Here is a 57671-nt window from a genome sequence, read left to right as displayed (position 1 = left end):
ACGAAATCAGCGTCTGTCCGGAGCGCAACCGCTCGACCTCGTCCACTTCCGGCGGCCGTACCTTCACGATCACATCCGCCGCCTCGGAAAGCGCAGCTGCACTCTCGGCCACCGTCACGCCTGCGGCACGATAGGCATCGTCCGAAAATCCGGCCGCGACACCCGCGCCCGTCTCGACGATGCTGTCATAGCCAAGCTTCTTCAGTTGAACCGCGCTCTCCGGCGTCAGCGCAACACGACGTTCGCCGGGCGCGATTTCCCGCAAGGCCGCAATTTTGACTGCCATTCAGTTTCCTCCCATTCCGCCGTCGCTTGCCTCCAACGCATGACGGCTTCGAAAAAGCACACGCAGCACAAGCAAACCAAAAGCGTACTGTCCAGTACGCCCCGGCGCAAAACCGCGTATTCTCGTCGCTTTTCGGACTCTACTAATCGATTTTATTTTTCACGCAAAGGCAAGGCGGCCAAATGCCCGCGTAACCAAGCGATGACGGATGGGAGAGATAAAGCTGATTCTCTGCCGCCAGGCCAAGAGCGACGAGGGCTGGGGCTCAAAGACATCGCTGCCCCAGCACATCCCCTGTTCGGGAACTTTCTTAAGAAAGTGTGCGTTCATCGGTTGATCTAATCAAGGATAGGCCGATGTCACAGCTCGGACAATTCACAGCGAAACTCACCATGGCAGCGATTATACTCGGCGCATCGTGCGTGACAGCCGGAGCTTTCCAGTTGAGCCAGCCTAGCGCCGATACCAATCCTTCTGTCGCCGCAGCATCCTTTGCCGGCAACGGTAATGGCCAGTTTAACGTTGTCGGATCTCTCTCGCTTCAAGAAGTACAGCACGTTCAGTGGTGCGCGACGCGGTACATGAGTTACAACGCCACCGACAATTCCTTCATGGCCAAGTCGGGTCAGCGGCAGAAGTGTCGCTCACCGTCGGGCGTGACAACCTGGTAAACCAGCCAGCTGCCTCGGACCAGTTCAAGCACTTGTCCGGCTTTGAGCGCCATACTTGCGAGATCAGCTCCTCGTACATACCTCATGCGTTACGTATAGGCGGAGTATTTGAACATGGATCAGGCGATTGTTCGACGTTCGGTTGTCGCGGTGCGCACGAGGATACCGGACGACGCGTTTACTGCACGCACCCTTGGAACAATGCGAGACGGAAGCGGCGTTGTCATTCGTGACGACGGGCTTGTGCTCACGATCGGCTATCTGCTGACCGAGGCAGAGGAAGTGTGGCTCACCACCCATGATGGCCGCGTCGTTCCCGGGCATGCCCTGGCTTACGATCAGGAAACCGGATTTGGCCTCATCAAGGCGTTTTCGACACTTGATTGCCCCGCCCTTCATTTCGGCAACGCAGCCAAGGCGAAGCTGGGGGATGCGGTTTTGGCCGTTGACGGCTACGGGCAGTCAGTCCAGGCGCAACTCGTCGCCAAGCAGGAATTTGCGGGCTATTGGGAATATCTTCTGGAAGAGGCACTCTTTACGGCGCCGGCGCACCCGTTCTGGGGTGGCGCGGCGTTTGTCGATGAACACGGCGCTCTCCTCGGAATAGGCTCGCTGAAGCTCGAGATGAGCAAGAAGGGGGAGACGTCCCTCATCAACATGGTGGTGCCGATCAATCTGCTGCCTCCTATTCTTGATGACCTGCTGACCACAGGGAAGGTGCAAAAACCCGCTCGTCCTTGGCTCGGCGCCTTCACAGCCGAAACCAACGGCGATGTCGTTGTGCTCAGCGTGTCGCCCGAAGGACCGGCAGCGAAAGCCGGCTTGAAAGGGGGAGACGTCATATCGGAGGTTCGCGACGAGGAAGTCGGCGGTCTTGCCGACTTTTACCGCCAGATTTGGAAGAGTGGACCTGCCGGTGCGGAAATCCCGGTCAGGGTGCTGCGCGATGGGCGCGAGACGTGGCTGCGCGTGAAATCCGCGGACCGGGACAGCTTTTTGAAGAAACCTCAGCTTCAATAGCGCAGTTCAGGTCTTCCACGCCGGTCAAATAGACTGTTGTGACCCGCTTAACGATAAGCTTACGGCGCTTCCTCGTCGATAAGAGGAAGCGCCGCAATCTCACCAGTTTCAGTTGCGGGGCTGAAGCAACGCCAGAACGATCGTCGATGCCGCCAGGACGGCGGTAAACGTCAGCGGCGCTGAGGCACCGTAGTGATCGACCATATAGCCGCCGAATAGCGCACCGATGCTGATGGCGACCTGGAACGAAACGACCATGAGGCTGCCGGCAGCTTCCAGCGCGTCCCCTGCCCCACGAGACAGGTTGGTCGGCAAGACCACCGGAGCCATCCCGAACGCCAGACCCCAAAGGATAACCAGCACGAAGGCGATCTCGCTCTGCGCACCCCAGAGGACAAGGGCAAGGGCGGAAAATGCCATCAACCCGCCGGTGACACCAAGCGCCATTCGGATATTGGCGTCTGCCAGCCGGCCGCCGGCAACGTTGCCGACCACGGCGGCAATGCCGAATCCGAGCAACGCCAGTGCAATTGCCCCGGTGTCAAGAAGCGTCACCTGTTCGAGGAAGGGCCGAACGTAGACCGAGCCGGCAAAATGTCCCGTCATCAGCAAGAGAATGGCAAGCATTCCCAGCTGAACGGTGCGCCGTTTCGTCAGGCGGAAGACGTCGGAAAGACTGTTGCTCGAGCTCGCGGGCAGCGTCGGCAGGCTGAGTATCTGCAAGAGCATTGCAGTTGCTGCAAGTCCGGCCGTCATGGCCGTTGCGGCACGCCAGCCGATCCAATCGCTGATCAGAGCGCCCATGGACGGCGCCGCTATGGTGGCAAGCGAGACGCCGAGGGTGACGATGGCCATACCCCGACCTGTCGCATCGGTGCCCACCAATCTCGCCACGACGGCGACTGAAAGCGCCCAGAAACCGCTGAGCGCGATGCCGAGTCCGGCTCGGCCAAGCAACAACAGCCAGAAATCCGTTGCGAGAGCGGCCAGAAGATTTGAGCCGATCGCCAGGGCACTCAGGCCGACCAGAACAGTCTTGCGGTTCAGTTTGCCGATGAGAACATTGCTCAACAAGGCCGTTACCGCGCCAACGGCCGCGGTGGCGGTGACCACCTGGCCGGCGGTTCCCTCGCTGACGCCCAGATCACGCGCCATCGGCGTCAACAGACCTGCCGGCAGGAACTCGGCGGATACCAGCGCAAAGCTGGTGGCTGCCATTGAAATCACGGCAAACCAGGTCGTGGGGCTCCACGTCCCTGGAACGGGAGAAACGAGGTCGGGGCCGTCAAGCTGTGATGTTGTGTCCGTCATTGAAGTGTCTCCAAGGTTTGGAGGTCTTCATAGCGGAGTCAGCCAGGATGATATGCGTCCCAAAGTCCGATTTTCATGTCCGTTCGTCCGGAAATGGTGCGACGCACAACGCCGGGCGAGACGCTGGTGATGCGCTTGAAGGCGCGAGCGAAAGAGGCTTCGGATTCGTAGCCCAGTCGCGAGGCGACCTCGGCAACCGACATCTGTCGACCGAGCAGCTCTCTTGCAAGCTGCATGCGCAGACGGGCGAGATATCGTGCCGCGCCCTCCCCCAGGATGGCGCTGAAACGCTCCGCAAAGATCGAGCGTGATTGACCTGCCACACCGGCAAGGCTTTCAAGCGTCCAGTCATGGCCGGGATCCCGGTGCATGGCTGCCAGCGCACGACCGATATGAGGATCGCGGATAGCCGCGAGCCAGCCGCCCGTGGCGGCGCCACTGCAATGGACCCAGCAGCGAATGAGCCGCGCGACGAGAACGTCCGCCATGCGTGACAGGACTGTAGCGCTGCCGATCTGGGGCTGCGACGCCTCTGCCGTCATGGCGCTGAGGAGGGGGCCGACGATCGGATCATTGCCGGCTACGTCACAGCCTTTGATGATGGGAGGCATCAGAGCGATCAACGGGTTGAGGGCATTCGCATCCAAGGCCATGGAACCGCAGAACAGGGTGCTCGTCGCTCCCGGTCCCTCCTGCACCACGTCGCAGACATTGCCTCCCAACGTGGTGACCTGGCAACTCTTGAACGTGTCCCCGACCACATCCGGGTTGCTGGCCAATGCGTCAACCCCAAGAACAGCCAGCTAGACGATGATACGATCTTTGAAGCGGCGCGGGAGCTCGCCTATGCAGGACGATATGAGTATTCGTTGGCGGCTCTCGATGCAGTGAGCGACCAGACAAGTGCCCGCATCCTCAATTACCGCGGTTATGCCAACCGCAAAGCGGGGCGTATGGACGTCGGCATGACGTTTTATCAACGGGCGATCAAAAAGGACGCAAACTACATACTCGCGCGCTCTTACATGGGCCAAGCCCTTGTTGAACAGGGCAAACTATCGGAGGCGAAAGCGCAGCTCACAGAAATCAGTGCGCGCGGTGGTGAAAAAACCTGGGCATACAGAGCACTTTTCGCCTCCCTGAATGGGTCCTCCACCTATTGATTGGGCCAGCCCCGAAGGTGGCCGCGTGGGCCACCTTCAAAACTCCTCTGCTATCTTACCAACGTAACTTTTTAGCGTGGCGCTGAAATCCGGACATACGATTCAGGAGGTATCGGTGTGTCGCACAATAACCCCATCAAATACCGTCGGAGATCCCATGTTTACTGATCCACTTAATGACGGCCCCCATTCGTTGCACCAGTCGGCATCGCCAGTATGTCAAGGCGCGTCCTCTCGTGAGAAACTGGCTTCACCCTCTGCATCTATCGGCGCTGATATAAACCTTGCCTCAGTCGATCTTAATCTACTGGTTGCATTGGAGGCCTTGTTACAGCTGCGTAACGTCACACATGCCGGCAAACGTGTAGGTCTCAGCCAGCCGGCGATGAGCCGGGCTCTAGCGCGTCTACGAGCGCTATTTAAAGATGATCTCCTCGTTCGAACACCGCGCGGGTTGACGCTGACAATCCGCGGCGAGCAGTTGCTCGACCGGCTGCCAGACGCTCTTGGGCTATTACGGACATTGGTATCGGGAAGAGATGTGGCCGAACTTCAGTCGAAGCGCAGGGTTACGGTCGCGATGGCAGAGCATCAGGCGCTTGTGCTGCTTCCGCAGTTGCTGCCGCGGTTTTTGCAGAAAGAGCCCGACCTCGATCTTGTGGTGCAGGGCGATCTGACTCAGGCCGAGCGGGGTCTCGAAGACGGATCGATAGATTTTATGGTTGGCCCGCGGCAGGAAGCTTCTTCGGGATTTTACGGCCGCACGCTCTATACCGACCGCATGACCTGCCTATTGCGGCATGATCATCCTGCGCTGGATAATTCTTGGAGTCGAGAAAATTTCCAGGAATTGCGGCCTGCCGTGCTCGCCGGCACCGACGCTCAGGTCTTGCCGCATTTGTGCGACGGCATTTTCAATACGATTAAACTCGAGCGTATCCCGCTGGTTATTTCGAACTTATCTCTCGTGCCAACCATGGTCGCAAATACGGATCTCGCGCTGGTGCTGCCATCGCGCGCAGCAAATCTTGTGGCGGCGAATTCATCGCTCGTTCTCAAGGAACTGCCTGGCAAAATTCAGGAGACAGAGGTGGCGCTGCTTTGGCATGAACGCTGCCACCGAGACCCGCGACATCGCTGGATGCGCAGTGAGTTCGCAGCGGCTGCGGGCGTCATCTGACAACCGCGTATTCACAGCGGGAAACACGAAGGAATGAGACTCGCCTCTGGGTCATGCACCCGAAGGAATTGGCTTGCAACCAAGCTGCCAGTTCAACCCGTGCGTTTATTGCTTGTGTACAAATGTGTGAGCCCTCGCGGGTTTTTCTGTAGGCAGATAGAAGGCTAAGGAGTGTGAAATGTTCGGAAAAATTCTGGACTGGCTCGCACCGTATTGGGAGACTGCGGAATGTCGCTCTCCCGATGCAAATCCTGTAATCTATCGAAAACATCCCTCCGCACCAGGTTTAACACCCCCAGATCAGCTCAGGTTGGCGAAGACCCAAGTTAGCCCCGCTGCTGACGTGATATTGAAGACGCAAAGGGCGGCCATCAATCAAAGCGTCGCAGCTCATAAAGGACGAACGGTCGAGGCATTGCTCAATTACGGCAGCACCAACACCCTTTCGTCAGAAGCGGTCGATATTCTGCTCACGCATATTACAGACGGATGCAGCTTATCGCATAACGTCTCAAAGGGTATAGCTCTCAGTTGTTTGGCTGACAGCCTTAGGCGACTAACGAAAGAAAATCCCAAATTTGATTACTTCAAAGTTCTCATTCACGAAACTGGAAGGTTACCACCACCCTACAGGCCGGAAATCCTCAATACGCTCGTAGATATAATATCCGATCTCGAAGAAGGCGAGACGATCGCGGCTTTCGATCTGGCAATAGATGCTGCTGAAAGCATTGCTCCGGGCATTCGGGCGGAGATCCTTTGCCGACTGTGCGATAGCTTGAAATATCTCAAACTGGCAGGGAGGCGGCCCCACCGATTGCTGAATTTAATTCAGAATCTGAATCCTGAATACCGCCGCGACCCTCTCGAACATTTTGGCGCCGCCATCCATTTTCTTCAGAAAGATCTGCGCTCCGGCCTGATGCTTCAAGCCATTTCTCTTTCTACCGAATGCAACAGCGAAGATCAGAGCGCAATCATTTCATCATTCGCTCGACGGTGTCTGAACGGGCTTGATACCCCCCACATACGTGGGAGAATCCTTCAAGTCATGATTGATCTAGAAGGCATAAACGGCGCCCGCGGTGGATGGAGCGACGCACATCAGAACTGTCTCTGGTATCTTTATCGCGCTGCAAGCGCGACAGAACCGCTTGGCGAGTCGGCGGACTTTGCAAGAGTACATTCGCTTTTCCAGCAAATTCCCTCGCATCTTCAAAGGACGATTTTCCAAACGCTTTTTTCGAAGTAACCGTACCTGAGACATACGCTATTTGAGCCAGTCACACTGTGACGTGGAACGCCTCAATCGCCGAGCATAACCATAGCGGTCACGAGGCTACGGCGCATCCGGTTGAATGACACGCCCAACGAGCTGATTTCATCTCTTCCCGATGTCGAGAACTCGGGGACCGTCATGTTCCCCAAGCTAATTTCTTCGGCGAGCCGGGACATCCGCTGCACCGGCCGCAAAATAGAGATGTGGAGCAATAAATTAACGACCACGAGCATGACGAAGAAAACGCTGGCAAGTGCCGCCATCATCTGGAGCAGATTTTCTCGGGCGCGCTGACGCGGAATTTCCTTGGAAACCGACACGAGCTGCGCGCCGACGGTTTCGCCGAGCTTCCAGCCGAACCCGTTCGAAGGCCCGTATGTGTCGATCATTGATGATGGGGCTGCTTCAGGTGTCGAATGACATTGCAGGCAGGACTTGTCGTCCACAGTGATCGGCTGCGCATAAGACAATATCTCACGGCCCTGTTCCTCCCTCTCAACGACGATCTCCGCCAATGAGGGCTTGCCCGCGAATGTTGCGATCAGTTCTGCCTCCCAAGTGGAGGGTGCGTCCGCGGGATTTGTCGGATTTTTCGTCGGCAGTCGGAACACGTATTCTGGAAATTTCTCCGTTAGCCCTTGGAACGTCTGCTGCGCGGCATAGAACGGCACGCTCTGTGGCAGGAATTGCGATTCCATCTGGTTTTTCAGCAGTGGCCGCACTTGCGCGCCGGTGTAGTGTCTCACGGCGTTGGCGGTACCCATGATCGCCGCAGCCTGTGCCATCACCGAACGCTTCGCTTCACGCTGCGTTATTTCCTCGGCCAGAAACCACGCCAGAATAAGCCCTAGGGCCATTACCGATATCATGACCAGGTTGAATTTCAGTCGTAGTTTCATTCTCGAATTTGCCGGTTAGATTTGAAGAATTCCAGAAAGCCGCTTTTTTGCTTTGTTTGCTCCTTCTTCCGTTGGGCTCTGACTTTGGCTCGCTTTCCGGGTTTGGGAGCCTTTGCCTTTGGGAGATCGGATTCTGCGGACACGATGAGTGGCCGCGTGACCGGGACAGGGACGATGGCAATGTCGAGTTCATTCCCCTCGTTGGCCTGCGTAGTGGATGGTAGTCGATCCGCAGGAAGGGATAAAATGGCACCGCGCAGGCCGGCTTGCCCCAGTTTCTCCGCGACTGCACTCGTCGCAAGCCATTCCGATCCCAACCGCGGGAATGCCCCGGCAAATGCCCTACCCACCGATCCGCCGCTCTCCTTACGGAAAGACAAGATCGTCAGGATGTCTGCAGCGTCCACGCGCCGCCGTAGATCTTTCCGGGCGCCCTCGTCACCGACGCTACTAAGATCGCCTAGCAATGTGCTTTCCGCGCCGGTCATCGCCTTCAAGATCGCGGTGACAACAATTGCTTGTGTCTCCAGCCTGTATGAGCCTGCGGTATTGAGATCAGACGGCAGCAGAAAAATGCGCTCTCCAACGATCGCCGCGGGGCCACACAGATACGTAAACGCAAGTTTCCCCCCGCCTTCCAGCTTCCTCCTAAAGGTCTGTAAGGCTTCGCGCGTCGCAATCGACGTCCCGCCGATCACGGTCACAACATCGTAGCCGACACCCTCAAAAGCAGCCGCGATATCGCGACCAACCGTGGAGCACCTTTCGGCATCTTCAGAGGCGTGCACATCGCTTGTGATCACTAGTGCCACTTTGGCCGATGTCGGCTGTGCGGTGGCTGTCGTAACCGCCCCGGCCATACAGAGCACGCTGAAGAGCCCCTTGAAGCATTGTTCAATCGCAGTTTTGATCGCCAGTACAATCCTCATGCTGCACCCTTGCCGACGTCATGCAGCGTCATCAATTCGCGAAGACGGGTGAGAAACGCGACGCGCTCCTTTTCGTCCACAATATGGATGGCTAGCCGATCTGCAAATTCCGAACCACTTGTGAGATCGGCCAGGCTCTGTCGGATAACGATACCGGACACGGGCCCGATGAAAGACGACAACAAGCCCTCTGCCGTGTCCAGAAACCGTGGTGGCAGGATCGATTTTTTCAGAGTAGGGCGGATTGCCTGTTGATCAGGCACTGCCACTTCGTACTGGCGGATCAGTTTTCCGGCAGCAGTCCGAAAAGCCTGTTCTTGAGCGCTGTCAATAAAATGTCGCGCCAGCGTATCCGTCGCCGCCTGCAAGGACGAATATCGCTTCACTGCATTGGCGACCACGCGGTCGGCTATCGGGCCAATCGCCAGGGCAAGCAACGGCCTCATTTCCGAAAGATAACGGTCTCTCAAGTCACCTTGCTTTGAGGCCGGCGCCGCCTTGCTGTCGTCTGGATCTATTCCGTTGGGGAATGGATTCGCAAACATTTCGTCCGGCCAAGCAGTATCAGTCAAAAGCGCCGATCTCAGCGAGTGGGCGAATTCTTCCGCCGATTGGAACCGAGCTGACACATCCTTTTGCAACGCCAGCGAGACGACAGACGCAAGCATGGGCGACACGATCTCGACGGCAGAGACATCGATACGATCGGAACTCATTGCCTTCTCAAGGACGGTCGAAAACGTATCGCTCTCATAAGGCGAGCCACCCGTTAAAAGGCGGAACAGGAGAATACCGGCAGAAAACAGATCGGCGCGATGATCGACATGTTCGCCCCGCGCCTGCTCCGGCGCCATAAAGCTCGGCGTCCCCACAAGCGCGTCCCGTATCTGCAAAGTCCCCCCATCAAGCAAGGCAAGCCCGAAGTCCGTGATTTTCGGCCTACCTTCCGTCGTGATGATAATGTTTGCGGGTTTTATGTCACGGTGCACCACGCCATGCTGATGCGCGACACCCAGGGCGTCCAGCAGTTCACCGACCAATTTGACGGCTTGCTTCGGTGGTATCGCTCCATTGGTGATCATGTGCTGCAGCGACTGCCCATGCAGATATTCCATCACCAGAAAAGGCCGTTGTTCCCATTCACCGCAATCGAAAATCGTGACGATGCCGGGATGGCTACACCGTCCCGCAGCCCTCATCTCTCGACGAAAGCGGTCGAGATGGTCCTGCCCATCACGGCCCTTTGAAAGCTGCTCCTTAACAAGTTTGATAGCGACGGCACGACCAATAATCGGATCGAGGCCTTCGTAAACGATCCCCATAGCACCAGAGCCGATCTTGCCAGTGATCTCGTAGCGACTGATATGGGAGGGCGGTTGTTCGAACATTCGCGTTACGCCTTGCGGGTTTCACGGACGGATGTTCTTCGAAGCGGGCGCACCGCCCGCTTCGAAGCGCGACAGCTATCAGGCAGCCCGCGCCTGCAGGCTGGACAACCTCTCCAGAAGTCCCTGCAGACTTCCGCCGAGCGTGGCGCCTACAGTTGCTTCCGCGCCATCGAACGGTGCATTGTCGACAAGATCGACAATATTGTTTTCCGAAAGCCAGCTAAGACTAGCCTGAAGGGTGGCGCTGGCCTTCTCGATCGCTGCTGCTCTATTGTCGTTGCTCGCCTTGTGAACATTGTCCAACTCGGCCTCTACTTCGGCGACATCAACCTGAACGAAAATGTCGTCCACGTATTTCCATGTCCCGCCAAGCTTCGCGACACTCATGGACTCATCCTCCTCCTTCAGGGCTTTCTCTGCCGCATCCTTTACGCCCTCAACCTGCTCGACCGCCGAGGCATGGGCGGCTTTCCACTCGGCGATCCATTCTGGGATGTCGGATACCTGCGAAGCCTCTGATACCCCCAAACGCTTGAGCCTTAGGAATCTCACCAAGCCGTCGCGAGTTTGAAAAATGCTTTGCTCAAGAAGAGCAAACATCGTGCGGATGACCTCGGTGGCGTCAGTAGCGTTCAGTCGTACCTTGTTCGTCTTCACGAACTTGGACGCCTCCCCATTTGAGGCGCTCGACATGTCGTACTCCGCACCGGCATCGCCAAGCATTTCCACCGCCTTATTGAAAAGCGCCGCGACGATTTCATCATCGTTCAGTTTATCGGTGGTGAGATTATTAAGGTCGACGCCGGGAATCGTCTTGCTGTCATCGGCGACCGTCTTTTCTTCACCGCTCTCAAGAACTTCGTCATCCTCCGTCGATGAGGAATTCTTTCCCGCCACGACGGTGGAATCCCGCATAGCCTGAGTGCTGCTGCTGATCGCGAGCTGAAGTCGCGAGAGCCAGTTAGCGGCTGCTTCAGCCTGTTCGGCAGGTGAAAGCCCCGCCAACATGCGCTCCAGCCAACCGAAGAGCTTGGCGATGATATCAGCCTCGGAACTGTCGATCTTCAGACCAATCGCGGTGGAAACGGCGAGCAGAGTTTTGACGATCGCCTCAAGCTGTGTCTTTATCTCTGCCTCAAGGTGCGCATCGAGTTTAGGTCCGCTTTCGGGTACTTGCTCATCTCCATCGCGGGAATCGGACTCGGAACGCTCTCCATCACTGCTGCCGCCATCTTCTGAACCGGAATCGCTCTCGTCCAGCGTCTCGTTTCCATCGGAATCCGTTACAGCATCACCGAATGTGGCTTCAGCGTCCGCAACCAGGCTTTGGATTTCCAAATCCCCAATGAGATCAACCGTTTCGTCGGCCGAATCTGATAAGAATAAATCCTCTACGATCGGCTCATCTTCTTTGACAACGCGCCCCCAAGGAGGCGTAATTTTAAGTTTCTTTTTAAAGTAGTCTTGGGCGGCTTTGGCGACAACGGACGCAGCGCCCCTTCCATTACCGTCCGTACGAATGTATAGCGTGCCATTTTCCAGCCGGCAGGCCCCGTACGCGATGGGCTTAAAATTGCTCTTCTCCTTATCCCAGACCAATTGCCTGGCTTGGCCTTTTACCGTTTGAATATTCTTGCGGCTCATCACAAAAATATTGCTGTTTTCTGGGCCCTGCGGTCCGCAGACAAAGGAGACATAAGTTCTCTTCATCTCGCTGAAGACAGCAATTTTCAAACTTTGGAGCGCTAAGGGCTTTGTAATCTTCGGCATGTGGTTTTGATCTCCTATGGATTTAAAAGGCGGGTGAGGGCCTGAAACGTGGGGAAGAGCGAAAGCTCGTTCATGCTCGCCCACTGCAAAGCCACGAAGGATACGATGGACGCGGCAATGACTACGGCCGGGGCTCGCAACATGCGGCGCAGTTCACTCGAGGGGACGGTCTCGATGGCGACGATAAGCGTAAGCAAGGCAAGGCTTGCCGTCAGAACGTGTTGAAACAATTCAGCTGCGTGTAAGCTCCGTTGCGCGAGCGTTGTCCAAATAGACAGCAGCAACGTCACGATCCCGATCGAAATAGGGATATACTTGAACAGCCAGCCCCGCGCAGTGGCGGCGGTGTTTCCCTGTTTCGCCGTACCGATTTTGTTTTTGAGACGAGACCTGCCAGGGAATCCGACGACAACCGCTGTGACATTGTCGGGTCCGCCGGCATCGAGCGCGGCTTCGACCAATCGGTCGGACGCCGCAGCAACTTTGCTGGTTGCAAGAAGTCGGCTGATGGTTCCTGGGTCCACGGGTTTACTCAGGCCATCCGTGCAGAGAAGAAACACGTCGCCCGGTTTGATCGTTCCCGTGATCTGATCGACGTCAAGGTCCTCGTCGCTGCCGATGGCCCGGCTCAATGCATTCGTTGAAACCTTTCGAAGATCGGGGCAGCTGGGATCGCTAAAGCGAATTGGAGGCGTATGGTCCTTTGTGATTTGCTCAAAAACCTTGCCTCTCAGCCTGTAAAGTCTGCTGTCGCCGACCCACAGGCACGTGAAATTTCGCCGGGCCCTGTCCGTTATGAAAACGACAACGGTGGTCGCTGCCATCCCATGTTCGCCGATAAGCGCTTCCAGTCGCAAATTATTGTTTGCCTGATGAAGGCTCCTCAGTACACTTTCGACGAGATTGTCGTTGCTCTTAATCTCCGACATTGCATCAATGACGGCACCGCTTGCTTTCTCGCCGGCTTTAAGCCCACCTACACCATCCGCAACAGCCCACAGTGCGATATCAGCACGCTCCAGAAAGCCATCCTGATTGCTGGTCCGGCGCAGTCCCTGGTGAGTTGAAGCGGTCGAGACCACCGTTGCTCGTCGCGGCGTCGTTCTTCCGGCCGATTGTGCCTCAGATCGCCATGTCGCGTCCTGCACCATCAGAAAATCTCCGGGCAACGGAATTGAGACAAAAGGTTGCCGCCGATCGGCCCGGTGAGACGATCGGATTGGACGCCCACTACGATCTGATAGCCATGGGTCTTGAAGGTTGCCTGTAATTCCTCGGAGCGCTTCAGAAGGCGCACGTTCGACATATCGAACAGCCGAAAAAGCGCCCAATCGCCAGTCGCTTTAAACTGAATGGGTGTGCTTCTATCGGCCGGGAAAATTGTGATTGTCGCCGCGTCGAACTGTCCGGAAGCCGGCCACCGGAACCTGGTCGGGGGCCCTCCCGCGGCGGACGCAACCAGTTGCTGTCCATGAATGTCTATAATGACGTTTGCGAGCGCCTTGTCCATTTTTACGATCGACAGTTCGAAGTTCAGCAACGGTTCCGTCCCGCTGTTGTTGAACATCGACTCGCGGATCGCGGAGGCCTTTTCGAACTGGGCAAGGGTCGCCTTGTCGACTGTGGCAGCCCGGTTGGCCGTACGCTGCGCAGCGTTCATGAACGGCTCGACGTTTTTGCTGAAGAAGGTGTCGGTCAGACCCTGCTGTCCGAATAGACGACCGAAGTCGTTCAGAGCGATGTCACGGCTGGAGTTTTTAACGAAAGGGTAACGGCGCGCCGTGGCTGTGTTACAAAACTTTCCAGGCCCATCGACCCAGAGTTCGGCAAGCTTTGTCTTCGCATCGCCGATTGAGATGTCCGAGCTCTTCTGGACAACGGTGGAAAACCATTGCCGGATCGGATCGGGTAAATTTGCAGCCGCAGCCGGCAGTCGCTGCAGGGCAACGGCGTTTGGCAGCGAGCGGTCGAACGCCGTTGCGGCACTGTCGGGAATTGCAGTCAATGCCCGATACAATGTCGCAAGCTCGGTGATCGCGCCGTCGATTGGCGCCTGCGCGTTGGGCCCGCTATTGGCAGGAATATTGATCAGCTGCTGTAATGCGCGGAAGTGCTCGCTCGTATGTTTCTCGGCAATGCTTTCTGGCGTTTTCTCGGTTTTCGCAACCGGGAAAAGCGTCGCGATATTCTGTGACAGAACTTCCGGCGGCTGTGCGGGAGAGACCGCAGATGCTGTCTTGATTGGAGCCGCTTCCGGTTTCGCCATAACCAGCGACGTTTGCTGCGCCGCCGTTGCCACAAGAAGACGGATCGGTGAGGTCGGAGCGGAGAGAATGTTAAGCGCTCTGAGGGAGTCATCGAGGGTCGCAATGGGTTTGACCGCTATGCCGTTGATCAGCTGGTCCCACTTGAACGAAAATTCCTGAAGGTAGAGGCCTGTGGCATCGGTCTTGACCTGTTCCACCAAAGCCGGGACCACCACGGGTGCCCGCTGTTTCTTGTCGACCAATATCCATGCACGTTTGACCGCGATCTCGGACTCGCGCGCCAGAAGCGGCAAATAGACCGAGAAAAAACCATCCCGCGTGAACAGACCGGGAATTCGCGACGACAGCGGCTCGCCCGAGCGCAACTGCAAAATCTCCCCAGCCGACGGACCTGCGTGGGCCGCAATATCGAAAACCGGAAGATTGCGGGCCTCCGGGCTTCTGACGATGGCATTGAACACACGCTTTTCGATGGGTGTCTTGCGAAGCATGACGCGCGTGCGTTCCACGAGAGCGTCATCCAGCGCGATCTTTTCCAGCGGAGACTGAAGCATTGCATCCAGGTGAGCGGCCAGCGAAGCGCGCAGAGCCGCGTCCTCGGGCTGCGGATATTGCGCGGCCCAGTCCAGCACCATCCATTGCCGGATCGTTTCCGGGACAAAAGTGCCGTCGCCCCCCAGCATGAGGTAGACGTGCAGGCCGGGATAGAGGAAGGCGGAATCCTCCTTCTGCGACCCGAGCTGGCTTTCCAGCCTGTGCAGGAGCCTGGGCAACAGGATCGCGTTCAGCGAAGCACGATAGGCCTGGGACGTTTCGCTTTCCAGCGACAGGGTACGCGTTACGAACGTCGGCTCCATCCAGGCCCACATTCTGCGATTGGTTTGAACTTCTGTTTTGAGCAACCGCAATTCGTCCAGAAGTGGCGCGACCGGCTTCAAATCGCCGCTCGTGACGTTCTCAAGCTTCATCGCGGCAGCCCTTTTTTCGAAGGTGGCGATCCCTTCCGATACCTTGGCGACAAGGGCATCCTGCCGGCGGTAGTCGCTGTATGACAACGCCGTTACAGTCAGAGCTGCCAGGCAGATCGCGGAAATAGTGGCGATCCGGAAACGGCGCATTCTGCGTGCCAGCCGCTTGTCCTTCTCAACAAGCCATGCTTCGAGGAATACGACCTCGCGAAACAGCCTTTTGAGGAAGTAGCCGGTCGGAGACGTCTGGGCCGAAGAAGCCGGCGGCGATGAAATATGGAAGGTTCTGGCAACGGCATCGCCGACGACGTCGATCGGCCGTCCTGCCTGCATGGAACTGACGAAATAGGTCCCCCGCAACACGACCGGGTCATCGAATGTGTTGGGAGCGAATGCCTCGTAGAGAAACTGCGAAAGCGCATCCTTCATGCTCATCAGCTGCTGCGGCAGGGCGAAAATCCGCGCGCGGCGCTGAATATCCGTTTCATGCTGCATGCGCTCGAGAAGACGCTCCTCCAGTCGCTTTACCAGCGCGTCGAACTCGCCGGAAAACATCTCCACCTCATCGGCACCGAGTTCCGGATCTCCAAGTTGCTCGGGCGAATCCGTTTGGAACGTGATCCCTAAAACCGCGTCGCGCCCCTCTCGTCCGAGATCATCGAAGAATTCCACGAAACCGGAAAGCAGGTCGGACTTGGTGAAGAGGACGTAGACCGGCAGGCGCGATCCGAGCTGGGCATAAATTTCCCCGATCCGCTTGCGCATGTCGGTTGCTTTCTGACTACGTGAAGCCTCATCTTCCGAAAGCAGCTCGTCGATACCAACTGTTACGACAATGCCGTTCAACGGCTGCCGACGGCGATGGCGTTTCAGCAGCCCGAGCAGTATGAGCCAGTCGCCGCGATCCCGCGCCGGGTTGTCGTCCTGCGTCAAGAACCGACCGGAACTATCCAGCAAAACGGCCTCATCGGTAAAACACCAGTTCAAATCCCGCCGGTTTGCCGCATTTGGCGCGGCATAGCGCATGCGCTTGTCCGCGAGCGGAAAGGAAAGTCCGGAGTTACCGATCGCAGTCGTTTTTCCGGATCCGGGCGTCCCGATAAAAAGATACCAGGGCAGCTGGTAGAGCCAACCATTGCCGAACAATCTGCCCGTGCATCGCCTCCGCAAGACCCCAAGGGCATCCTTGAATGACGCCGTTAGAGACTGAGCGCTCGATGCGCGCTCGGATGACTGTTGGGAACGTGTGCCGGAAGATTGGCTCTGCTCGCCCGGCTGGCCATCCAGCACCCCGGTAAACCTGTGGCTGACCTGTGAAAAAATGCGGTCGCGGATCATGTTTACGATCAAAAAGGCGCTCGGTATGCCCGTCATCGCCGCGATCAGGGGCCACGCTTTGCCAAGCTGACCGACAAGCGCCTCGAACGGCATGAAAAGGCTTGCCACGGCCAGACCGATTGCCGTCAGAACGGCCATGCCGGTCAAAATTGCCCGGAGCGGCGATCCCGCAAAAAACTGAAGGACGCGGTTCACGACTCATTCTCCTTGGTAACGATCAGCTCGATGCGTCGGTTTTGTTGGCGTCCTTCGACGGTCTGGTTGTCAGCGATGGGTTCGCGGTCGCCTCTGCCCTCCTCCTGGAGACGCTTGGGATCGCGCATCCGGGCACCGATGATGAGCGCGACGGTGTTGGCTCTCGCAAGCGACAGCTCGGTGTTGGATGGGAATTTCCGACTCTTGATCGGCGTGTTGTCGGTGTGTCCGATCACGGCGACCGTGCCCGGCTGGGAGTTGAGCGCTTCGCCAATCCGCTCCAGAAGCGGAGTGAAGCTTCCTATCACATCCGCGCTCGCCGATTGGAACATGCCCTTGCCGCGGATCAAGACCGTGATCGTTTGGGCATCTTCTTTCACTGTGACGAGGCCCCGCGCTATCTCTGGCTCGAGGAAACGGCGCAGCTGATCGACCTGCAGCACGACAACCTTCTCAGGCGGAGGCGCCGGTACCACACGGGCGATGGTGACCGCCACGCGAGGAGGAAGGCTCGCCAGACCGCTGGCCGCTCCGACCTTGCGTTCTGCCAAAGCGCCAGCAAGATACGCATAAAGCGCTGCGAGAAAAATCAGCGCACCGATCAGGACCAGCCAGGGCGAAACGACGCGAGAGTTGGAACCAACATTGCCGATACCGCGCCAATGGGGCGATATATCTCGCTCGAACGCGCCTCGTACATTACGCAGAAGCCGGTACAGATCCTCCTTGAGCACTGAAAGCTCAGCCACACCGCGCTCGGCGATCCGGTAGCGTCCCTCGAAGCCAAGGCTGAGGCAGTAATAGATCAACTCCAGAATATCGACATTGACGTGCGGCTCTCTCTTGAGCTGTGAAAGGATGTCGAAGAAGCGGTCCCCACCCCATGTCTCACCGAAAACCGTTGCGACCAGACTTCGTTTAGACCAGATGCTGCGGCTGCCCCAGGATGTGTTCAACACAAGATCGTCTATGGTCGCGCACAGCACGTATTTGCTGATCCGGACGATGTTGGTCGTCAGTTGCAGCGGCGTGATCCGGATTTCGAACTTGTTGATCTCGCGCAGAGCGTCGAGCCGCAACTGTTCCACATCCGGCGGCGTCTGCGTCGAAAGGTTGCCGCAAAGGTCAAGCAGGGGTGCGGCGGCGGCGACCAGCGGACAAGCAAGCCCGCCGGTCATCGCGCGCCAAAGCGTTTCCAGAGGCATTGCGCGCCCTGCGGAAGGTGACGTGCTTGCTCCACCTGCCGAGAAATAGGCAAGCCTCTGCGCCGGGCTCGAATTGCTGGGCAATACTATGGTTTCATCGACGGCGGTTGAAAGGCCCGCCGTTGCTTCTTCAGACATCAGGTTAATCCGTTGGTTGAGGCGGGCATCGAGGTCTCCGCGCTGGTGCTCCGGGTTTCGTCCGGACGTTCGGCGTCACGGCTGACGGCGGCAAACCTTGCAACTTTCGCGACGATGTCAGGGTAGCTGTTGCAGTAAAGCTTCCAGTGTTCCGACCTTTTCACGACTGGAAGGTAGCGGATTGTCAGCGTCTCCCCAGTCTGGCTCTCGATGACATCCGGGGAAAGTGGCTCCAGCGCGGCTAAAACCCTCTGCGCCACGCGGGCACCGGCTTCGCTCGTGTGTCGCCGCATCTCATCAAAAGCCTGGTCGATTGCCTCATGGGCGACCAGACGGTCGGATGTATTAGGGGCCAGCAAAGCCAGCGTCACATCACGCACATCCTGGGCGAATTTTAGCGGATTAATCTCGGCAGGATTGGGCCGGCGTGGCAAACTCGCTCCGTCTCTCCAGGCGAGCTCTTGCTGAAAATTGGTGATGGTGACCTTTAACGCCTGTCCCACGCGCAGCATGAGCGCGCCTACATCCTTTCCTTCCAAATCGGCAGCCTGGAGTCCGCATCCTTCAACAAACATCAGAATGGCGTTGCGTGAGTCCTCCTCGGAAGCCGCGAAAGCGGGTGGCGGCTCGCGCCTCTCTACCGGTTGGTCGTGACGACCGGTGGGCAGGTGCTCGTCGTCGATGTGCACCGGCTCGCTAGTGATGTCCGCAAGGATGTCCCAGTCGTCGGGAATGGCTTCGGTGCTGAGACGCGGCTGCACGTAGACCATATTGGTGACGCTGGTGTGATCCAAACGCGCCTGGGCCAAACTAGCACTACGGCCCGATCTTGATGGAAGCATCAGCGAATCGTCCGCCGTCAGACTGTCGTCTGAAAAGCCACTGATGCCCGCGGGCCGGAATGGACCGGAAGGCAGCGAAGCATCCTCGCCTTCGGTGAGCCGGTAGTTTGATGACCGTCTCAGAATGGGGCCCAGGAGGCTGCGTTCGGTTAGCGGTGTCGCGTCGGTCTCGTCAACGCCGTCGATACCGCTGGTAAAGGCTCCAAACATTGTCAGTACATAGTGACCGATCTGAATGAAATCCCCGGCCTTCAGGGCAATAGGCTTCTCTCTCTCGACCGCCTGCCCCGCCCCATTGAGGAAAGAGCCGTTCCGACTGTGATCCCTCAGGATGCAGCCGTCCTCTGTGTTGGATATAGTGCAATGATATTTGGAGATGATGCCAACAGCATCGTCGAGGACGAGCGTGTTGTCGCCGCCGCGTCCTATTCTCAGTTCACGACTAAGCTCCACCCAACCGCCTCCGGGAAGCATCGCCTTATGGTCGTGGGTATTCTCTATGCGAAGTCCATACATGGCAGACCGTCAGCTCCCACGGATCGCCCAAAGGGCCATTTCGAGATTGGGAAAATCACCCGCGACATGCATTGCGAGGGCGCCCGACTGGCTTACTTCTTTCCAGTAGGGGCTTTGCTGGTCGATCTCGAAATACACGACGCCCACATGAAAAGGGATCTGCCGCGGGGCAACCGGGAGCGCATTGATGACGATCCCAGGTATCGCGGCATTGACCAGATCCTTGATCTTGGCAGCAGGCCCGATCTTGATGTGCGAGGGGAAACCTCGACGCAGCCGCTCGGTTTCTACATCGGCGCGAACCGCCAGTACGAACGTGGCATTTTCGAACAGGCTTCGATCCGCGGCCTCCGCGACCTGAACGCCGTATTTGTGCTGGCGCAGCGGCAGCTGTAGCGCGGTCTGCTCCAGAACAGCGCGCAGCGAATCTCGGATCGCCTGCATGACAGGACGAAAGGTTTGGTTCAGATCACCATGGTGATAGGTTCCCAGGGAAACGGGGCGCTTGTCGTTCCGCGAGTAGGTTGAAAGCTCGCCGGCAAGCTGCACCATCTCGCGATAAAGCAACTCGGGATGAAGTCGAGCGGCCGACTTGTAATGTTTGAAAAGTGGCTCGTTGCGGTTGATTGAGAGCAAAAGCAGGTAGTCGGCGATCTCGGCCACGCCGCGGGCGCCAGATTGGCCGATGCGCGCTGCGAGAGCTTCGCCCCGATGATGGAGCATGCCCTGAACCTCTGCTATGTAATCCGATAGTTGCGCGTTTGCAGCGCAATCCAGCATCGGCGGCACATGGGTTGCATCGAGAACGACCTGATGATCGCCGCGCGTCTCGACCACACGGCCGATAGCGATGCAGCTGAATCCCGAGCGATCAGCCTCCTCCGGCAATATCTGGAACTTGAGCCTGCCGATCTCGACGGAAGCCGCCTCCCGTTCGCCAGCAAGATTATCAACGATATCCTCCTCGGCCATTGCATAGCGCACCGGAATATCTGCGGCCGATTTGCCAGCAATCTCGATGACGCCGGGCTGGTAGACGGGCAACGCAAGATAGACCAGAGAATTGCGCATGCTAGCCGGCGGTTCGAATGGCGGGGGATGATCGGCTTCGTCGGGAATGGAGAAAGGAGTGCCGTCCTCCATGACCCCCGACGCCGAAGCGATGGCGATCTTGCCGAGTTTGAGCATGTCGCGATTGATCGCAAACTCGGTGAAGCCCCATCCATACGCGTGCGACGAAGCCCATCGACCGAGGCTCAGATGTTCAAGATAGCGATCGTTTTGCTGCAGGTGGTGGGGCTTGAGGAACAGGCCCTCGGACCAAACAACCTTGTTATAGACAGACATTACGAACCTTCAGATGGCAGGCCGACGACGGCATTGGGCGTTGTCTGATAGTGCACGAGAGCCATCGGAAACCGGCATGCAAAGGTGTTATCGGCGCTATACGCGTGACGTATACCCACGAAGCCAGTATCGGACCGGGCACGGCTCAAATGGAAAGGGGCAAGGGGTACAGAAGCCGCAAGCCATGCCGGCGGTGGCATGGCTTGCGGTCAACAGGCGGGTTCAGCTGCGCGACTATGGGGATAGCGCATGAAAAGCCGCATCCCCAGGCAATCAGCTTCGGACTGAGGGGTGTGGCCGGCCGATGCGGTGATCGCCGAGGAGACCGGTCTTTCGCTGTCGCCGGACTGTTGACGCGACACTACAAGCTTCAATCGGTACACACCAATGCATCTTGCTGATGCCGAAATTCGCGCGGCGCATGGCCGCCGCCGCGCTATTTTCCTGGTTCGCGTGGCGGAAGCGGGTTCGTTTTGTCGACAAGCGTATTAGCCGTGCCGGGCGGTAGCGCCGCATTTAGCGACAGAGCCGCTTCCAGCAGCGGCGGTGAAGGCACGGGGGCGATGCTCGGAAGCGCCGAGACCGGCCCTTTCGTCGACAGGAAACCGATTTCGCTTGCGACGATAAAGACGCCCTTATCGGTGATCTCAAGCGCCTGCTTGCCCAGAGCGCTGGAAACGACGAAGGAAATTTTGCTCGGCGTCATGACGACTTGACTTCCGGACATGGGCTGCGGAGTTCGTTTCACCCACGGCGCGAAGCCTGTGAGGTTCAGCGTAAACTCGTCCTTTGCGGTGAGGGCATATCCCTGCCCGACATCGACCGCGAGATTCCTCTGCGCCCGCACATACACCTCCTCGCCGCTCCGCTGATCGTCAAACCGTAACTCGTTGTACTGGTTGGAGGTACCGTCGATCGAACGGGTCCGCAGCGTCGTCCGGGACGACTGGACCGGCAAATCCTCGGGCGGCATGTTCGCGGCGTTGTAGAGCGTGCCGGTCACCAGTGGCTGATCAGGATCGCCACCGAGAAACTCGACCACGACCTCATGTCCTACCCGAGGTGTCGCAACCGCGCCAAAGGTCTTCCCGGCCATCATCTGCGCGACGCGGATCCAGCAGGAGCTATTCTCGTTCCTGCGCCCTTCGCGATCCCACATGAACTGCACCTTTATGCGTCCGTAGCGATCCGTGGTGATGATGTCTCCGGGACGGCCGACGACGACGGCAGTCTGTGGCCCGGCTATGACAGGCGCTGGCGTAAGGCGTCGCGGCCTGAACTGGGCTCCTGCAGGCATAGCGCTGATTGCGCAGCGATAAAGATGCTGCTCCTCGCCGTCGGCGATCTCCGGAAACGGCGCTATCGGGCCTGACTGCCGATTGGCCCGCAACTGACGGGAGGCGATTAGCCCCCGTGTACGCTCGTCTTGTATCTCCCCGATAATATCAATTTCGGCCCGCACAGCGAGCCAACTGTCGCTCGGCGAAGGAGCAATCGTCGTGTCCGATATCTCAAACGGATTGCTCGCGACAAAGGTGTCGCCGACGCAAAGCTGTCGCGCGTTGCCGATAATGTGAACCCGGTAGGCATGAGCGGCGATTTCTTCGGATCGAATCCGCGCATATAAATCACCTTCCGACTTGCTGGTATATTTCCCCGGGTAATGAAACAGCTCACGCTGGGCTAGATTGCGGCCGGTCGCGGTCGTTGCGTTTTGCGTGGGGCTTGGGCCTTTGGAGAGGCGCGTAAAGGCACGCTCTTCCGCGAGGGTGGGAACGCCGCCTGTCCGTACGGAGGGAACTGGTGTGATCGAAGTCAACTGCGCGGTCGGCGTTTCGAAATTGTAGTCGGCGAGCGACACCTGCGCGGACTGGTAGGAGACGGTCTCGCGCCAGTCCCAGAACAAATCTTCATGCATGCGGTGATCCGATAGCGACAGATTGGTCTCGATCGTGCCCGGCTGACAAGGCTTGTGCGCGGAGGGACTGTCGGCAAGAACCATTTCATGCTGGTTGGCGCTGTGTTTGAAATAATAATATATCCCATCCGTCTCCAGCATGCGGCTAACAAAGGCGAGATCCGTTTCCTCGTACTGGACGCAATAGACGCGTTTCGGCGGCCTCGTTTTCGTCGTGTCGCGCACAAGGCACATCGAATGTTCTGCGAGAACGCGCTTCACGATCTCGAGGCTTGTCATGTTCTGGAAGATGCGCGAGTTGCGTCGCAAGTCGAGCGTGGCGAACCATGGCGTGATTTCCGCTACATAGATTGGCCGGCGGCTGTCGTCGAGACCGAGATAGGAAAAATGCCGGATCACCCCATTCAAATAGCGGGTGCCGCCATCGGCAAGTTTCAAGCCGACTGTGAGCTGCTGCCCGACCACAGTCGCGAACGTTCGTATGCGCCTGCGTGACACGATTGTCAACTCGTAGCAGAACGGTCGGGATATTTCCTCCACGCCGCGCACATGAAGAAGCGTGATCTCCTGCAGATCAAAGGGTGCTGTGGTAACCGCCGTGTAACGGTTCTGGGCCAGGAGCCCGCCGCTGCCTGATCTGACGTTTCCTGAATTACGGGGCATTTCGTCATCTTTCTGAAGCTACGCGGCTCCTTCAGCCTGCCGCCAACGTGGCCACCGCAGGCATTAAATCGGCATCTTCAGTTCGGTTCGCGTCTTCGCCCTCGGTCTTGACACTACTAAAATCAAAGATGAATTCGCCTTCGCGTGCATCGAGATACACACCATCGAAGGTCCGGCCTTCAAGCTGTTGACCGAAGACGTGGCGGCTGATCGCTGGAAGCACGGCATTGGTCAGCAAAGCTTGGATGACGCGCCCGCCGCTTTCCGATTGCCTCGCACGCTCAACGATAAGGCGTATGGCGGCATCGCTGTAGGAGAAGTCCGCCTCATGAGCCCGAAATACCCGGTCGGCGATACGGCTCAGTTGCAGCTCGACGATGTCATGAAGGATGTCGTCGCTCAGCGGGCGGTAGGGCAAGACGATCATGCGACCCAGTAGCGCCGGAGCGAACACTTGGGCCAGCGGCTTGCGGATCAAGGCCTCGAGCTCGGCTATATCGGGCGACCGTTGTGCGCTTTCGACGAAATCGCTGATCTCGCTTGAGCCGATATTGGAGGTCATCAGGATCAGCGTGTTGCGGAAATCGATAAGACGCCCCTCCCCGTCCTCCATCACGCCCTTGTCGAAGACTTGGTAAAACAGTTCGTGGACATCGGGATGCGCCTTTTCAATTTCATCGAGCAGGACAACGCTGTTGGGGCGTCTGCGCACGGCCTCCGTCAGTCGACCACCCTGCCCGTATCCGACATAACCGGGTGGCGCGCCTTTGAGGCCCGATACCGTATGAGCCTCCTGAAACTCGCTCATGTTAATTGTGACGAGCCCAGACGATCCGCCTTGCATGAGTTCCGCCAGCGCATGAGCAGTCTCCGTTTTGCCAACACCGGACGGGCCGCACAACAGGAACACGCCGATCGGTTTGTTAGGATCGTCTAGCCCTGCGCGGCTTGTTTGGATCCGTTTGACGATCGCCTCGACCGCCTGATCCTGGCCGATAACCCGGCGACCGAGCGTTTCTGCAAGCGACAGTAGCGTGCTGGCTTCGCTTTTGAGCAATCGGCCAACGGGAACGCCCGTCCACTCCTGCACGATACGGGCGACGATATCCGGTGTGACACGTTCCTCTACAAGCGCTTGCTCTCCCGCCGTTTCGGCAAATTGCCGCTGAAGAGCCGAAAGTTTTTCCCGAGCGGATTTGCGCTCCAAACCCTCCTTGTCGCCTGATCGGGCGGCCGCGCGCGCATCGCCGATGTCTAGAACAAGGGACAATTCCGTCTGCCAACGCTTTGTAATAAGGCCCTCCGCCTGCAAAAGTTCGCCGAGCTGTTTCTCCATGCCCACATGGCGCTGGGCTACGTCATCTCCGTCTGCCGCCATCCGCTCAAGGATGCCGAGTTCAAGCTGAGAATTTGCGATCGTCTGACGCAGCAGACCAAGCTCGGGCGGCGGGCTGTGGCGTGCGGCAGACACTCGGCTGCAGCAGGTATCAAGCAGACTGATCGCCTTGTCCGGGAGCTGCCGCGCGGGGATGTAGCGATGCGAAAGGCGTACGGCGGCTATAACGGCGTCGTCGGTGATTTCAATGCCATGGTGGCGTTCGAGGGTCGCAGCGATCCCACGCATCATCGCGATCGCCTGTTCCGGCGCAGGTTCCTCGACCGCGATCGGCTGGAACCGCCGCGTGAGAGCGGGGTCCTTTTCGATATGGCGCTTGTATTCGCTCCACGTCGTCGCACCGATCGTCTTGAGTGTGCCGCGGGCAAGGGCCGGTTTCAGCAGATTGGCGGCGTCTCCTGTTCCTTCCTGGCCACCAGCACCGACAAGACTATGCGCCTCATCAATGAAAAGGATGATATTGTGGTCGGGAGACTGCGCCTCCGTGATCACCTGACGCAGCCGCTCCTCAAAAGCGCCTCTCGCACCCGCACCAGCCTGAAGGAGACCGATGTCCAGAGCAAGGATCCGCGCATTGCGCAGCGTCGGCGGTACGTCGCCGTTGACGATCGCACAGGCCAGCCCCTCGACCACCGCCGTCTTCCCCACCCCCGCATCTCCTGTCAGGAGAGGATTGTTCTGACGGCGACGCATGAGAACGTCGATCATCATGCGGATTTCCGCATCGCGGCCTATCACTGGATCAAGCTTTCCGGATCGTGCCATCTCCGTGAGGTCGATCGCGAACTGCGCGAGGGCGCCGCCCTCCCTCGTGACCTGCCCAGAAGCCGACGGCAAATTGCCCGGCGCCGGCGCTTCTGGGGAGCCATCGACGATCTGCGCGAACTCTGCGCTCGCCGCCTCCACCTTGAGCTTGGAAAACTCCGCAGACGTCGCGAGAACCGCATTGTTCAGGGATGGGTTTGACAGACAGGCTATGAGAAGGTGACCTGAGCGGATCCGGTCGCTCCCGAAACCGAGATTGGCGACAATCCAGCCTTCCTTCACGGCCTCATCGATATGGAAAGCGAAGTCGGAAATCGCGGTCGCTCCCTGCGGCAGTCTGTCAAGACTGCGGCTGAAATCGCGCATCAGTATTTCGAAATCGATGCCAGCCGCCTGCAGCTGCCGCACCATGTCCGAATCCGGACGATCGAGCATCTGATATAGCCAGTGCACCAGCTCGATATACGCATGGCCACGCATCTTGCAGAATGCCGTTGCCAACTGCAAAGCCTCGTAGCAGAACGGATTAAGCCGCTCGAAAAGCGCTTGTCGACGAAAATGTGTCACGCAAAGCTCCATGCTGTCTCGGCAGAAGGTGAGTTGTCCGTCGCAGTTTTCTGCGATGTGGGAGATATGGCCTTCACAAGATCGTGCGCGTCCGATGCAGCACGTCTCCGCCCGAGCCACATCGTCCAGCCAAGCCGGCCCTTCCCGCCAAGCTGGAGGGCCGGCACCTCACGTCTTTGAAGAACCAAGTTGTATTCGAATTCCAGCTCGTCTCCGACATAATTGCGCACAATATCGCGCAATGTACCGAGAGCGTCCCCACCGGGCAGCAGACGCTGGTACGCCTGTAGTCGCAAGGGACCGACCACCACACGAAATTTGTGGTGATGGACGTGCACGCGGGAGCCGATGCTGATACCCCGTCCAAGACGGCCAGTCCGCGGTTCATGTCCAAGCCGGCTGATCGAACCGGCTGGCAGGGCCACCCAGCTCGGGACGAATTCACGAATAACAACAGGCACGTCGAAATACCCTTCAAGGATCGCCTGCAAACCTTCAGCGTTGCGGGTATGAGATGCCAGCCGCCCGATGTAGTGGAGCTTTACGAGGTCAGGCATGCGATCTCGGCCGCGCATTGCCGGCATGCCGAGACCGGCAAGAGCTGCAAGGCTTTCCGCAAACGTGTCTTCTTCCTTGCGATCATGACTGACCGCCGGCTCGCTCAGCGCCCACGCGCGATAGAAGAAGCTCAGCATGCGGTGATGAAACATATCCGCGAACCGCGCCATGGTCTCGTCGCGGTCGTTGGTCATTCGTGAAAACACATACTCGGTCAGATGAAGCGGCAGCGGCCCATTCGGTCCAAAAAGACCAAATGAATAGGTCTCGATTCGATCTGGCGTTTCCCACCTACTCGCACGCTCACCTTTTGTGGGTTCGGTAACACTCGCAATCGTGCGCGGCGAGAAGACCAGAGAGGGCTGCTGCCCGAGCCTGACAGGATCCTGCGAAGGCCTGGCGGACTGACCGAGCCGCGGGCTCTCCGGCGCCGTCGCCTCGACCCGACGCAGAGCCTGGAAAAGATCGAAATCTTCTGGCGCCCGCCTAATCGTATCGAGCAGATCCTGGAGCGCGTTCATGCGATCGGCCTCAGCCCTTCAGCCGCGTCCCAACGCATTACCAAGCCGCGCTGCTGGGTGACCAGCACCGTTTCCGTAAAGCTATTGATGGAAACATATTTGGCGAAAAACGCGTTCAGTACGGCAGATAGCGCGAAACATCCCACGCCCTCGAACGCCGTATCGTCAAGGAGAATCGTGATCTCAAGACCCCGCGCCACGGACGCCTGTCCGTAGCCCTTGAGCCGCCGTATCACTGGTCTGGACGAGATGTTTCTGACGCCGTCGATCTGGCGAGCGATTGCCGGATCCTGCTTGACCGCGTAGAGCCGGAGAAGCTCGCGCAGACCTTCGGCACCGGCGCCTTCGGTTTCGCCGCTATCGTTGATCGAGAGATAGTTGAGGGACAGGTGGCTCAGCAGATGCCAGGCAACATCGCCCTCGGCAACCGACGGCTGTGGCGGGGTTGGGGTTTGAATGCAGGTGATCGCCGCGACGGGAGCACCAATCTCAAGACTGAAATCACTGTCGCCGACGCCGACAGGCATCAACAGCGGCAGATCGCGGTTGGAACACAGGCAAGTCAGCTGCAACTGTCGTTCTCTGCCGGATGAAGCGGAAAGAGAGCCATCCGAAAGCGAAAGGAAAACCTCGCTGCCGATATAGCCCGTGCGAGCGCCATGGACCTGCTGGCGTGTCGATGGCAACCTCTTTTCACGCCGCATTGTGTAGTACGCGCTCGCGTGCTTTCCGATTTTCTTATCGTTGATGGAATAGAAGGGCTGGTACCGCGTCTCCCGTGAACCGCTGTCGTCAATTGTGTCCCCCTTGATGTCGAGGATCGTGTGCAGCTCGAAGTCCATCGGCCTCAGCTTGTCGATTACCGCGTGGTATTCGTATTGGCGGTCACTGACATGGATCCGGTCTGCGCTTCGTTTGAAAAGATTGACGACAGGCGTTGAAAAGAGCGCGATGTTGGAAGGCCCCACCGAACGCGCCAGACGTTGATCTGCATTGCGCATCATGATGAGGATTTCGATCTCCTCGGTTGCCGACTGCATGATTGCATCCGCCAAGCCGCCGATTTCCAGGAAATGCACTCGCTCGGGCAGGGCAAAATATTCCTGCAACAGCCGGTAACCGTCAAATGAGCGAGGCACCACCGGAAGCATGGCATCATCTGGGTGGAGTCCTCTCTGTCTGATAACCGGCTTTTCGATGAACTCTTCCCACGTAAACGGCCGCGTCGAGGGTCGCACCATCATGCCGCTCACTTGTCCGAGGAGATGCTCCATCAGCAGGCCGCCGACGCCGCTTGCACCGGTCAGGTGAAGATCAACGCTTCGCAAGGCCAACTTGTTGAAGGCGAGACCGTTCGTGGTTTTCAAACGAAGGCGCAGTACGGCCTTGGAATTCGCAGCCTGCGGCAATCGCAGCGCCGCGACCTGCGCGGGCGCGGTATAGTAATCGCATGCTGTGATACCGATCGGCCAGAGGTGTACGTCATGGGCGGTTCGAAACTGGCAATGCGTCATCGTCCCATTCGCCAACCCGCCGGTCAGCATGGTACCGCGTGGGACGACATAACCCTTCTCAAGCCTGCCGGCCTCCTCATCCGGCTTGAATTGCACGATCGCCATCGATGGCACCGGCGCCAGGAAATGCGGATAGACCATCTGCAGCATATGCTGCGTAAAATCGGGAAAACGCGCCTGAAGCTTCATCTGAACGCGGGCGGCAAGAAAGGCGAAGCCTTCAAGCATCCTCTCGACAAGAGGGTCGGCGGCTTCACCCGACTGCAGGCCTAACCGACCGGCGATCTTCGGGAAGTTTTGCGCGAACTCGCCACCCATTTCACGCATATAGGACAATTCGTTATTGTAGAGTCGTAGAAGTCGGGGGTCCATCAGCGCTCCCCCCTGTGCATCTCGATCACTCGCACACCTGCCCTTGTCCCTCCATGCTCGGCGCGCATAACCATGCGTAGCGGTTGAGAAGCCTCCAGCAGCTCGGCGTCAATGCGGAACTGAAAGGCACCTTCCATGGTCTCCTTCATCAGGGAGACGTCGAGACTATCTGGAGCGAAGCGGGGTTCAAACAGCTCCAACGCTCGAAGGATGTCCCAGCGCAGCAGGGTTGGATCAGCCGCATCAGCTTCGAGGCCTACGCTCGTCCTGACGCCGTAATTGACAGTACTCGCTGCCACCTCCGGATAGGCATCCAAATCCACTCCAGCTTCAAGTGGCGACGTATTGAAGAGCCAGGTAAGATCCCGCAAGATCGATTGGCGCAGGCGTGCGCGAGATGCATCCGAATAGGGAATAACCTCCACATCCGTATCTGGTGCGTCATCCGTAAGACGGTCGAGCAAGGCTGTGGAGGAATGATGTTGCATGGTCAGCCGGTCACAAGCGTTGCTGCCGCTGCACCGACGATGCCAGTCGTGAAGTCAGCCTTGTTGGCAATCTGGTTCCAGCTTCCGAGACCGGCCGGCGTAATCTTGCCCGTCGAGGACTGGCGCCCGTAGGACACGCTGCAAGCGCCAAACTTAAAGGTGACATTTTCCTCCGGTGCCGGGTCCCCGAAACTCCATTCGACCTTTTCGACCGCCAACTGGTTGAAGGTCCAGCAAAGATAAAGGTTTTGCTGGGCGGTGGCGAAATTGCCCCCTGCCTTGAACAGCTTGAGGGTGACACCGTGAAAATGGGCCCCCGAGCCGCAGGCAATCAGCAGATTGGCCGAGGCGGTATCAACCTGCTTCTTGATCGTGAAAACCTCGAACTCGGCTTTACCAGCGCCGGCACCGCTGGTGTGTTGGGTAATATTGAGCTTGTTTTCCAGCGAAAAGCTCCACTCGTCGGTCAGCGGTATTCCATCCTTGACGATCTCGGATTCCCCCTTGACGGTAAGGCCCGTCAGCGATGGCAGGTTGAAGTTCAGTACGGCATCAAACGCCATGTCATTTCTCCATTGGTGACGTTACGGCTGATCAGTTTGCGCGCATCGACGGCAATTTCGACACGAGACGCAGCGAAACGGTCAGACCTTCCAGCTGGTAGTGCGGCCGCAGGTAAAAGCGGGCGTTGTAGTATCCTGGATTGTCGGGAACCTCTTCGACGGTTACTTCGGCAGCACCGAGCGGCATGCGTGCGCGGTCTTCTTCCGTTGCGGTGGAAATCGACGGATGGACGTATTGATTGATCCAGCGATTGAGCCAGAGTTCGACCTCTGCCCGCTCCTTGAACGTGCCGATCTTGTCCCTGACGATGCATTTCAGGAAATGGGCAAAGCGGCAGGTGGCAAAGATGTAAGGCAAGCGGGCGCTGAGCTCGGCATTAGCTGTAGCATCCGCATCCTCATAAACCGCCGGCTTGTTCAGGGTCTGCGCACCCATGAACACTGCCATGTCGGTGTTCTTGCGATGAAGCAGAGGCAACATGCCGTTCTTCGACAGCTCGGCCTCCCGGCGGTCACTGATCGCGATCTCCGTCGGGCATTTGAGATCGACCCCGCCATCGTCGCTCGGGAAAGTATGCGCCGGCAGGTTCTCGACCAGTCCTCCCGCCTCCACACCGCGGATGCGCGCCAACCAGCCGTAAAGCTTGAATGAGCGGGCGATGTTGACGCCCATCGCATAAGCGGCATTGCACCACAGATAGTTGTCAGCGGTTCCTGCCTCGACGGTCTCCTCGAAGTCGAAATCGTCCACCGGGTCCGTCTTGGCGCCATACGGAAGACGGCCAAGCGTACGTGGCATGGTCAGCGAAATGTAGCGCGCGTCCTCGCTTTCGCGGAGCGAACGCCACGCAGCGTATTCGGGCGTCTGAAATATCTTGGTGATGTCGCGCGGATTGGCGAGTTCCTGCCAAGATTCCATGCGCAGCAGATAGGGGGCAGCCGCGGCTATGAAAGGTGCGTGGGCAGCCGAGGCGATGCGTCCCAGCGAACTAAGGATTTCGATGTCCGGCGGGCTGTGATCGAAGTAGTAGTCGCCGATCAAGCAGCCGTAGGGTTCTCCGCCGATCTGCCCATATTCTTCCTCATAAATCTTCTTGAAGAATGGGCTCTGGTCCCAGGCGATACCCTTGTACTTGCGCAGTTCGCGGCCGAGTTCCTTCTTGGAGATCGCCAGCGCGCGAATCTTTAGAGTCTCGTCGGTTTCAGTGTTAAAGACTAGATGATGCAGTCCGCGCCAGGCTGATTCCAGGGCCTGGAAATCCTCGTGGTGGATGATCTTGTTGATCTGCTCCGTCAGCTTGCGGTCGATCGACGCGATAATGCTCTGTATGGTCGAGACGACGTCATCTTCCACGAGGTAGGTGGTTTCTAGAGCCTGCTCGGCCAGCGTTTTCACCGCCTGATCAATGACATTTCGTGCCTGATCCGACCGGGGACGGAACTCCCGCTGCAACAGGCTTGCGAAATCGTCCGCCTCCAGGGCGGGCATCGCGGCCTGTTGCGTCTTTTGAGCAGCGTTCTGTGCTGATGATTTCGTTGCCATCACTTGGCCTCCTCGGAAGAAGGCGTCTCGTCAGCCCTTTTTGGGCTCTCGGCGCAGGCGTCGGGATTTACCTTGTTGCCTAGAGCTTCCAGAAGGCTGCGATCGGACAACAGACGCGCGACAAGTTCCTCCGCTCCGGCCTTGCCGTCCATGTACGTCAGCAGATTGGCAAGCTGCACGCGGGCTTCGAGCAGTTGGGCGAGGCTCGGTACCTTGCGGGCGACGGCAGCGGGAGAAAAGCTCTCCATGCTCTCAAAGGTAATGTCCACCGGCAGCTGCCCCACGCCCGTCAGAGTGTTGTCGACGCGAAACGCTGCACGCGGCTGGAGCGATTTCAGGCGCGTATCAAAATTATCGACGTCGATTTCCAACATCTTTCGTTCGCTAAGGGCGGGCTGTTCTTGCAGGCTGTTGCCCGCGAGATCGGCCATCACGCCGATGACAAACGGAAGCTGCACCTTCTTGTCCGAACCGTAGAGCTCGACGTCGTATTCGATCTGAACCCGGGGTGCCCGGTTTCTAGCGATGAACTTTTGGCTGCTTGCCTTGGCCATGAATGTGTCCTGTCTCTTCAACTAAAGGGATTTGTCGTCTTCCGCCGGCAAGCCTGCCAGCGCACGGAACTCCGCGGCACCGTTCGGCGCCAGTTCAAGCAGCAACGCCATGAAATCCTTCGCGACGACACGCTTAACCCGCTCCAGAAGAACAGGGACGGGACTTGAGGGCTCGTTGGCGCGGTACCAGCGGCAAATACGGTCAAGCGCAGCGATCACGTCGTTGCGATCCCTGATGTCGACCGTGCCTGCGACAGTCGGCGCGGCTTCCGAAATATTTTCGGGCAAGTCGTGCACCGGCAGATGATCGGCCACGAGCTTGCGCATCTGGCCAAGCGTATCCAGAAGCGGTTGGAAATTCGGTGCCAGGGTGGCCTCCACCTTTCCGCGAACGGCATCGCCGATGCGGGAAACAGCGACGGTCGCGCCGGCAAGCTCGCTGCTTGCCGCTAGGAGAGTGCTTTCCGGCGTATCCTTGAAGGCATCCCCGATGTTGCCGATATCCGGCCCCCCGCCCCCCGCCAGGCCCGCCGCCGCGGCCTGAGCAGCCGCCCAGTCGGCCAGTGAAAAATGTCCGAAAGATCGCGACTTGCTAAGCGGCATCGACCGCAGTTCGCGCAGAAGACCGTCGGCGTCGCACAGGTTGGCGAGCGCATTCATACGAATGATCTCATCGTCCGGGCTGTCGGAATCAGGTCGCGGATGCAGCCCGCTCCAAAAGTCCTCGACATAGATCGAAAGACCATCGACGGCGAGACGAAAGCCGCCCACCCCTCTTAGCGCAAGGGCGGAACGAGCGGCGAGCACAGCGACGCGCAGATCTTTGGATTTGGCGCTCAGGTCCTCCGCCAGCCGATCCACCACCGTCCAATCGGGCGGCTCTGGGGCTACGACTGAGCCGCCGAGTTCATGCCCCGGCTTGCCCTTAGCTGCAATTTCCAGTTCGAGAAAGCTCAGATCGTAGTCAAGCGCCTCGCCGCAGGGATTCTCCACGGCGATCGGCTTGGAATAAATCTCTAGCTGCAAGGCGGTCATTCGGGTCACCGTCAAATCGCTTCATAAGCGTCATTGATTGTCTTCAGGGTAGTCGACACGCAGCGCCCTGCGAAAATGCAGCTTTGATATGCCGCCATACGCCCGGAGATTAGAGAGGCAGAAGCAAGGCCCGCTGTCGCAGGATTTTCGTATCGAACCACCTTTGTGCCGATGCCGAAACGATAGCCGGCGGAGCGCCTTGTAAATGGCGATCACTCCTGAGCGGCCCGCCCTGGCACCAGGGCCGCTCACGCGGCCACTCCATCGCATCGGCCAACTCGCAGCGCTTTGCACTGCGCGCGGTGCATGGGGCAAGATTGGTTCTAAGGTACGCTTCGCACCCTTTTGCAAGAATCGCTCTAGCTCACACGGAAAAGTCGCGATACCGAGCCGTGAGAGTTTCTCGGCTTTTCGGCAAGGTGTGAAATGCCTTCTTGGTACGCCCCATTTCCGGCGCATGGAGCGGCGGGAGCCGCCATCCATTCCAGGCGGATAACCGCCGGCTCTCGGCCATCCACCCTCGTCACCGCCATGCGCTTCGCACATGCCGCCATATGAAATAGAGTGCCCGCAGCGGCCCGAGACACCCGTACTGTCTCTTCCCGATACGTCCGTGTCAGCAACCATATCCAAGGACGAGGGAAACAGTATGCCTCCTAAAGATCAAATTCAGCCAGCGAGTTCCGCAGCGGATAACACCGATCAGGACACCATCGCGCCGGGCGGCGACGCATCCGCGCCCGGCTCCGATTCGCTGGGTGCAGGCGACCCGACGGCGGACGTTACCGCACCGCCGTCCGCGCTCGGAGCCGGAGAACAGGCTGTGGCTCCTCCGCCTTCGACCGAAACGCAGACAGAAAGTTTGCAATCGGAACCGCCGCCCGCCGAAGACCTACCGCAGGGGCCGGCAGACGACACAGCGGCACTCGCCGTCCCCGATCCGGCAGCAACTGCCGACGTAGAGGGAGGAGATGTCGCGATGGCTTCCCCTGCTCACAGCCGTGATTTTTCATCACTCTCCAACGAAAGCTTTGTGACAGCGGACACGACCCTCAGCGGCGAAGATACGGAAGGCGCTGCGCAAGGCACGCCGGCAGAGCCCAATCGGCGCGAAACTCCCTTGGCCGCCGCCGCCGCGCCGCTCGATCCGCATGCCACGCCATCCCTCGCAGACAACGCACTGGAGGAGCCGGCGACAGATAGTGTCGCGCCGGGCGCCGCTTCGGCGCCCGTTCCCAAACCTGCCAACCAACAGGGCGGGCAAGCTTCTCCTTCCGGAGCGCCTCCTGTCGCGGCGCAGATTGCCGCCGGCGACGTACAGACGCAAATTCCGTCCAGCTCCGCTGAAAGCGATCCCGTGTTGCCGGCATCGATCGCGCAATTCCCTCGTGCCGCCGATGATCAGGAGCCGGAAAGCTCGATTTATGGCCCCGCCCAAAGCGAAGACGTGAAGGCCGGCAAACGCAGAGTTCCCATCACGAATGACGATCTCAGGGCCCAGCATAGGGAAAGAGCTGAGACGCAGCAAAAGAACCTGGAACTGCTGCAACGGAACGCCGAGGAGCTAGAGGAAATCAAACGCCGAAAGATCGAAGGCCACGGATCCAAAAGCAAATATCTCGGGGACGGGGAACGAGAACAGCAATTGCGGGAACAGAACGATTTGTTAATCGGCGCCCAGAACGCATTCGACAAATTCGAACTGAACAATCCGGCAAGCCCGGAGAGTACACACGGCACGGAGGTTTTGCCCGAAGACACCGCCAATCTCGACAATGAAACGCCGATACGCCCCCGCTTCATGGCAGGCGACCAGCGCGGCTGGCTGGCGCATGTCACGCGCTTGAATATCGATCCTCTGAGCCCGTCACAGTTTGAGGCCGCGAAGGAACATGCCGATAAGACCATCCAAATGCTGCTTTCGAGCGAGCCGATCGATGAAAATGCGATCGTCAGATTTTATAGGGCGACATCGCTCTACGGCGACATGACGGGATCCAAGAAGTTCCTCGATATACTGCGCAGTCTACCCGCGGATGGGTTGACGGCCTCTCCGACCGTTCTCGAAGCCTTGGGAGCAGAAATCGCTACGATGAGACGGCTGATAAATCCCCCATCGTCATCGATGGATAGCGAAAGCGAGGCGGCCAAGCTGATACGCAGCAAGGGCCTCGCGGCGATTACGCGGCTGGAGTCGAGTGTCGCGCATCTGGCGGTGGACAGCACCTCCGCCTCGCGCGCATGGACGCTGGCGCTGAGCGCATCCTGTACGGCGCTGCCCTTCCTTGCTGGCGCCTACCACGATCCGAAATCCTATTTCTATATGTCTCAGGCAGCCGGCGCCTATGCGAGAACCGCGACCATCGGTATTGGCCTGATGCAGACCACTTCGACCGACAAGCGCACCGTGATGGAATACACCGTTTACCGGCAGGTCCTTTGGTGCCTTCCGTTCGTCCTATACTTTGCCACCACGTTCGGGCCGAAATTCGATCCGAGTTTTAAGGATAAGGCAAAGGAAACCACCAAAAATATCCCGTTTGTAGCAATGATGGGTTTCACATCCTTCCTAGGCTATCTCGGAATGCTTCACGCGCAGAAAATCAACTTCCTCAGGAAAAAATGGGGTCTGACCATCGACGCGGCGGAGAAACTCTATGCCCGTGGCGAGATGGAAATATCCGAACTTTCCGGCCTGGTCGCCAATGTCGATGAGGAGATCCTGTCGCACCTCAAGCAGATCGAAGGGTACACCGACATTATATCCAAGGCCTCCGACGACTATCAGAAGGAGGATTCCATCGCCTACGGTCTGGCAACCCAGCTCAAGAACTACAGGGCCGATGTCGAAAGCCTGAAGACCCACCTGTCACTGGTCTGTGAACCTGTGAAGACGTATCTCGAAGAAAAACAGGAAGAGGGGAATTCCAAGGCCTTGGTTGCGACTGTCATGATCGCCGCCACCATCGGAATAGCCGCCGTGCAAGGCATCGCTGCCAAAACCGACATTTTATATCTCACGGATATGATGCCGTGGCAGGCGATCGTCCTGGGCACTCTGGTGAAATCCGGCTATGTCGATACGTTTTCCAACATGGACGACTTTCTCCGGGAATGGGCGAACCTTTGCGTCGGCAGCTTGTTTTCCCTTCCGCCGGCGATCGCCAATCTGGTCGCGCAGGAAGTCACCGGCAAAAGTCTTTTCGATTTGTCGCTCAATACGGCCGATAGCCCGTTCAAACCCTTCGGAACAAATGTCGCCTTCAGCGCCTTCACCGTCTATTCCGTCGTCGTGAATTTGCTGTTTTCCACGAAGGCCGGCCCCTACATCGCGTTGAAGCTTATCGCCGCGCTGACCCAATCCAAGAAGGCACTGGACGGAATATTTCCTCCGGAGGCAAGGGCCGCCTTCGTTGAGCACTTGAAAGGACATCTGTCCGCGCTGCTCGAGAAATTGCGCCGGGCATTCCCCGATGTCGAGGCCGCAGGCAGAGACCTGGAAACGCTTGAGGAGGGGACCATGCGTCTGGAAGCCGACGGGGGCGATAGCGCACGGATCGTGGAACTGTCCGAGGACGAGGCTGAAATCCTGCAGGCCGCTTTGGCCGACCAGGTCGCACCCGGAGAAGAAGAAAGCGCTCCGGCCGCTGCCGAGGTGGACACTGCAGGCCGGACAGAGGAGGAAATCCGGAAAATATTGCAGGAGGACGGCGCCTATGGCAATGACGCGAGACAAGCATACGTAGCCGCCAATCCCGAGAGGCCCGGAGGAGGCGATACCTACGAAATGGATGATTTAGGAAAGGCCAACTCGACCCCGGGGAAACAGCGCTAATACAGATGACGCCTTCAAGCCATTGCGCAATAGAGTGCTCCCCGTTTCACCGGATAAGCTGGCTAGATTGATTAGCCAACTGCCGAGGGGAAGCCATCTTGAGCGCGGGATGTGGATGGGATTTCGTAGTTGTCCTCGATCCATCCGTCGATGCGCCGGAGCGCTGTTTCGGCGTCCGGTAGTGCCGAGATGCTGATGTATTCCCACTTCAGGGTTTTGACGAAGGCTTCCGACATGCCGTTCGACTGCGGGCTGGCTACGGGGGTGAAGCAGGGCGTTAGATTGAGCGCCTGGGCAAACAGCCTCGTGTCCCTCGCGGTATAGGCTGAGCCGTTGCCGGAGAGATGCTCGATTGCGTGTGGGGCTCGGGTGGCTGCGAACCGCTTCTCAAGCGCCTCCAGCATCATGTCGCGCACGTCAGAGCCGGAGATGCCCGCGTTGGCGACCGCCGTCCAGGCAATGATCTCGCGGTCGAAGGCGTCGATGATGAAGGCGAGACCAATGACCTCGCCGTTCCAGCAGGTGAACTCCAGCCCATCGGAGCACCAGCGCAGGTTCGAGCGCGTGACCATGACCTCGCCGTCGTGGATGCGGCCCTTGCGAACGGCCGTATGCTTGTCCAGCAACATTGCGTGGTTGCCCATGATGCGATAACCGCTTGGCGTTGACGACAGGCTTATCGGCGGCTCGCATTTCGCGATTGTCCGCCGCCTGCGGCGGACGTCGCCCGTCAGCAATTCAACGTGTCGATACTCGTTAGACATAAGCCTGTCCTCAGCCTGTGCTTGAGCCTTTCTGCTTGTGCCGACTATTCGGTCGAATGAGGGGCAGTTCAAACACATACTGAGGTCGTTTAGTCCTGTCCTGTCGACCTCTAAGCTGACAGGGAGGCATCCATGCGCGGGGGAAGCTGGGGCTTCGTCACAACCCTTATCCAATTGATTTTCTGATCTTGCGCAGTGAAGTTAAAATCTGTTCCCTGTTGCAGCTTTACCAGCATCGTCCTCAGGTATTCCATTCTGCCCTCAACCACCACCGAATCTGGATCATTAGACGAAGTCCTCCAAACGCTCCAGATTGCTTCAAGTATTTGCCATACTGGCAAACATTTCTGCAAATCGCCCGCCAACATGATTGTTTTGATTTCAGAAACCGCTAGGCCGCCACCGCCCTCATCCTCCGCACCACGACCGGAGTTATTGTGTTTTAGATTCTCTTTTGCCGTGTCAATTCGGTCAATCTCATGTGCACAATTTGCAAGCATGGATTTGAAGAGGTCTTCCTTCGACTGCTGTGGCGTCGCATCAAGGAAATTGTCCAACAGGTCAAACATCTTCAGGGTTGATGCAGCAACTGCGGATCGTTGGTGAAAAGCTGGTCTTTTTGAGGTGAATTGATTAGCGTCGGCCTCTCCCAAAACCCGCTTAGCAATGCGAGGCCACGCATCCTCGCGCTCCCAAACCGTCATCGCGCTGGCCCAACCTTCGCTGAAAATCTTGCGCCGTTCATCTTGCGATCGCCGAGGTCGATCATCATCTGGATCTGGATCGTTGCCAGAAAAAGCATTACTTATAACAGTTTTATATAAATCAATCTCGTTTTTTAACAATTCGTCCCGTTTAATGAGGTTTATTTTAGCCTTTTCCTCAATATCCATGAGTATAAAGTGGACAATATCACGTATATCACCAGCAGCGCCTTCAAGACCTAGGGTCGCTATGCGATCTAAAAGCTTAAGATCATCAATAGCGACATTTAGAAAAACGTTATCTACATCCCGCTCAACCGGGGGCTCCTCGCCCGAGAGAATTGCCTTGACACCGTCCGAACTAGGTAAAGGTACTCGGGCAGAAATTGCCGTGAGCATCTCCATTTTCGCATTTAAAGTCTCCGCGCCGTCGCGAAGTTTACCTACGTGCTTCAAGTATACCTGTAAGTTTCCACTCTCGACGATCGTATTCTCAGTTTTCCCGCTCGAAAATAACGGCGACTCTTTTTTGAATGGCAGGTCACGCATTGCTGCTTCGAATCTCATCAACTCGACTTCATGTTGGAGACTTAGCTCGCTGCTGGCTTCTTCATCATATTCCGACAAAGGCCCCGCACACGCGGCCCTCCAGCGCTTGAGACTTTCTAAAATCATCTCATCGGTGAGTGTTCCGGCTGCCTCTACGTTCGCTTCCGCACGGGCCATGCTTCGCGCGATGACTTCGCCCACCGCTTTTTTGCGTTCACTGCTCCCCACCAGTCTTGAAAACCAGGACGATACACCTGGGATCGACACGATTGATCGATCTGTCGCAACCGCCTCGTAAGCCATTTCGACGTATTTCACATTGGCATTCAAATCTGTGTTAGTGAATCTGCCGTTGGCGCGCACTGCGAGGGTGGCCTTATTTCCCTGGTGCGATCGCTTGAGTTGCTCGAGATTTGCCGGCGAAAAGTCGGCGGTGAGGAGACGCTCGCTGACGACGCTTTTACTCAGCCACGCGTCGGATAGTTCAGCATAAAGCTCGGCCTCTTTCCGTTGCCTCTCCGTCTCCAGCTTTCGAAGGTTGAAGGCATTCATGTGTTCAAAAACAGCCCGAGGCGGCACCGCGGCAAAGCTGTCAGCATGGTCAGCATATCCTGAATCGTACGCACGCTTTACAGCGTCAACGAGACGCGTCGCTTCGGAAACGTACTTTTGAACAAAGCCGATCTCTCCGTTTTCCATCGAAGCGAAGTCGTCGACCACCTCCCCGATTGCAGTCCGTTTCTCTGTGTACGCTTCATGTTTTTGCTTTTCAGAGAGGACGAGCTTATCCCACCTTTCAAGGTAGGATTTGTCTTTCGCGCTAATTGCTTCGGCGAATAGTGCAAGTGCTTGCTCAACACTCTGATTAGAGCTCCCTGAGCCTGGCTCTCCTGAAAGAGCGCCCATAATCATGACGCATTCTCCAATTTTTTGATCTAAAGCGGATAGGTAGGTCTCAGCATATTGTACCGCCATTTGGCGATCCATTTTTTGATCGGTATATTCCTCTATCGCGTGCGTGAGCCCTCCGCGCACGATGTCGAGCAAAGAGTCCCGAAGGTCCTGATTGAAGTTCACGCATGTTTCAATTTGTAGAAAAACGTCGTCTGCCGCTCTCCTGGCCTGAGCAATTGCCCTTTTGTTAGGCTTTGTCCCTGTGACGTACTGGGCGGCGATATTGGATAGTAGGTCAATATCGATTGACATAAATGCGGCGCTACTAATTGACGAGACGGTCATTCTTTCATCCTGCTGATTGGGCTCGACATGCGAGCCTACGGTGGGCTTACAGTCGGCGCGCATTCCATGTGCAGCATCCTCCGCCGTCCTAATCTTCTTCAAAAATGTAATTTTGATATGCCATTATTCAGCCGCGGGAAATCATCGTACGGAAGTACGATCAAAGCAGCTTGCCTCGGATAACTTCAGCCATAGCTAATACAGCGCTGGGTCGAAAAGAGTTTTGATCTGAGGAGAGCTTGGCCAATGTCGGGTCTTCTGAAGCCGACGTCTTTGCGTAAAACCCTGTAAGGATAGGCGGTCGACGCCAAGATTTAGAACCGGTTGACGTTTAGAAGTAAGTTTATCCAGCGGCTGAAACGAGGCCACTCTAATAGGATCAGCCGGGTTTGCGCCACTGATGCAGTCGATTGACGTTGCGAGAAGCTAAAGAAGCGCAATGGGATGTCTGGGGTGACGAGTCTGAGCGAGAATTCAGCGAGCCGCACTGATCGCTACAATTTTGAAACCGTCTCTCTCCACAATAGCAGCGTCGACATACCTTGAAATTCAGTTTTCTTTCTCGAAGATTGTGATAGCACGCGCGCAATCTATTCCGTAATGCGGCCGCTAAAATACAGGATTATCAGTCTTCCGAGACGGTAGTCAGGTCGTTACGCGATAACGCTATATCCACATATCAAAGCAACATCATCATTTCTCGTTCTTGCAGCTATCCTCTGAAGGATAGGACGAAGGACGAACATGTACAACAGTGAGCAAGATGATAGGCCAAAGGATAGTTCCCAGGGCGAGCAGCAGGCAGAATGGTATGCTTCGGCAACCAATATTCCTCGAGAAAACCTTTCCCCTCACCTATCTAAGGACAGAGGCGACCATGGAAGCCCGGCTCGACGCGAGTCCCTCCCGCAGGCTTCAACGTTGCCGAAAACGCCGGAAAGGCTCTGTGCCGAAATCCCAAGCGTGAGCCTATCGCCAAACCTTGGGAATGCAGTGACCTCCCCTTTGACAGTTGGTCCAAATATTGCCCCTTTTGAATTTGCCGAGGCAAACGCTGGCGCCGATACCGACCTTGAAGCGCAGAACTATCTCTCAGATGACGTTTCAGGTGCAATTGGAAGGTTTCTGCATGAAGTGTTTTCAAATTCGAACAATGGCAACGTTGCTGGTTGGGTCTGCAACGCTATTAACGCCGCCTTGCGCGACGGCACGATAACGACGCTGACAACGACGGTCCGGGAAGTGATTGGCTACGCCGCATCAAGACACCTCGATCGAGTTGATCGGCGGTCACAAGTTATTGCGTCGTCCATTATCCTTGGCGGAATCGGTCTGTTGACCGTCGGCGCGATGGTGCGCCAGGAGCGAACAGGCAAAGCCAACGCGCTTACCCGGTCTATCCGCGGCCTAACGATTGGGGCGCTTGGCGGCATTTCAGTTGCGGCATGGCACAAAGAAGTGTTCGCTTCGAGCGCGCCCCAGCTTGTAAAGGTTGTCGTGTACGCTGCCACGCGTGACAGCTTGAACCTTTTCCTCAAGCTTCTAACCAACCGCTCCGACGCGCGGCCCACGAATGTAAAAGCAGCCAGCTTCAACATGATTGCTTACACTTGCAATCAGATGATTGTGAACTGGTTACAAAGTTTTGACGATGTGTTTTCCGGAACCAGTACCGGGGCCTCAAAAGTCGGAATAGAAGGGGCCATTCGACCAATTATGAAATTCTCGGCGGCCAATGGCTTAGGCGAGTTTCTCGACGCAATCGTTTACTCCGGGCTCATCTCGTTTTTCGATCCCGCCGAAAACCAGCACACTGATCCCATGGGGGAAAGCTCACGCGCTGGGGTTGCTGGTCTCAGTGAGCTACGGCTCTCAAACAGTTTCGGTCTCCCCACATGGAGCGCCGTGGAGACAAAGGTCTTTGACACTATGATCCCGCGCGCTGCAATCTTCAGTATCCTCTTCGTTCTTATCAACGTATGCCTTAAGACTGGGGAGCAAGAGTTTGAGAAGTTGTCCGAGGGAGAAAGGGATGCCCTCGTGAGCGCTATCGGCGCGCTATCGATAGGATTGTTGCTCCCACTCTTTCTGCTTCCCGCAGCAGAAGTTAAGCGCAACAATTGAAAAGGGAAGATGGAATCCGAGGGAAAGAACGGAATGGCAATTCCAAAAGTTGGCGTCGGGGACTCATTTGCTTGGGGCTTCTATGTATCGCGCACTCATATCATACTTCGGAAAAGTCGAGAGTCCATCCCTGGCAAACCTCGCGTGGCGTCTAAATGGCAATCGTAGTTAGACCTTGCGTCGGGATTTTGCTCTTGATAGGAATCGAACCGTCGGTGCGCACGTCCCTTCACACACGCAGCGCATCGATGACGGCGCGCAGGCCGGCCGACAGGTATTTCCGCGTCGGGTAATAGAGATAGAGCCAGTCCTCGGGGGCACTCCAGGATGCCAGGCATTCGATCAGGCTGCCATTCTGGACATAGGAACGCGCGCGATCTTCCCAGACATAAGCCAGCCCCACCCCCGACAGTGCTGCCTCAACCATCAGTTCATGGTCATCGAGCGACAGAGAGCCGGTTGGCTCGAACTCGATGATCTTGCCAGCGCGACTGAACTCCCAAGGGTAGGGTTTGCCGCTTGGATAGATATTGCGGATGCAGACATGATGACGCAAATCATCCGGGGTTTTGGGAAGCGGATGATGCTCAAAATAGCTTGTTGAGCCCACGACGGCAAACCGCAGTCGTGGCTTGATCTTCACAGCCGTCATGCCATCGCGCAGGCTTTCACCGAGACGAATGCCAGCATCGAACCCCTCCTCCACAATGTCGACAAGCCGGTCGGTGGCGACGATTTCCAGCTGGAGACCGGGATTTTTCGCAATCAACGAACCAATGACCGATCGAAACACGAACGGTGCCACCGAATTGGGTACGTTGATGCGCACCTTGCCGAACGGCGTGTCGCGAAACTGGTTGAGGGCATCCAGCGCCGAGCCGATTTCCCCGAAGGCGGGCGACAGTTGCGCAAGCAACATCGCGCCGGCATCGGTCAGGGCCACGCTGCGGGTCGTCCGGTTGAGCAGACGAATGCCGACGCGCGCCTCGAGATTGCCCACCGCATGGCTGATCGCCGAGGCGGTCACCCCGCGCTCTTCGCCGGCCCGGCGAAAGTTGCGGTGACGGGCAACCGCATCGAAGGCCGCCAGTTCCGAGAGATCCGTGCTGCGCATTGTCAAATCTCACTCATCATTGAGAGGAAGATTATCTCTCTAATTCTTATCGTCGAAAAGGTCCAGATTTCTCCTTGCAAACCGGCGCTTGTGCCGGACCACACAGGAGACAAGACAATGGCCGACTTCATTCCTCCCGCCCACAACACGGCATCGCCCTTCGCCGACATGCGCGGTCATCACGTCGCAGTCCGCACGCCGGACCTCGAAACCGCCAAGCGCTGGTATGTCGAGAAGCTCGACTTTCGTATCGTCGCCGAATGGGACTATGCCGACGAGCAACTCGCCTATCTCGCACCCGCCACCGACGACCATTTCTATGTGGAAATCCTGGGTGGCGGCGATCCGTCGCCGAAAGATGTCCGCCCCTATACCGATCTCGGCGATAGCCTCAAATATGCCGGCTACCACCATTTCTGCCTGAATGTCGCAAGCGTCGATGCGACCGTCGATGAGCTGCGGACACGCGGCGTCACCATCGTCACCGAACCGTTCGAGCTTTTGGCAATCAGCCGCCGCCTCGCCTTTTTCTGCGATCCCTTCGGCAATCTGATCGAACTGGCAGAAGTCCTGCCGTGACCTTTTCACCCGGCTGGCCGTCACGGCATCGCGGTGGCCAGCACATCAGGAGAACATCCCATGACGAACTCCATCATGATTATCGGCGCCGGCCCCGGCATCGGGCAGGCCGTCGCGGAGAAATTCGGGCGGGAAGGCTGGCATGTCGTGCTCACCGCGCGCAATGCCGATCGTCTCACCGGTCTGTCCAGAACCCTTTCCGGGCAAGGTCTCCACGTCTCGACTTTGCAAGCCGATGCGACCGACCCGATCGCACTGCGTAAGGCGGTCGCCGAGGCTCACCGGATCACCGCCGGGCTGACGGCGGTCCTTTTCAATGCCGCGGTCGTGCGTGAACAGGATCTGTTCAGCATGCGCGACGATGAGGTCACGGACGACCTCGCCACCAATGTCGCTGCAGGCCTTCACACGATCCGGGCATCCGTTGAGCTGTTCGGTGCCCGCGGCGGTACGATCCTGGTTACAGGTGGCGGCCTCGCCGTGTCCCCCCATGCCGGCTATGCCAGTCTCGGCCTTGGCAAGGCGGCCCTTAGAAATGTCGTCGAAGGTTTGGCCGGCCCTCTCGCCGAACGCGGCATCCGCATCGCGGTGGCGACAATCGCCACGCTCGTCGGCCCCGGATCGACAGAGGCGAAAGAGGCAGCCGACACGATCTGGACGCTGGCCACGGACCCGGCCGCAGGCTGGGAAGCCGTTTACCCCGCAGACGCCTTCAAGGGAGACTGACATGACCGAAACATTGACCTTGATTGCCAGGCTGACGGCCAAACCGGACTGTGCCGCGACGCTTGGCGAAGCGTTGCAGGCGCTCGTCTCACCGACCCGCGCAGAGGCAGGATTGATCGACTATCACCTGCACCGCGACAGCAGCGATCCCAGCGTCTGGATTCTCTATGAGAATTGGCGATCGCGCGCCGATCTCGATGCGCATTTTGAGCAGCCCTACACCAAAGCCGTCATGGCGCGCTTTCCGGACCTGCTGGCCCGGGACATGGAACTGACATTCTGCACCATGACATCGCCGCGTCCCTGAGGCCTGGCCCGACACTTTCCTCTTCAACTCGACATCAAGGAAACATCCTCATGAAAATCTGGTTCATCACCGGCGCCTCGCGTGGCTTTGGCGCCCTCGTCACCACACGGGCTCTTGCACAGGGTGACGCCGTCGTCGCCACCGCCCGTAATCCAAAGGCGATCTCCGAGCGGTTCGGCGAACACCCCAACCTGCTTCCGGTCGCTCTCGACGTGACCGACTACAAACAGGCGACCACAGCGGTGAAAGCCGCGATCGATCGCTTCGGTCGCATCGATATCCTGCTCAACAATGCCGGCTATGGATTGATGGGCGCAGTCGAGGAGGCGACGGTATCCGAAATCGAGGCCGTCTATCGCACCAATGTCTTCGGCCTCCTCAATGTAACCCGCGCCGTCCTGCCCTTCATGCGCCGGGCCCGTTCCGGCCGCATCCTGAATATCTCGTCGATCGGCGGCTATCGCGGCGCAGCAGGTTTCGGGGTCTACTCCTCGACCAAATTCGCCGTCGAAGGGCTGAGCGAAGCCCTGCATGACGAACTGGCGCCGCTTGGCATCCATGTCACCGTCATCGAACCGGGTTATTTCCGCACGGATTTTCTCGACAGTTCGTCCTTGTCGGTGAGCGGCAATATCATCGGCGACTACGAAGCGACCGCCGGCAAGGTGAGAACCATAGCCGCCGGCCTCAGCCATAACCAGCCCGGCGATCCTCAAAAGCTCGCGGAGGTGCTGACCGCCTTCGCTGACGCCCCCAATCCGCCGGTTCGCCTGCCGCTCGGGAGCGACACGGTTGCCGCGATCGAGAAAAAGCACGCGCATGACGCTGCCATCCTCTCCGAATGGCGCACCGTCTCGGCGTCGACCGACTTCGCGAGTGCGTAAGCCATAAGCCTGAAGGCGGAGTAGACTCCGCTTTCGGGCGCTACCAGTTCCGGCCGCATGAGGTCAGGCTGCGTTCCGTCCCAGCGCTTGGGTGAGGTTTGCGATATCCTTCAGGGGTGGGCGCCCGAACAGCCTGGCATATTCCCGGCTGAACTGGTTGGCGCTCTCATAGCCGATATGGAAGGCGATCGAGGTTGCGTTGCCCTCTCCTGCCAGCAGCATCGAACGGGCATGAAGCAGCCGCACCCGCTTCTGATACTGGATCGGGCTCAGCGCGGTGACTGCCTTGAAATGGCGATGGAACGCCGACACGCTCAACGCCGCCATGCCAGCGAGGTCATCGACCCTGAGCGGGCTGGAGAAATTCTCCCTGATCCAACGGATGGCGACGCCGATACGCGACAGCGCCGTTTCCGGCAGCGCGATGTCACGCAGCATCCATCCCAGCGGCCCCTGCAACACGCGAAACAGGATCTCCCGCTCGTAGGCGGGCGCCAACGCCGCAATCTCGTCGGGGCGCTGCATCAGTCTCAGCATGCGGAGCCAGGCATCCACCAGGTCGTCGGTAACAGGCGCAACTGAGAAGCCACTTTCACGGAGCGTCCCCCCGGCAGGACTGCGAAGATCCGCGATCAGGTTGGCGACCACGTGTGGGTCAAGCGTCAGGCTGACGGCCAAGTAAGGCCGGCCATCTGAGTCCGGATGGACCGAGCCGACGGCCGGCAGATCCACCGACATGACGAAATAGGTCGCCGGATCGTAGTGAAAGCTCCGCTCGCCAACCGTCATTGTCTTCGACCCGGAGAGAATCAGGTTGACCATCGGCTCATAGACGGTCGCCAGCTGGTGTTCCGGGATACGCCCCTGGACCATCGCGACACGCGGGATACCCGTATCGGTGCGGCGATCCGGCACAAGGATGCTATCTATGACGGAGAGCATGATGCCATCATAAATGAGGCCCTATTCCATCAGGTGCAGACGATCCTGACGGCGCAGGCACCGAATCGTCGCTCCGCCACCAATAGCCGCGAGCGGCATATCCTCGGTGGTCTGCTTCATGACGACAAGGGACAGAGTTTCCTGCTCGCTCATGCCCAGAACCATGGGCGGCGCTATCGCTATTATCTCTCTCGCCCGAATGAAGCGGCGAGCGATAACAGCCGGTGGCGGCTCTCGGCGGTAACCATCGAGCCGGTCGTTGAACAACAGCTTCATGACCTGCTCGCCAATAAGACCCAGCTGTCACGCTGGCTGGATGAGCATCACGGTTCTAAAGCGACTGCAGACATCCTTGCGACTGCAGCGGCCCTCAGCGAAAGATATCGGCAGCTCGACGATCCGATCGACAAGTATCAGGTTCTTCACCGTGTGTTTCGCAGGATCACCGTCAAGCATGACCAGATCGTCTTTGAGATCGCCCCTCGCAATTTGCTGGCCATGCTTTCGGGCGAGAGTTTGCATCCGGAGAAAGAAAGCAGCCCGGATATCGTCGACCTGACCCTCGCGATCGAACTGAAACGGTGCGGGGTGGAAAGCAGGATCGTGCTGCAGGAAGCCGTCGCACCCGCGGCAAACAAAGACCCGATGCTGATCGCAATGCTCGCTCGCGCTCACATGTACCTTGAAGCCCTCACGGATGGATCCAATGCCAGCCATGCCGATGTCGCATTACGCTTCAACGCCCACGGCCCAGACATCAGCCGCATCCTGCCGATGGCCTTCCTTTCGCCCAAGATCACAGAAGCTATTCTTACCGGACAGCAGCCGGTTGATCTGACGATCGCCAAGCTCACCCGCATGCTGGAATTGCCAATGACATGGAGCGAGCAACACACAGAGTTGCTGGGATAAGTGAGCTAGCTTTCGAGCGCAATGATCGGCCCGTCAGCCAACCCGCTGACGGGCCGATATCGTTCCCACACGTATCGCTCGGACGCGCCCAAATCAATCAAGCCGCCAGTCAAGCGAACCTGTCTCAGGAAAACGGCAGCTAAATCTCCAAAAATTTTAGCTGCGATAAAGGTGCGGCTGAGACGCGGTAGAAAAATGAGGTGAAAATCGGGGGCTTTGCGTGAAAATCACACGAAAACGCAAGCAACGATACGAGATAAGCATGTGAATTATTACGATAAATTCAAGAAAATTTCACTGAGACTGTTTTCGGAGAAATTTTTGGTAGCGGGAGAGGGACTCGAACCCCCGACACGCGGATTATGATTCCGCTGCTCTAACCACCTGAGCTACCCCGCCATCCAACACGGAAGCGCTTTGAGCGCCCGCCGTCGTCATCAGACGGGCGGCTTATAAGGTGCCGTTCATGCCGGTGTCAAGCGAGCCGCTTCAAATAATTGCAGTTTTGAAACGGCCGGTGGACAAGCCCCGGCACAATGGCCGCTGACGCCGGTCAGGCGGCGGCGGGGCAGCTCAGAAGCTCGCGCAGCGCCGCTTCTGCCGACGCTTCGCGCTCCGAACGCAGGATGAAACCGCCGCCGTATACGCGCGCGTCTTCACCGATGCCCGAATAAAGCGCGCAGGCCTGCCCAGGCGCAACGCCCGCCTCGCCCTCTTCGAGCTCGACATAGATGCCGCTCTCGCCCGCATGAAGCATGGCCGGCGCGGGCTGGCGCGTCGACCGCACCTTTGCAAAGCAGGCAAAACCGCCCCGGGCGATATCCTCGATTTCGCCGTCACCAAGCCAGTTGATATCGCGCAGATAAAGGCGGCGGGTTTCCAGCGCCTCCTTCGGCCCGACGATCACGCGGCGCGAGCGGGCGTCGAGATGAACGACATAGAGCGGCTCGCCGGTGGCGACGCCGATGCCGCGCCGCTGGCCGATCGTATAATGCAGGATGCCGTCATGCGTGCCGAGCACGCGGCCGTCGAGATGCACGATATCCCCGGCCAGCGCCGCGTTCGGCTTCAGCTTCGAGACAATATCGGAATATTTGCCCTGCGGCACGAAACAGATGTCCTGGCTGTCGGCCTTCTTGGCGACGACAAGTCCCATATCTTCGGCAAGCGCGCGGGTTTGCGCCTTGGTGAGGTGCCCGAGCGGAAAACGCAGGTAGTCGATCTGCTCCTGCGTGGTGGCAAAGAGAAAGTAGCTCTGGTCGCGATCCGCATCGGCCGGGCGATAAAGCGCGCGTCGATTAGGCGCGCCGGGCTGCGGGTTTCGCCGGGAGCGGATATAATGCCCCGTCGCCAGCGCGTCGGCACCCAGATCGCGCGCCGTCGCCAGCAGATCGGCGAACTTGACCGTCTGGTTGCAGGCAACGCAGGGGATGGGCGTTTCGCCGGCGACATAACTTTCGGCGAAAGGATTGATCACGGTCTCGCGAAACCGCTGTTCGTAATCCAGCACGTAATGCGGAATGCCGAGGACCTCGCAGACGCGGCGCGCATCATCGATATCCTGGCCGGCGCAGCAGGACCCGGCACGGTGAACGGCAGCGCCATGGTCATAGAGCTGGAGCGTAATGCCAAGGACATCATAGCCCTCGCGCTTCAGGATACCGGCCACAACGGAGCTGTCGACACCGCCCGACATGGCGACGACGACGCGCGTATCTTCTGGCTTGCGATCAAAGTCGAGACTGTTCAAGGCAATCGATCCGGCATTTAAGGTTTGAAGGGCCCTGCGGCTTGCGATGCCGGCACTCTACCCTGATTAAGGCCAACGGCAAAATGCGAAAGGCGCCGAAGCGCCCCGTTCCCGCATTCGCGCCCTGAAGCCTTGGCGTGCCGGTCATATAGAAAGTCTTGCCGCGCGAGACAAGGGCAGCAGCGGCCGACCCGGCAAACGGACCGTCTCAGATCAGCTTGAGCCGCATGGCGCGGGCGATCGCCTGCATGCGGTTGACGGCATCGAGCTTGCGGGTGGCCGTCTTGAAGTAGCTGCTGACCGTGTAGGCGGAGATACCGAGGATGATGGCGATCTCGTCGCTGCTCTTTCCAGCCGCCGCCCAGCGCAGGCACTCGATCTCGCGGGCCGACAGCTTGTCGCGGGCGGACGAGCCAGCCTCGAACGTGCGCTCCAGACATTCGAAAAGCTTCACGAGCGCCATGAAGATATTGGCGGTTTCGCTTTCGTCGGGGGCCGCGCGCGTGCCGGAAAGCGTCGCGATATAGGATTCGCCATAGGTGGTATGGAGATGCACCGCAAAGGTGTTGTCCATGCCTTCCCAGGCAAGTTCGGCTCTGTCGCCGCCTTCGGCCTGCATCAATGCGTCGGTCGCCGAAAACATGGGAAGCTTCGTCTGGCGCAGGCGATCGACCAGCGGGCTCAGCCCGAAACAGCCGGCCAGATCGTAACGACGCACGAGATCGGAAGGCCAGTTGCTCAAAACCAGCCGCTCGGCAAAACGCTGATGCTCGCCGATCGGAAACCGTACGATCATGAAATTGTTGAACCCGAACTGCGCCGCGCACTGGCGCATCAGATGCAGCACTTCGTATTCGGTCTGTACGGAACCGCTCATGCCTGAAAGCAAATCAGCATAAGCGTCGTTGTGCAAGGCCACCTGCTCCGGGTCCCTCATCGTCGTTCACCAATTCCTCGGCGCGCAGCCGTTTCAAATAACATTGGCTCCGGACAGCAAAGGCGAACAAACCTCCAAACAGAAATTTGCCAGGACAGCGGGCAGCTGCTGGATCAAATCGAAATAAACTGGAGAAATATGTGCTTCGCGAGCCTCAGGAGCATTTAAATAATGCTTCATGCTCAATTTCTCGGCGGATATAGCTAAAATTTTAACCAGACTAAACAACGGAATTTGCATGGCTCCCATGCGAGAACCCTGGAGCTCGGCAATCTCCAGGGTTGTCGGGACACGGAAACGGCCGGCAATGCGAAGCCTGCGGATGGACCACGATGTCACGCAGACGAACCCGTGCTCATTTCCACTACTCTCACGCGCTTCGCCTTGATCATTAAAATTATGAGTGAATTGTTACTGCCCGCTTAGGCAAATGTTAAATGTGGCGAGGTAAGTTGCGGGAATATGGTCTTGAGTATGTGTAGAGAGTCCAATGACCGAAATGATACGACCCCGCGTGAAATATGTCATCGGCCCCGATGGCAGCCCTCTGACAATTGCCGATCTGCCGCCCGCCAATACCCGGCGCTGGGTCATCCGCCGCAAGGCAGAGGTCGTCGCCGCCGTGCGCGGTGGCCTGCTCAGCCTCGAAGAGGCCTGCGAGCGCTATACCCTGACCGTTGAAGAATTCCTCTCCTGGCAGTCCTCGATCAACGACCATGGCCTTGCAGGACTGCGCACCACCCGCATCCAGCAGTACCGCCATTAATCGCAGCCAGGCTCTGTGACGGAGCTTTGCTGATCGCTCAGGACGGCACCTGACGTGCCGACAATCAACAGACCATATTTTCTCGGGCGGCTTCCAGGTGGAGGCCGCCCGAAACCGTTTTAAGTCCTCTTTCAATTGGCATCAGGAGCATGCCATTGTTGGCGGCAATCGCAGGAGGACAGAGCAGCAGATGGATATCAAGGACGAAGAAATCGGCTCTCACGGCCGATACCATGCCACCATTGACGGCCATACCGGCGAGATGACCTATTCACGGTCGTCACCTGGCCTGATCATCATCGATCATACGGGGGTTCCGGATGCGCTGCGCGGCAAGGGCGTGGGACAGGCGCTTGCCCTTCATGCGGTCGAAGCCGCCCGCAGAGGCGGCTGGAAGATCATCCCGCTCTGCCCCTTCATGCGCGCACAGGCGCAACGCCACCCCGAATGGCAGGATGTGATCCAGGCTTAGACACCTGCGCACCCGTCCGCAGAGACAGGAAACGCAAAAGACCCATCCTACCCGTCCCCCTTTGGACGGTAAGATGGGTCTTTTGTTTGTGGCGGCATGGCGAAGCCCGCCGCCCCTACTTTCCTGAGCCTATGCCGCAATCAGCGGACACCGGCAAGGTGTCAGGCGCGCAGTCGCTGGCCGCTGTCACGCTCTTCAAGTGCCGCTGCCTTGGCAAACTCGGCCTTGACCTCTTCGAGCGCGAGTTCCGCCGCATCCTGCTGGACTTTCAGCTCGCGTACCGACACCTGCAAATTATCGGCACGCTGGCGAGCGGCCTTTGCAAAGGTCGGATAGGCGAAATGGGCGGGATCGGTGATCCCCGACTTCTTTTCCTCGAAGTTGATCTGGCTTTCCAATTCCTTGGTCATCCGATCAAATTCAGCCATCATCATCTGAAGCTGGTTCAATTGACGCTGCTTTTCCTTCACCTGAAATTCCTTCAGGCGCACAAGGCTTTCACGTGACTTCATACGCAATACTCCGCGGATAACGAGACCCCGGTCACAAGATTTTGGTCCGATCGGGCGACCGGACCGGGCCGAAAACAAAAAAATGCCAGCGATCTTAACAAATACCTACCGCTGGTAACCTTTCGTTTACGGGCATCATTAATCATAGGGATGATCATTTAAGGGTCGGTAAACGCCAATTCGCAGATTCTGGGATTGGCAGAGATTGAGTCACCGGAGTCAGTTAGGCGTCGTTCTTAATGTTGTACATTAGAATGCCGTATAGCGAATTCTAAGGAAAAACAGGGGCCTGCGAAAAATATTTAACAAATTCGGTGCTCTTGCCAGAGTGAATCAGAATTTGTTAACCATTTGCTGGCAGCCTCCAAATCAGGCAACGACTGGATCCGTATCGCGTCAGGAGGCCTCAAAACTTACCTTTCGGCGGCGGAAAAGGGGACAATTATGCGGGTTCTACTCATTGAAGACGACAGCGCGACAGCGCAGAGCATCGAACTGATGCTCAAGTCGGAAAGTTTTAACGTTTACACCACCGATCTCGGTGAAGAGGGCGTCGATCTCGGCAAACTCTATGACTACGACATCATCCTGCTCGACCTGAACCTGCCGGATATGTCCGGTTACGAGGTTCTGCGCACGCTGCGCCTGTCCAAGGTCAAGACGCCCATCCTCATCCTCTCCGGCATGGCCGGCATCGAGGACAAGGTTCGCGGCCTCGGCTTCGGCGCCGACGACTATATGACCAAGCCGTTCCACAAGGATGAGCTGGTCGCGCGTATCCACGCCATCGTCCGCCGCTCCAAGGGCCATGCCCAGTCGGTCATCTCGACCGGCGAACTGATCGTCAACCTCGACGCCAAGACCGTCGAAGTCGGCGGCCAGCGCGTCCACCTGACGGGCAAGGAATACCAGATGCTCGAGCTGCTCTCCCTTCGCAAGGGCACGACGCTCACCAAGGAAATGTTCCTCAACCACCTTTATGGCGGCATGGACGAGCCCGAACTGAAGATCATCGACGTCTTCATCTGCAAGCTGCGCAAGAAGCTGGCGAACGCCGCCGGCGGCGCAAACTACATCGAAACGGTCTGGGGCCGCGGCTATGTGCTGCGCGAGCCGGACGGCGATTTCGCAGAAAGCGCCTGATCGGCAACCAGGAAACGATTACGATCGCTCCCCGCATGGCGGTCGTTTTCCGTTGACAGGGATTTTATGAAAAGCCTGCCGTTTCGGCGGGCTTTTTGCCGTTTTCCGTCGAGAAGGCACCACGCAAAAACTCGGCATCAAAAAAGGCGCGTATCCCAGCGGAACATGCGCCTTTCAACGAGATTGGTCGCGTCTCAGGCCGCGATCGACAGGCTTGCGAAAACGTTGGTCAGGATCTTGCGATCGAACGGTTTCAAAAGGAAATCATCGGCGCCGGCCCGCTTGCCGGCCATCATCTTCTTCAGGTCAGCTTCAACGACGCAGTAGTAGATGCGCACGGACTTGCCTTCCGGCAGGCGGCGGATATTGCCGATCAGATCGAGGGCGCCATCGAGCGCCGCATCGACAATGATGATGTTCGGCAGTTCCGTCTGGCAGCGCGCAAGGGCTTCAAGACCGTTTGCGGCTTCCGAAACAAGAAAACCCATCCCGGAGAGAATACGCTTTCCGACTTTTCTTACGACGTCGGAATCGTCGGCGATCATCAAGCGCTGCATCGTCTGCTCCACAACTCCAGTTTGTTCTGGCGGGATATTTCTCCCGTAAACAACTGTAACTGGCGTTGGCAAACAATCAGTTACCACGGGAATAAAAATGCCGCCGATCAGGCTTCCGTTGAAATCGTCTTCGCAGAGAAAACGATCTCCTCAGGGGTCGAATTGATTTCGATTTCCATGCCCGCCTCTTCGGCGAGAAGGACAGTGTAATAGGGCTGGATCGTGTGGGCGTCGACGGCTTCTTCCATCGTCCCGGCCAGAAGCTCGACCAGCTTCGGCGGCACGCGCATCATCTTGCCCTTGGCGATCAGCTTGAAGACCGCGTCATATTCCGGGTTTTCAAGAATGACATTGACAGAACCGCCGCGCGGGATCGCGCCATAGGCGATCAGGAAGAGATTGAGCAGCAGCTTGACACGGTTCTTCGGAATGATGACGCGCGGGCCGGTCCAGGTGACTTCCGTCTTCTTTTCAACGGATGCGAAATCGCGGGCCGCCTTTTCGGCCTCGCCCGTATCGATCGAAGCACCGACAGAGCCGGAGGCACCGAAGGCCAGACGGGCGAACTTCAAGCGGACGGACGCGTTCAAGGCGCTGGTGCGGATAAGGTCCATCGCGTCCGCGTCAGCACCGCCCTCATCCAGAAGTTCCAGACCGTTGTTGATCGCGCCGACCGGCGAAATGATATCGTGGCATACACGGCTGCACAGAAGCGCCGCCAGGTCGGGACCGGTCAGGGTCAGGTTCTTTACCATCGTCTTTTCCTCAAAGGCTTCGTTCGGCTGCCTAGCTACGGCATCGCATTGCGCCGTTCCCCGAATCTCTAGTCGAGGAACATTGCGCGGGCATAGCGTTCGCGTGAAGTTTATCGAAGTTCATAATGACACCACATTTGGTAAACCGATTGTTAAGATGATCGGTTCAAATTGCTTTCGAACTGCCGGGTTGCCTTTCCGCCATCATGACGCGTGCCTCTCGGCGCGAGATCGGCAAGGCCCAGAGTGGTAAGGCAACGACCCGGTCGCCTCACGGAGGATAGAATGCAGACGATGATCAAGTCCGCCAAGGCAGCCTGCCTCAGCATTGCCGTAACCTTTCTTGCCGTCTTGGGGCTGTTGCAGCCGGCTAATGCCCAGTCCGCCAGTGGCACGCAATATTCGATGCAGGAAATCGTCGATGCCGGGCACGGCTTTTTCGGCTCCACATCCGGTGGCCTTGCGAAGGTGGTCGAACGCGCCTTCCAGAACTACGGGCTGCCGAACGGCTATATTCTCGGCCAGGAAGGCTCCGGCGCCTTCATCGCCGGCCTCACCTATGGCGAAGGCGACCTCTACACCAAGAACGCAGGCCAGCACGACGTTTTCTGGCAGGGCCCTTCCCTGGGTCTCGACTGGGGCGGCCAGGGCAGCCGCACGATGATGCTGGTCTACAATCTCCCAAGCGTTCCGTCCCTCTACAAGCGCTTCGGCGGCGTCTCCGGCTCGGCTTACGTGGTGGCGGGCTTCGGCATGACCGTCGTCACCGATGACAACATCGTCATCGTACCGATCCGCACCGGCGTCGGCGCCCGATTGGGCATCAATGTCGGCTATCTGAAACTGACCCAGCAGCCCACCTGGAATCCATTCTGAACCTTGTTCTTGTGTCACCGGACGACAAAAGATCCGGTGCATGCCCTGAAAATCATGATATCCTGAAGTCAGGCCGGTCGCGCGACCGGCCTCTTCGATGATCATCGCACCGGCACGGCGGCCAGACGCCGGCCCCAACCGAACGGCCGCCTGTGATCCAATTCGTCCTTCTGTTTTCCCTAGGTTTCCTGACGGCGGTGATGCTGGGCGTGCTGGTAGCGCCGCTGGTCTACAGGCGCATCATCCGGTTCGCTGAAGACCGCTTGAAGGCGACCATGCCGCTTTCTCCGCAGGAAGTGCGCGCCCAAAAGGATGCCGCGCGCGCCGGCTACGCTGCCGAAAACGCCCGGACGGAGCAAAAACTCCGGCGCGAGCGCGAGAAAACCGTGGCGATCATGCTCGAGAAGGAAAGCGTGCTGAAGGACATCCAGCGCCTGCATGGCGAAAACGCCGATCTTCACGCGCAGATCGAGGCGATGAATGTCGAGGCCGGAGATTTCCGCTCGCAGGTACGCCGGCTGGAGCAGCACATCGACCGTCTGACGAACTCGCTTGCCGCGACGGAAAAGGGCGATGATGCCAAGAAGGCCGAGATCTCCATTCTTTCGCGCCAGATCAACACACTTTCCATGGAAGTCGACAATCTCAAAATCGATCTGGCAGCGCGCAATGCCGAGGCTGAAAACCTGATCAGCCGTATCTCCAGCCTGCGCGACGAACGCGATGCGCTGCGAGAAGAGGCGCGGGCCGAGGGTGCCAAGGCGCGGGAACTGGCCATGCGCCAGCCACGCGACGAGACCCGCTTGAAGCAACTGGAACAGAAACTGGCGCGGGAGATGGCCAGCAATGCCGACAAGGACAGTTTCCTGGAACGTAGGGCAGCCGAAATCGACAGACTCAAGCAGAAGCTCAAGGACGCAAATAACGAACTGCGCGACACGGTAAAAGCCATGCGCACGGGGGCGAATGGCGCCGGGCTCCGCAAGGACAGGAAGGCCGTCGCAGCGATCGCTATACCTGACGTCGTGGCCCAGCAGCCGGCAGCAAACACGATGCCTCCGCATTCGGAACTTTCCTTCGAGCACGCGCGCAACCGCGTGTCGGCGCTCTCGGAACGTCTGGTCAATGTGCGCGGCACGGCGCATGACGATGCGCTGAGGGAAGAGATCGCCGACATCGCAGCGTCCGTCGTGGCGATGACGGCCATGCGCGAGGGCGAAAATTCGCCGATCCACGCGCTCCTGGACGGCGCGACGCCCGGCCCGGATGGCGCCGCTCCCAATCTGGCGGCGCGCGCAGCCGCTTATTTGCCGCCCAAAGAATAAAACCGTCGATCAGATAAAGCCATTGATCGATGCGACCTGATGGAGCGCGATCCCGGCGGCGGTTGCCACGTTGAGGCTGTCGAGCCCCGGCTTCTGGCGAATGCGGGCCGTTCGGATCGACGACAGGATCGAGGCCGGCAGCCCCTCGCCTTCCGTTCCCATCAACAGCGCGGTGCGAGGCGCAGGCGGAATGTCGGCGAGTTCCGTATCGCCAGCCGGAGACAACCCCCAAAGAGCAAATCCCTCGGCCTGCAGAGTTTTCAGCATCGCCTCGATGGAACCCTCGCGGCTGAAGGGCACCGACAGCACCGAGCCGACAGACACCCGGATCGCCTTGCGATACAGGGGATCGCAACAGGTTTGATCGAGAAGCATGGCATCGACGCCAAAAGCGGCCGCGTTGCGGAACATCGATCCCATGTTGTCGTGATTGGAAATGCCGCAGGCGGCAAGCATAAGGCTGCGCGGGCCGAGGCCGGACACGAGCTGGTGCATGGTCGGCATGCCGACGCGCCGGCCGAGCGCCAGAACGCCACGATGCATATTGAAGCCGGCGATCGCATCGAAAACGGCAGCACGGGCGACATAGACCGGAACATCGTTTGGAAACGCCGAAAGCAGGTCCTGCAGTCCATCGACGCGATTTTCGAGAAGCAGGATCGCCTCGGCGGAAATCCCCCTTTCCGCTTGATGGGCGGCTGCCAGCATGCGCAGCACGACAGTCCCTTCC

General features: G+C 58.1%; 47 protein-coding genes, 1 tRNA gene and 2 pseudogenes (2 of these 50 only partly in view). 17 read left to right on the top strand and 33 right to left on the bottom strand.

What is annotated here, in order from left to right; translation table 11 throughout:
* Window positions 1-286 carry the beginning of a Re/Si-specific NAD(P)(+) transhydrogenase subunit alpha gene (locus BLX89_RS13340; RefSeq protein ID WP_075291385.1) on the bottom strand. Its footprint begins 1295 nt before the window's first position, so the window shows 286 of its 1581 coding nt (coding positions 1-286); the start codon lies at window positions 284-286; its stop codon lies off the left edge, out of view.
* A 356-nt stretch (window positions 287-642) separates the two neighbouring features.
* Between BLX89_RS13340 and BLX89_RS13335 the strand changes: the two genes are divergently transcribed.
* Window positions 643-957: a BA14K family protein gene (locus BLX89_RS13335; RefSeq protein WP_075291384.1), complete on the top strand. Its 315-nt coding sequence runs from the start codon at window positions 643-645 to the stop codon at window positions 955-957.
* Between the two features lie 114 nt (window positions 958-1071).
* The gene (locus BLX89_RS13330; protein ID WP_143523610.1) at window positions 1072-1977 is read left to right on the top strand and encodes a S1C family serine protease; all 906 of its coding nucleotides are present in this window, start codon (window positions 1072-1074) and stop codon (window positions 1975-1977) included.
* A 108-nt stretch (window positions 1978-2085) separates the two neighbouring features.
* Here the strand turns inward: BLX89_RS13330 and BLX89_RS13325 are convergent, their stop codons facing one another.
* Entirely contained in the window at window positions 2086-3288 is a 1203-nt protein-coding gene (locus BLX89_RS13325; protein ID WP_075291382.1) for an MFS transporter, read from the bottom strand.
* A 38-nt stretch (window positions 3289-3326) separates the two neighbouring features.
* Window positions 3327-4067 (bottom strand): annotated as a pseudogene (locus tag BLX89_RS13320) (AraC family transcriptional regulator); the annotation flags it as partial.
* A gap of 90 nt (window positions 4068-4157) precedes the next feature.
* Here BLX89_RS13320 and BLX89_RS24275 point away from each other — a divergent pair.
* The 3 genes from BLX89_RS24275 to BLX89_RS13305 all read left to right on the top strand — a co-directional run bounded on the left by BLX89_RS24275 (window position 4158) and on the right by BLX89_RS13305 (window position 6883).
* Window positions 4158-4451 (top strand): tetratricopeptide repeat protein, encoded by a 294-nt coding sequence (locus BLX89_RS24275; protein ID WP_198935147.1) that lies wholly within the window; start codon window positions 4158-4160, stop codon window positions 4449-4451.
* A gap of 157 nt (window positions 4452-4608) precedes the next feature.
* Window positions 4609-5631 (top strand): LysR family transcriptional regulator, encoded by a 1023-nt coding sequence (locus BLX89_RS13310; RefSeq protein ID WP_083637492.1) that lies wholly within the window; start codon window positions 4609-4611, stop codon window positions 5629-5631.
* A 178-nt stretch (window positions 5632-5809) separates the two neighbouring features.
* On the top strand, window positions 5810-6883 hold the full coding sequence (locus BLX89_RS13305) for a hypothetical protein (protein WP_143523609.1): 1074 nt from the start codon (window positions 5810-5812) through the stop codon (window positions 6881-6883).
* Window positions 6884-6936: 53 nt separating this feature from the next.
* Here BLX89_RS13305 and BLX89_RS13300 read toward each other — a convergent pair whose 3' ends face one another.
* From BLX89_RS13300 to BLX89_RS13215, 18 genes are all read right to left on the bottom strand, one after another.
* Window positions 6937-7809, bottom strand: a complete 873-nt coding sequence (locus BLX89_RS13300; protein ID WP_075291379.1) for a c-type heme family protein — start codon at window positions 7807-7809, stop codon at window positions 6937-6939.
* Window positions 7806-8738: a hypothetical protein gene (locus tag BLX89_RS13295; RefSeq protein WP_075291378.1), complete on the bottom strand. Its 933-nt coding sequence runs from the start codon at window positions 8736-8738 to the stop codon at window positions 7806-7808. Before BLX89_RS13295 ends, BLX89_RS13300 begins: the two co-directional genes overlap by 4 nt.
* Window positions 8735-10126 carry a serine/threonine-protein kinase gene (locus tag BLX89_RS13290; protein ID WP_075291377.1) on the bottom strand — a complete coding sequence of 464 codons (1392 nt, stop codon included), beginning with the start codon at window positions 10124-10126 and terminating at the stop codon, window positions 8735-8737. Before BLX89_RS13290 ends, BLX89_RS13295 begins: the two co-directional genes overlap by 4 nt.
* A 78-nt stretch (window positions 10127-10204) precedes the next feature.
* Window positions 10205-11896: a hypothetical protein gene (locus BLX89_RS13285; RefSeq protein WP_075291376.1), complete on the bottom strand. Its 1692-nt coding sequence runs from the start codon at window positions 11894-11896 to the stop codon at window positions 10205-10207.
* Window positions 11897-11910: 14 nt separating this feature from the next.
* On the bottom strand, window positions 11911-13047 hold the full coding sequence (locus BLX89_RS13280) for a PP2C family protein-serine/threonine phosphatase (protein ID WP_075291375.1): 1137 nt from the start codon (window positions 13045-13047) through the stop codon (window positions 11911-11913).
* On the bottom strand, window positions 13047-16664 hold the full coding sequence (gene tssM, locus BLX89_RS13275; protein ID WP_075291374.1) for a type VI secretion system membrane subunit TssM: 3618 nt from the start codon (window positions 16662-16664) through the stop codon (window positions 13047-13049). The genes BLX89_RS13280 and tssM overlap by 1 nt, the downstream gene beginning before the upstream one ends.
* Window positions 16661-17869 (bottom strand): type VI secretion system protein TssL, long form, encoded by a 1209-nt coding sequence (gene tssL, locus BLX89_RS13270; RefSeq protein ID WP_158025957.1) that lies wholly within the window; start codon window positions 17867-17869, stop codon window positions 16661-16663. The genes tssM and tssL overlap by 4 nt, the downstream gene beginning before the upstream one ends.
* A 137-nt stretch (window positions 17870-18006) precedes the next feature.
* Window positions 18007-19365, bottom strand: coding sequence for a type VI secretion system-associated FHA domain protein TagH (gene tagH, locus BLX89_RS13265; protein ID WP_075291373.1), 1359 nt, complete (start codon window positions 19363-19365; stop codon window positions 18007-18009).
* Window positions 19366-19374: 9 nt separating this feature from the next.
* The gene (gene tssK, locus BLX89_RS13260; RefSeq protein ID WP_075291372.1) at window positions 19375-20712 is read right to left on the bottom strand and encodes a type VI secretion system baseplate subunit TssK; all 1338 of its coding nucleotides are present in this window, start codon (window positions 20710-20712) and stop codon (window positions 19375-19377) included.
* Window positions 20713-21148: 436 nt separating this feature from the next.
* Window positions 21149-23293: a type VI secretion system Vgr family protein gene (locus tag BLX89_RS13255; RefSeq protein WP_075291371.1), complete on the bottom strand. Its 2145-nt coding sequence runs from the start codon at window positions 23291-23293 to the stop codon at window positions 21149-21151.
* A 31-nt stretch (window positions 23294-23324) separates the two neighbouring features.
* Complete coding sequence (tssH, locus tag BLX89_RS13250) at window positions 23325-26021, bottom strand: type VI secretion system ATPase TssH (RefSeq protein WP_245292823.1); 2697 nt, start codon at window positions 26019-26021, stop codon at window positions 23325-23327.
* Window positions 26018-27100 (bottom strand): type VI secretion system baseplate subunit TssG, encoded by a 1083-nt coding sequence (tssG, locus tag BLX89_RS13245; RefSeq protein ID WP_075291369.1) that lies wholly within the window; start codon window positions 27098-27100, stop codon window positions 26018-26020. The genes tssH and tssG overlap by 4 nt, the downstream gene beginning before the upstream one ends.
* Window positions 27097-28932, bottom strand: coding sequence for a type VI secretion system baseplate subunit TssF (gene tssF, locus BLX89_RS13240; protein ID WP_245292830.1), 1836 nt, complete (start codon window positions 28930-28932; stop codon window positions 27097-27099). The genes tssG and tssF overlap by 4 nt, the downstream gene beginning before the upstream one ends.
* Window positions 28933-28985: 53 nt before the next feature.
* Window positions 28986-29474: a type VI secretion system baseplate subunit TssE gene (gene tssE, locus BLX89_RS13235; protein ID WP_075291367.1), complete on the bottom strand. Its 489-nt coding sequence runs from the start codon at window positions 29472-29474 to the stop codon at window positions 28986-28988.
* Between the two features lie 2 nt (window positions 29475-29476).
* Window positions 29477-30037: a type VI secretion system tube protein Hcp gene (locus BLX89_RS13230; protein WP_075291366.1), complete on the bottom strand. Its 561-nt coding sequence runs from the start codon at window positions 30035-30037 to the stop codon at window positions 29477-29479.
* Window positions 30038-30068: 31 nt separating this feature from the next.
* Entirely contained in the window at window positions 30069-31526 is a 1458-nt protein-coding gene (gene tssC, locus BLX89_RS13225) for a type VI secretion system contractile sheath large subunit (RefSeq protein WP_075291546.1), read from the bottom strand.
* A gap of 53 nt (window positions 31527-31579) precedes the next feature.
* Window positions 31580-32134: a type VI secretion system contractile sheath small subunit gene (gene tssB, locus BLX89_RS13220; protein WP_075291365.1), complete on the bottom strand. Its 555-nt coding sequence runs from the start codon at window positions 32132-32134 to the stop codon at window positions 31580-31582.
* 21 nt (window positions 32135-32155) lie between these two features.
* Window positions 32156-33169 carry a type VI secretion system protein TssA gene (locus BLX89_RS13215; protein ID WP_075291364.1) on the bottom strand — a complete coding sequence of 338 codons (1014 nt, stop codon included), beginning with the start codon at window positions 33167-33169 and terminating at the stop codon, window positions 32156-32158.
* A gap of 649 nt (window positions 33170-33818) precedes the next feature.
* Here BLX89_RS13215 and BLX89_RS13210 point away from each other — a divergent pair.
* Window positions 33819-37004: a hypothetical protein gene (locus BLX89_RS13210; RefSeq protein ID WP_075291363.1), complete on the top strand. Its 3186-nt coding sequence runs from the start codon at window positions 33819-33821 to the stop codon at window positions 37002-37004.
* 46 nt (window positions 37005-37050) lie between these two features.
* Here BLX89_RS13210 and BLX89_RS13205 read toward each other — a convergent pair.
* Together BLX89_RS13205 and BLX89_RS13200 are read right to left on the bottom strand one after the other, a co-directional pair.
* Window positions 37051-37733: pseudogene (locus BLX89_RS13205) on the bottom strand (DDE-type integrase/transposase/recombinase); the annotation flags it as partial.
* A gap of 145 nt (window positions 37734-37878) precedes the next feature.
* The gene (locus BLX89_RS13200) at window positions 37879-40260 is read right to left on the bottom strand and encodes a hypothetical protein (protein ID WP_143523608.1); all 2382 of its coding nucleotides are present in this window, start codon (window positions 40258-40260) and stop codon (window positions 37879-37881) included.
* A 744-nt stretch (window positions 40261-41004) separates the two neighbouring features.
* On the opposite strand from BLX89_RS13200, the gene BLX89_RS13195 reads away from it, so the two are divergent.
* Window positions 41005-42384 carry a hypothetical protein gene (locus BLX89_RS13195; RefSeq protein WP_143523607.1) on the top strand — a complete coding sequence of 460 codons (1380 nt, stop codon included), beginning with the start codon at window positions 41005-41007 and terminating at the stop codon, window positions 42382-42384.
* Between the two features lie 229 nt (window positions 42385-42613).
* Here the strand turns inward: BLX89_RS13195 and BLX89_RS13190 are convergent, their stop codons facing one another.
* Complete coding sequence (locus BLX89_RS13190) at window positions 42614-43498, bottom strand: LysR family transcriptional regulator (protein ID WP_075291360.1); 885 nt, start codon at window positions 43496-43498, stop codon at window positions 42614-42616.
* A 117-nt stretch (window positions 43499-43615) separates the two neighbouring features.
* On the opposite strand from BLX89_RS13190, the gene BLX89_RS13185 reads away from it, so the two are divergent.
* The 4 genes from BLX89_RS13185 to BLX89_RS13170 are packed head-to-tail and all read left to right on the top strand — an operon-like array spanning window position 43616 to window position 45994.
* On the top strand, window positions 43616-44077 hold the full coding sequence (locus BLX89_RS13185) for a VOC family protein (RefSeq protein ID WP_075291359.1): 462 nt from the start codon (window positions 43616-43618) through the stop codon (window positions 44075-44077).
* A gap of 60 nt (window positions 44078-44137) precedes the next feature.
* Window positions 44138-44803 (top strand): SDR family NAD(P)-dependent oxidoreductase, encoded by a 666-nt coding sequence (locus tag BLX89_RS13180; protein WP_075291358.1) that lies wholly within the window; start codon window positions 44138-44140, stop codon window positions 44801-44803.
* Between the two features lies 1 nt (window position 44804).
* The gene (locus BLX89_RS13175; protein WP_075291357.1) at window positions 44805-45110 is read left to right on the top strand and encodes a putative quinol monooxygenase; all 306 of its coding nucleotides are present in this window, start codon (window positions 44805-44807) and stop codon (window positions 45108-45110) included.
* Between the two features lie 50 nt (window positions 45111-45160).
* Window positions 45161-45994 (top strand): oxidoreductase, encoded by an 834-nt coding sequence (locus BLX89_RS13170; protein WP_075291356.1) that lies wholly within the window; start codon window positions 45161-45163, stop codon window positions 45992-45994.
* A 63-nt stretch (window positions 45995-46057) separates the two neighbouring features.
* Here the strand turns inward: BLX89_RS13170 and BLX89_RS13165 are convergent, their stop codons facing one another.
* A complete protein-coding gene (locus BLX89_RS13165; protein ID WP_075291355.1) occupies window positions 46058-46936 on the bottom strand; it encodes an AraC family transcriptional regulator in 879 nt (292 codons plus the stop codon).
* A 33-nt stretch (window positions 46937-46969) separates the two neighbouring features.
* Here BLX89_RS13165 and BLX89_RS13160 point away from each other — a divergent pair, with 33 nt between their 5' ends.
* Window positions 46970-47848, top strand: a complete 879-nt coding sequence (locus BLX89_RS13160; RefSeq protein WP_075291354.1) for a hypothetical protein — start codon at window positions 46970-46972, stop codon at window positions 47846-47848.
* 322 nt (window positions 47849-48170) lie between these two features.
* On the opposite strand, the gene BLX89_RS13155 is transcribed toward BLX89_RS13160, so the two are convergent.
* The 4 genes from BLX89_RS13155 to BLX89_RS13140 form a co-directional block, all read right to left on the bottom strand.
* Window positions 48171-48247, bottom strand: a tRNA-Met gene (locus BLX89_RS13155).
* 154 nt (window positions 48248-48401) lie between these two features.
* Window positions 48402-49598, bottom strand: a complete 1197-nt coding sequence (gene mnmA, locus BLX89_RS13150) for a tRNA 2-thiouridine(34) synthase MnmA (RefSeq protein WP_075291353.1) — start codon at window positions 49596-49598, stop codon at window positions 48402-48404.
* A 208-nt stretch (window positions 49599-49806) separates the two neighbouring features.
* Window positions 49807-50535: a helix-turn-helix transcriptional regulator gene (locus BLX89_RS13145; RefSeq protein WP_075291352.1), complete on the bottom strand. Its 729-nt coding sequence runs from the start codon at window positions 50533-50535 to the stop codon at window positions 49807-49809.
* 33 nt (window positions 50536-50568) lie between these two features.
* Window positions 50569-50784 (bottom strand): hypothetical protein, encoded by a 216-nt coding sequence (locus BLX89_RS13140; RefSeq protein ID WP_075291351.1) that lies wholly within the window; start codon window positions 50782-50784, stop codon window positions 50569-50571.
* Window positions 50785-51025: 241 nt separating this feature from the next.
* Here BLX89_RS13140 and sciP point away from each other — a divergent pair, with 241 nt between their 5' ends.
* Complete coding sequence (gene sciP / locus BLX89_RS13135; RefSeq protein WP_018327815.1) at window positions 51026-51301, top strand: CtrA inhibitor SciP; 276 nt, start codon at window positions 51026-51028, stop codon at window positions 51299-51301.
* Between the two features lie 190 nt (window positions 51302-51491).
* Entirely contained in the window at window positions 51492-51773 is a 282-nt protein-coding gene (locus BLX89_RS13130; protein WP_075291350.1) for a GNAT family N-acetyltransferase, read from the top strand.
* A gap of 161 nt (window positions 51774-51934) precedes the next feature.
* Here BLX89_RS13130 and BLX89_RS13125 read toward each other — a convergent pair whose 3' ends face one another.
* A complete protein-coding gene (locus tag BLX89_RS13125; protein WP_075291349.1) occupies window positions 51935-52285 on the bottom strand; it encodes a flagellar export protein FliJ in 351 nt (116 codons plus the stop codon).
* A gap of 444 nt (window positions 52286-52729) precedes the next feature.
* Here BLX89_RS13125 and ctrA point away from each other — a divergent pair, with 444 nt between their 5' ends.
* Entirely contained in the window at window positions 52730-53428 is a 699-nt protein-coding gene (ctrA, locus tag BLX89_RS13120) for a response regulator transcription factor CtrA (RefSeq protein WP_024270822.1), read from the top strand.
* A 194-nt stretch (window positions 53429-53622) separates the two neighbouring features.
* On the opposite strand, the gene BLX89_RS13115 is transcribed toward ctrA, so the two are convergent.
* Both BLX89_RS13115 and chpT read right to left on the bottom strand, forming a co-directional pair.
* Complete coding sequence (locus BLX89_RS13115) at window positions 53623-53985, bottom strand: response regulator (protein WP_075291545.1); 363 nt, start codon at window positions 53983-53985, stop codon at window positions 53623-53625.
* A 107-nt stretch (window positions 53986-54092) separates the two neighbouring features.
* Window positions 54093-54740 (bottom strand): histidine phosphotransferase ChpT, encoded by a 648-nt coding sequence (gene chpT / locus BLX89_RS13110; protein ID WP_075291348.1) that lies wholly within the window; start codon window positions 54738-54740, stop codon window positions 54093-54095.
* A 285-nt stretch (window positions 54741-55025) separates the two neighbouring features.
* On the opposite strand from chpT, the gene BLX89_RS13105 reads away from it, so the two are divergent.
* Window positions 55026-55616 carry a DUF1134 domain-containing protein gene (locus BLX89_RS13105; RefSeq protein ID WP_075291347.1) on the top strand — a complete coding sequence of 197 codons (591 nt, stop codon included), beginning with the start codon at window positions 55026-55028 and terminating at the stop codon, window positions 55614-55616.
* A 152-nt stretch (window positions 55617-55768) separates the two neighbouring features.
* The gene (locus BLX89_RS13100) at window positions 55769-56941 is read left to right on the top strand and encodes a coiled-coil domain-containing protein (protein WP_075291346.1); all 1173 of its coding nucleotides are present in this window, start codon (window positions 55769-55771) and stop codon (window positions 56939-56941) included.
* Between the two features lie 9 nt (window positions 56942-56950).
* Here BLX89_RS13100 and BLX89_RS13095 read toward each other — a convergent pair whose 3' ends face one another.
* On the bottom strand, window positions 56951-57671 hold the 3' portion of the coding sequence (locus tag BLX89_RS13095) for a TrmH family RNA methyltransferase (protein WP_075291345.1). The gene runs 107 nt beyond the window's last position; the window shows 721 of its 828 coding nt (coding positions 108-828); the start codon falls outside the window, past its right edge — the gene reads right to left on this strand; the stop codon is at window positions 56951-56953.

The organism is Pararhizobium arenae (assembly GCF_001931685.1).
GTDB lineage: Bacteria > Pseudomonadota > Alphaproteobacteria > Rhizobiales > Rhizobiaceae > Pararhizobium > Pararhizobium arenae.
This window is presented reverse-complemented; position numbering and strand designations above follow the sequence as displayed.

Bases quoted from the DNA above. Each gene is read 5' to 3' on its own strand.
- tssE (WP_075291367.1), bottom strand. From the start codon at position 29,474: ATGCAACATCATTCCTCCACAGCCTTGCTCGACCGTCTTACGGATGAC.
- tssK (WP_075291372.1), bottom strand. From the start codon at position 20,712: ATGTCTGTCTATAACAAGGTTGTTTGGTCCGAGGGCCTGTTCCTCAAG.
- BLX89_RS13210 (WP_075291363.1), top strand. From the start codon at position 33,819: ATGCCTCCTAAAGATCAAATTCAGCCAGCGAGTTCCGCAGCGGATAAC.
- BLX89_RS13175 (WP_075291357.1), top strand. From the start codon at position 44,805: ATGACCGAAACATTGACCTTGATTGCCAGGCTGACGGCCAAACCGGAC.
- BLX89_RS13140 (WP_075291351.1), bottom strand. From the start codon at position 50,784: ATGGGAGCCATGCAAATTCCGTTGTTTAGTCTGGTTAAAATTTTAGCT.
- BLX89_RS13295 (WP_075291378.1), bottom strand. From the start codon at position 8,738: ATGAGGATTGTACTGGCGATCAAAACTGCGATTGAACAATGCTTCAAG.
- BLX89_RS13105 (WP_075291347.1), top strand. From the start codon at position 55,026: ATGCAGACGATGATCAAGTCCGCCAAGGCAGCCTGCCTCAGCATTGCC.
- tssL (WP_158025957.1), bottom strand. From the start codon at position 17,869: ATGCCTCTGGAAACGCTTTGGCGCGCGATGACCGGCGGGCTTGCTTGT.
- BLX89_RS13300 (WP_075291379.1), bottom strand. From the start codon at position 7,809: ATGAAACTACGACTGAAATTCAACCTGGTCATGATATCGGTAATGGCC.
- BLX89_RS13190 (WP_075291360.1), bottom strand. From the start codon at position 43,498: ATGCGCAGCACGGATCTCTCGGAACTGGCGGCCTTCGATGCGGTTGCC.
- tssC (WP_075291546.1), bottom strand. From the start codon at position 31,526: ATGCCCGCCCTGGAGGCGGACGATTTCGCAAGCCTGTTGCAGCGGGAG.
- chpT (WP_075291348.1), bottom strand. From the start codon at position 54,740: ATGGTAAAGAACCTGACCCTGACCGGTCCCGACCTGGCGGCGCTTCTG.
- BLX89_RS13180 (WP_075291358.1), top strand. From the start codon at position 44,138: ATGACGAACTCCATCATGATTATCGGCGCCGGCCCCGGCATCGGGCAG.
- BLX89_RS13335 (WP_075291384.1), top strand. From the start codon at position 643: ATGTCACAGCTCGGACAATTCACAGCGAAACTCACCATGGCAGCGATT.
- BLX89_RS13285 (WP_075291376.1), bottom strand. From the start codon at position 11,896: ATGCCGAAGATTACAAAGCCCTTAGCGCTCCAAAGTTTGAAAATTGCT.
- tssB (WP_075291365.1), bottom strand. From the start codon at position 32,134: ATGGCCAAGGCAAGCAGCCAAAAGTTCATCGCTAGAAACCGGGCACCC.
- tssF (WP_245292830.1), bottom strand. From the start codon at position 28,932: ATGGGTGGCGAGTTCGCGCAAAACTTCCCGAAGATCGCCGGTCGGTTA.
- BLX89_RS13115 (WP_075291545.1), bottom strand. From the start codon at position 53,985: ATGCAGCGCTTGATGATCGCCGACGATTCCGACGTCGTAAGAAAAGTC.
- sciP (WP_018327815.1), top strand. From the start codon at position 51,026: ATGACCGAAATGATACGACCCCGCGTGAAATATGTCATCGGCCCCGAT.
- BLX89_RS13185 (WP_075291359.1), top strand. From the start codon at position 43,616: ATGGCCGACTTCATTCCTCCCGCCCACAACACGGCATCGCCCTTCGCC.
- BLX89_RS13310 (WP_083637492.1), top strand. From the start codon at position 4,609: ATGTTTACTGATCCACTTAATGACGGCCCCCATTCGTTGCACCAGTCG.
- tssG (WP_075291369.1), bottom strand. From the start codon at position 27,100: ATGAACGCGCTCCAGGATCTGCTCGATACGATTAGGCGGGCGCCAGAA.
- BLX89_RS13215 (WP_075291364.1), bottom strand. From the start codon at position 33,169: ATGACCGCCTTGCAGCTAGAGATTTATTCCAAGCCGATCGCCGTGGAG.
- BLX89_RS13255 (WP_075291371.1), bottom strand. From the start codon at position 23,293: ATGCCCCGTAATTCAGGAAACGTCAGATCAGGCAGCGGCGGGCTCCTG.
- BLX89_RS13195 (WP_143523607.1), top strand. From the start codon at position 41,005: ATGTACAACAGTGAGCAAGATGATAGGCCAAAGGATAGTTCCCAGGGC.
- BLX89_RS13305 (WP_143523609.1), top strand. From the start codon at position 5,810: ATGTTCGGAAAAATTCTGGACTGGCTCGCACCGTATTGGGAGACTGCG.
- BLX89_RS13130 (WP_075291350.1), top strand. From the start codon at position 51,492: ATGGATATCAAGGACGAAGAAATCGGCTCTCACGGCCGATACCATGCC.
- BLX89_RS13170 (WP_075291356.1), top strand. From the start codon at position 45,161: ATGAAAATCTGGTTCATCACCGGCGCCTCGCGTGGCTTTGGCGCCCTC.
- tagH (WP_075291373.1), bottom strand. From the start codon at position 19,365: ATGTATGGACTTCGCATAGAGAATACCCACGACCATAAGGCGATGCTT.
- BLX89_RS13330 (WP_143523610.1), top strand. From the start codon at position 1,072: ATGGATCAGGCGATTGTTCGACGTTCGGTTGTCGCGGTGCGCACGAGG.
- BLX89_RS13165 (WP_075291355.1), bottom strand. From the start codon at position 46,936: ATGCTCTCCGTCATAGATAGCATCCTTGTGCCGGATCGCCGCACCGAT.
- BLX89_RS13125 (WP_075291349.1), bottom strand. From the start codon at position 52,285: ATGAAGTCACGTGAAAGCCTTGTGCGCCTGAAGGAATTTCAGGTGAAG.
- BLX89_RS13325 (WP_075291382.1), bottom strand. From the start codon at position 3,288: ATGACGGACACAACATCACAGCTTGACGGCCCCGACCTCGTTTCTCCC.
- BLX89_RS13200 (WP_143523608.1), bottom strand. From the start codon at position 40,260: ATGACCGTCTCGTCAATTAGTAGCGCCGCATTTATGTCAATCGATATT.
- ctrA (WP_024270822.1), top strand. From the start codon at position 52,730: ATGCGGGTTCTACTCATTGAAGACGACAGCGCGACAGCGCAGAGCATC.
- BLX89_RS13290 (WP_075291377.1), bottom strand. From the start codon at position 10,126: ATGTTCGAACAACCGCCCTCCCATATCAGTCGCTACGAGATCACTGGC.
- BLX89_RS13145 (WP_075291352.1), bottom strand. From the start codon at position 50,535: ATGAGGGACCCGGAGCAGGTGGCCTTGCACAACGACGCTTATGCTGAT.
- BLX89_RS13230 (WP_075291366.1), bottom strand. From the start codon at position 30,037: ATGGCGTTTGATGCCGTACTGAACTTCAACCTGCCATCGCTGACGGGC.
- BLX89_RS13280 (WP_075291375.1), bottom strand. From the start codon at position 13,047: ATGGTGCAGGACGCGACATGGCGATCTGAGGCACAATCGGCCGGAAGA.